At 64.0% G+C, this 57,671-nt stretch carries 46 protein-coding genes, 2 tRNA genes and 1 pseudogene (1 of these 49 running past the window's edge); 22 read left to right on the plus strand and 27 right to left on the minus strand.

Annotation, left to right across the window (positions count from 1 at the left end; genetic code table 11):
- Positions 1 to 112: 112 nt before the first annotated feature.
- Positions 113 to 814, minus strand: a complete 702-nt coding sequence (locus EV674_RS11350) for a pirin family protein (RefSeq protein WP_119013484.1) — start codon at positions 812 to 814, stop codon at positions 113 to 115.
- A gap of 105 nt (positions 815 to 919) precedes the next feature.
- Here EV674_RS11350 and EV674_RS11355 point away from each other — a divergent pair, with 105 nt between their 5' ends.
- From EV674_RS11355 to EV674_RS11375, 5 genes are all read left to right on the plus strand, one after another.
- A complete protein-coding gene (locus tag EV674_RS11355; RefSeq protein ID WP_119013475.1) occupies positions 920 to 1,882 on the plus strand; it encodes a LysR family transcriptional regulator in 963 nt (320 codons plus the stop codon).
- A gap of 51 nt (positions 1,883 to 1,933) precedes the next feature.
- Positions 1,934 to 3,088: an NAD(P)/FAD-dependent oxidoreductase gene (locus tag EV674_RS11360; protein ID WP_119013474.1), complete on the plus strand. Its 1,155-nt coding sequence runs from the start codon at positions 1,934 to 1,936 to the stop codon at positions 3,086 to 3,088.
- Positions 3,085 to 4,098 (plus strand): tRNA glutamyl-Q(34) synthetase GluQRS, encoded by a 1,014-nt coding sequence (gene gluQRS, locus EV674_RS11365; RefSeq protein WP_119013473.1) that lies wholly within the window; start codon positions 3,085 to 3,087, stop codon positions 4,096 to 4,098. Before EV674_RS11360 ends, gluQRS begins: the two co-directional genes overlap by 4 nt.
- Before the next feature lie 61 nt (positions 4,099 to 4,159).
- A complete protein-coding gene (gene trmB, locus EV674_RS11370) occupies positions 4,160 to 4,903 on the plus strand; it encodes a tRNA (guanosine(46)-N7)-methyltransferase TrmB (protein WP_119013483.1) in 744 nt (247 codons plus the stop codon).
- 44 nt (positions 4,904 to 4,947) lie between these two features.
- Positions 4,948 to 5,994 carry a GGDEF domain-containing protein gene (locus EV674_RS11375; RefSeq protein ID WP_119013472.1) on the plus strand — a complete coding sequence of 349 codons (1,047 nt, stop codon included), beginning with the start codon at positions 4,948 to 4,950 and terminating at the stop codon, positions 5,992 to 5,994.
- 12 nt (positions 5,995 to 6,006) lie between these two features.
- Here the strand turns inward: EV674_RS11375 and EV674_RS11380 are convergent, their stop codons facing one another.
- The 3 genes from EV674_RS11380 to EV674_RS11390 form a co-directional block, all read right to left on the minus strand.
- On the minus strand, positions 6,007 to 9,003 hold the full coding sequence (locus tag EV674_RS11380; RefSeq protein WP_119013471.1) for an HD domain-containing phosphohydrolase: 2,997 nt from the start codon (positions 9,001 to 9,003) through the stop codon (positions 6,007 to 6,009).
- 75 nt (positions 9,004 to 9,078) lie between these two features.
- Positions 9,079 to 11,916, minus strand: a complete 2,838-nt coding sequence (alaS, locus tag EV674_RS11385; protein WP_119013470.1) for an alanine--tRNA ligase — start codon at positions 11,914 to 11,916, stop codon at positions 9,079 to 9,081.
- Positions 11,917 to 12,005: 89 nt separating this feature from the next.
- On the minus strand, positions 12,006 to 13,397 hold the full coding sequence (locus EV674_RS11390) for an aminotransferase-like domain-containing protein (protein ID WP_119013469.1): 1,392 nt from the start codon (positions 13,395 to 13,397) through the stop codon (positions 12,006 to 12,008).
- A 167-nt stretch (positions 13,398 to 13,564) separates the two neighbouring features.
- Here EV674_RS11390 and gabT point away from each other — a divergent pair, with 167 nt between their 5' ends.
- From gabT to EV674_RS11435, 9 genes and pseudogenes are all read left to right on the plus strand, one after another.
- Positions 13,565 to 14,863, plus strand: coding sequence for a 4-aminobutyrate--2-oxoglutarate transaminase (gene gabT / locus EV674_RS11395; protein ID WP_119013468.1), 1,299 nt, complete (start codon positions 13,565 to 13,567; stop codon positions 14,861 to 14,863).
- Between the two features lie 260 nt (positions 14,864 to 15,123).
- A complete protein-coding gene (locus EV674_RS11400) occupies positions 15,124 to 16,200 on the plus strand; it encodes an ABC transporter ATP-binding protein (RefSeq protein WP_119013467.1) in 1,077 nt (358 codons plus the stop codon).
- Between the two features lie 40 nt (positions 16,201 to 16,240).
- Entirely contained in the window at positions 16,241 to 17,302 is a 1,062-nt protein-coding gene (locus tag EV674_RS11405; protein ID WP_119013466.1) for an ABC transporter substrate-binding protein, read from the plus strand.
- A gap of 68 nt (positions 17,303 to 17,370) precedes the next feature.
- Positions 17,371 to 18,630 (plus strand): ABC transporter permease, encoded by a 1,260-nt coding sequence (locus tag EV674_RS11410; RefSeq protein WP_119013465.1) that lies wholly within the window; start codon positions 17,371 to 17,373, stop codon positions 18,628 to 18,630.
- A 16-nt stretch (positions 18,631 to 18,646) separates the two neighbouring features.
- The gene (locus EV674_RS11415; protein ID WP_119013464.1) at positions 18,647 to 19,462 is read left to right on the plus strand and encodes an ABC transporter permease; all 816 of its coding nucleotides are present in this window, start codon (positions 18,647 to 18,649) and stop codon (positions 19,460 to 19,462) included.
- A gap of 194 nt (positions 19,463 to 19,656) precedes the next feature.
- A complete protein-coding gene (locus EV674_RS11420; protein ID WP_119013463.1) occupies positions 19,657 to 21,153 on the plus strand; it encodes an NAD-dependent succinate-semialdehyde dehydrogenase in 1,497 nt (498 codons plus the stop codon).
- Between the two features lie 154 nt (positions 21,154 to 21,307).
- A tRNA-Gly gene (locus tag EV674_RS11425) sits at positions 21,308 to 21,381 on the plus strand.
- Between the two features lie 105 nt (positions 21,382 to 21,486).
- Positions 21,487 to 22,673: pseudogene (locus tag EV674_RS11430) on the plus strand (GGDEF domain-containing protein).
- A 151-nt stretch (positions 22,674 to 22,824) separates the two neighbouring features.
- Positions 22,825 to 23,043 (plus strand): hypothetical protein, encoded by a 219-nt coding sequence (locus tag EV674_RS11435; protein ID WP_119013462.1) that lies wholly within the window; start codon positions 22,825 to 22,827, stop codon positions 23,041 to 23,043.
- Positions 23,044 to 23,181: 138 nt separating this feature from the next.
- Here the strand turns inward: EV674_RS11435 and EV674_RS11440 are convergent, their stop codons facing one another.
- The gene (locus EV674_RS11440; protein WP_119013461.1) at positions 23,182 to 24,099 is read right to left on the minus strand and encodes a pseudouridine synthase; all 918 of its coding nucleotides are present in this window, start codon (positions 24,097 to 24,099) and stop codon (positions 23,182 to 23,184) included.
- 119 nt (positions 24,100 to 24,218) lie between these two features.
- Here EV674_RS11440 and EV674_RS11445 point away from each other — a divergent pair, with 119 nt between their 5' ends.
- From EV674_RS11445 to EV674_RS11465, 5 genes are all read left to right on the plus strand, one after another.
- The gene (locus EV674_RS11445) at positions 24,219 to 26,909 is read left to right on the plus strand and encodes a bifunctional acetate--CoA ligase family protein/GNAT family N-acetyltransferase (protein WP_119013460.1); all 2,691 of its coding nucleotides are present in this window, start codon (positions 24,219 to 24,221) and stop codon (positions 26,907 to 26,909) included.
- A 70-nt stretch (positions 26,910 to 26,979) separates the two neighbouring features.
- Positions 26,980 to 28,491, plus strand: coding sequence for an NAD(P)H-hydrate dehydratase (locus EV674_RS11450; RefSeq protein ID WP_119013459.1), 1,512 nt, complete (start codon positions 26,980 to 26,982; stop codon positions 28,489 to 28,491).
- 210 nt (positions 28,492 to 28,701) lie between these two features.
- Complete coding sequence (locus EV674_RS17920; protein WP_277749422.1) at positions 28,702 to 30,510, plus strand: methyl-accepting chemotaxis protein; 1,809 nt, start codon at positions 28,702 to 28,704, stop codon at positions 30,508 to 30,510.
- 2 nt (positions 30,511 to 30,512) lie between these two features.
- Entirely contained in the window at positions 30,513 to 31,517 is a 1,005-nt protein-coding gene (locus EV674_RS11460) for an ABC transporter substrate-binding protein (protein WP_119013457.1), read from the plus strand.
- The gene (locus EV674_RS11465; protein ID WP_119013456.1) at positions 31,514 to 34,048 is read left to right on the plus strand and encodes a putative bifunctional diguanylate cyclase/phosphodiesterase; all 2,535 of its coding nucleotides are present in this window, start codon (positions 31,514 to 31,516) and stop codon (positions 34,046 to 34,048) included. The genes EV674_RS11460 and EV674_RS11465 overlap by 4 nt, the downstream gene beginning before the upstream one ends.
- Positions 34,049 to 34,066: 18 nt before the next feature.
- Here EV674_RS11465 and EV674_RS11470 read toward each other — a convergent pair whose 3' ends face one another.
- From EV674_RS11470 to EV674_RS11550, 17 genes are all read right to left on the minus strand, one after another.
- Entirely contained in the window at positions 34,067 to 34,348 is a 282-nt protein-coding gene (locus EV674_RS11470) for a BrnA antitoxin family protein (RefSeq protein ID WP_119013455.1), read from the minus strand.
- The gene (locus tag EV674_RS17965; protein ID WP_306418973.1) at positions 34,335 to 34,490 is read right to left on the minus strand and encodes a BrnT family toxin; all 156 of its coding nucleotides are present in this window, start codon (positions 34,488 to 34,490) and stop codon (positions 34,335 to 34,337) included. Before EV674_RS17965 ends, EV674_RS11470 begins: the two co-directional genes overlap by 14 nt.
- A gap of 386 nt (positions 34,491 to 34,876) precedes the next feature.
- Positions 34,877 to 35,278 carry an Arm DNA-binding domain-containing protein gene (locus EV674_RS11480; protein WP_119013454.1) on the minus strand — a complete coding sequence of 134 codons (402 nt, stop codon included), beginning with the start codon at positions 35,276 to 35,278 and terminating at the stop codon, positions 34,877 to 34,879.
- 233 nt (positions 35,279 to 35,511) lie between these two features.
- Positions 35,512 to 35,588, minus strand: a tRNA-Pro gene (locus EV674_RS11485).
- Between the two features lie 107 nt (positions 35,589 to 35,695).
- Complete coding sequence (locus EV674_RS11490) at positions 35,696 to 36,022, minus strand: integration host factor subunit alpha (RefSeq protein ID WP_119013453.1); 327 nt, start codon at positions 36,020 to 36,022, stop codon at positions 35,696 to 35,698.
- A gap of 19 nt (positions 36,023 to 36,041) precedes the next feature.
- Positions 36,042 to 38,480, minus strand: coding sequence for a phenylalanine--tRNA ligase subunit beta (pheT, locus tag EV674_RS11495; RefSeq protein WP_119013452.1), 2,439 nt, complete (start codon positions 38,478 to 38,480; stop codon positions 36,042 to 36,044).
- 120 nt (positions 38,481 to 38,600) lie between these two features.
- Positions 38,601 to 39,653, minus strand: coding sequence for a phenylalanine--tRNA ligase subunit alpha (gene pheS, locus EV674_RS11500; protein WP_119013451.1), 1,053 nt, complete (start codon positions 39,651 to 39,653; stop codon positions 38,601 to 38,603).
- A 101-nt stretch (positions 39,654 to 39,754) separates the two neighbouring features.
- The gene (gene rplT, locus EV674_RS11505; protein ID WP_119013450.1) at positions 39,755 to 40,114 is read right to left on the minus strand and encodes a 50S ribosomal protein L20; all 360 of its coding nucleotides are present in this window, start codon (positions 40,112 to 40,114) and stop codon (positions 39,755 to 39,757) included.
- A gap of 26 nt (positions 40,115 to 40,140) precedes the next feature.
- On the minus strand, positions 40,141 to 40,344 hold the full coding sequence (gene rpmI / locus EV674_RS11510; protein WP_119013449.1) for a 50S ribosomal protein L35: 204 nt from the start codon (positions 40,342 to 40,344) through the stop codon (positions 40,141 to 40,143).
- A gap of 185 nt (positions 40,345 to 40,529) precedes the next feature.
- The gene (infC, locus tag EV674_RS11515) at positions 40,530 to 41,126 is read right to left on the minus strand and encodes a translation initiation factor IF-3 (protein WP_119013482.1); all 597 of its coding nucleotides are present in this window, start codon (positions 41,124 to 41,126) and stop codon (positions 40,530 to 40,532) included.
- Between the two features lie 66 nt (positions 41,127 to 41,192).
- Positions 41,193 to 43,112: a threonine--tRNA ligase gene (thrS, locus tag EV674_RS11520; protein ID WP_119013448.1), complete on the minus strand. Its 1,920-nt coding sequence runs from the start codon at positions 43,110 to 43,112 to the stop codon at positions 41,193 to 41,195.
- A 273-nt stretch (positions 43,113 to 43,385) separates the two neighbouring features.
- The gene (locus tag EV674_RS11525) at positions 43,386 to 44,348 is read right to left on the minus strand and encodes a CapA family protein (RefSeq protein ID WP_119013447.1); all 963 of its coding nucleotides are present in this window, start codon (positions 44,346 to 44,348) and stop codon (positions 43,386 to 43,388) included.
- Positions 44,345 to 44,632, minus strand: a complete 288-nt coding sequence (locus EV674_RS11530; RefSeq protein WP_241524946.1) for a hypothetical protein — start codon at positions 44,630 to 44,632, stop codon at positions 44,345 to 44,347. The genes EV674_RS11525 and EV674_RS11530 overlap by 4 nt, the downstream gene beginning before the upstream one ends.
- Positions 44,633 to 44,859: 227 nt before the next feature.
- Positions 44,860 to 46,191, minus strand: a complete 1,332-nt coding sequence (gene aceA, locus EV674_RS11535; RefSeq protein ID WP_119013480.1) for an isocitrate lyase — start codon at positions 46,189 to 46,191, stop codon at positions 44,860 to 44,862.
- A gap of 335 nt (positions 46,192 to 46,526) precedes the next feature.
- On the minus strand, positions 46,527 to 47,717 hold the full coding sequence (locus EV674_RS11540; protein ID WP_165887092.1) for an MFS transporter: 1,191 nt from the start codon (positions 47,715 to 47,717) through the stop codon (positions 46,527 to 46,529).
- A 155-nt stretch (positions 47,718 to 47,872) separates the two neighbouring features.
- Positions 47,873 to 49,441 carry an ABC transporter substrate-binding protein gene (locus tag EV674_RS11545; protein ID WP_119013446.1) on the minus strand — a complete coding sequence of 523 codons (1,569 nt, stop codon included), beginning with the start codon at positions 49,439 to 49,441 and terminating at the stop codon, positions 47,873 to 47,875.
- 31 nt (positions 49,442 to 49,472) lie between these two features.
- The gene (locus EV674_RS11550; RefSeq protein ID WP_119013478.1) at positions 49,473 to 50,270 is read right to left on the minus strand and encodes a MetQ/NlpA family ABC transporter substrate-binding protein; all 798 of its coding nucleotides are present in this window, start codon (positions 50,268 to 50,270) and stop codon (positions 49,473 to 49,475) included.
- A 200-nt stretch (positions 50,271 to 50,470) separates the two neighbouring features.
- Here EV674_RS11550 and EV674_RS11555 point away from each other — a divergent pair, with 200 nt between their 5' ends.
- Positions 50,471 to 51,115 carry a phosphoribosyltransferase gene (locus EV674_RS11555; RefSeq protein ID WP_119013445.1) on the plus strand — a complete coding sequence of 215 codons (645 nt, stop codon included), beginning with the start codon at positions 50,471 to 50,473 and terminating at the stop codon, positions 51,113 to 51,115.
- Positions 51,116 to 51,135: 20 nt separating this feature from the next.
- Here the strand turns inward: EV674_RS11555 and EV674_RS11560 are convergent, their stop codons facing one another.
- From EV674_RS11560 to EV674_RS11580, 5 genes are all read right to left on the minus strand, one after another.
- A complete protein-coding gene (locus EV674_RS11560; RefSeq protein ID WP_119013444.1) occupies positions 51,136 to 51,795 on the minus strand; it encodes a dienelactone hydrolase family protein in 660 nt (219 codons plus the stop codon).
- Entirely contained in the window at positions 51,792 to 52,811 is a 1,020-nt protein-coding gene (locus EV674_RS11565; protein ID WP_119013443.1) for a zinc-dependent alcohol dehydrogenase family protein, read from the minus strand. The genes EV674_RS11560 and EV674_RS11565 overlap by 4 nt, the downstream gene beginning before the upstream one ends.
- A gap of 195 nt (positions 52,812 to 53,006) precedes the next feature.
- Positions 53,007 to 53,672 (minus strand): methionine ABC transporter permease, encoded by a 666-nt coding sequence (locus tag EV674_RS11570; RefSeq protein WP_119013442.1) that lies wholly within the window; start codon positions 53,670 to 53,672, stop codon positions 53,007 to 53,009.
- Positions 53,673 to 53,675: 3 nt separating this feature from the next.
- The gene (locus EV674_RS11575; RefSeq protein ID WP_119013441.1) at positions 53,676 to 54,719 is read right to left on the minus strand and encodes a methionine ABC transporter ATP-binding protein; all 1,044 of its coding nucleotides are present in this window, start codon (positions 54,717 to 54,719) and stop codon (positions 53,676 to 53,678) included.
- A gap of 191 nt (positions 54,720 to 54,910) precedes the next feature.
- On the minus strand, positions 54,911 to 56,113 hold the full coding sequence (locus EV674_RS11580; protein WP_119013477.1) for an MFS transporter: 1,203 nt from the start codon (positions 56,111 to 56,113) through the stop codon (positions 54,911 to 54,913).
- A 429-nt stretch (positions 56,114 to 56,542) separates the two neighbouring features.
- Between EV674_RS11580 and EV674_RS11585 the strand changes: the two genes are divergently transcribed.
- A complete protein-coding gene (locus EV674_RS11585; RefSeq protein ID WP_165887093.1) occupies positions 56,543 to 57,040 on the plus strand; it encodes a hypothetical protein in 498 nt (165 codons plus the stop codon).
- 128 nt (positions 57,041 to 57,168) lie between these two features.
- Positions 57,169 to 57,671 carry the 5' end (the start) of a TolC family protein gene (locus tag EV674_RS11590; RefSeq protein WP_119013439.1) on the plus strand. Its footprint extends 1,024 nt past the window's final position, so the window shows 503 of its 1,527 coding nt (coding positions 1–503); the start codon lies at positions 57,169 to 57,171; the stop codon falls past the right edge of the window.

The raw sequence follows: 57,671 nt of genomic DNA on the forward strand, positions 1-57,671 counted from the left end.
GCGCAAGTTTGGGGCCCAACTACAGCCCCAGACGGGCGCGCTTGTCAGCGAACGACTGTGGAATCAGGCTATTGAGATACCTATTTAGCAATCCCCGTTTTGGCTCAAATTTTCAGGCCGCCAGATCAAACACCAGCACTTCCGCATCCTGGGCGCGGCCCAGTGACAACAGCGACTCGTTTTCCAGCAGCGCCGCATCTCCCGCCGACAGCGGCTGGCCATTGACCTCCAGCGCCCCGCGCACCAAAAACACATAGCACTTGCGCTCCGGGTTGAGCACCCGCGTGGCCGATTGCCCGGCGTCGAACAGCCCCGCGTACAGGCGGGCATCGGCATGGATGCGCACCGAGCCCAGCGCGCGATCGGGCGACGCCACCAGCCGCAGCAGACCGCGTTTGTCAGCCTGCGGAAAATGCGCCTGCTCGTAGCTGGGCACGATGCCATGCAGGTTGGGCTGCAGCCAGATTTGCAAAAAGTGCGTGGTCTGGCCCGGCGCATGGTTGAACTCGCTGTGTACCACGCCGCTGCCTGCGCTCATGCGCTGCACGTCGCCGGGCGCAATGGCGGTGACGTTGCCCAGGTTGTCCTGGTGCGCCAGCTCACCCGAGAGCACGTAGCTGATGATTTCCATGTCGCGGTGGCCGTGGCTGCCAAAGCCGGTGCCGGGGGCGATGTAGTCCTCGTTGATCACGCGCAGGTTGCCAAAGCCCATGTGCAGCGGATCGTGGTAGTGCCCAAAAGAAAAGCTGTGGTGGGAGCGCAGCCAGCCGTGGTCGGCATAGCCCCGGTCTTGTGATTTGCGGATGGTCAGCATCAACATCTCCTGGTAAGTACCCCCACTGTAGGCCGCCTGGGGCGTGGCGCGGTGCAGCACAATTGACGGGGGATTTCAAAAATATTCAATCCACATGGGTAGAGCATGCAAAGTCCGCGCAATGTTTTGACGCCCGAGAGCCTCTCCATGCTGCAAGCCATTGCCCAGACGGGCAGCTTTGCCGCCGCTGCGCGCCACCTGGGGCTGGTGCCCAGTGCCCTCACCTACCGGGTGCGCCAGATCGAGGACGCCCTGGATGTGCTGCTGTTTGACCGCAGCGCGCGCCAGGCGCGGCCCACGCAGGCGGGCGCCGAACTGCTGCGCGAGGCCGCACGCCTGCTGCAAGAGATAGACACCGTGGCGCACCGGGTGCAGCGCGTGGCCACGGGCTGGGAGCCGCAGCTCACCGTGTCGGTGGATGGCGCCATCTCACCCGGCACGGTGCTGGATTTGGCCGAGGCTTTTTACGCCCTGGCCCCGCCCACCCAGCTCAAGCTGCGCGAGGAAATCCTCACCGGCACCCTGGAGGCGCTGACCTCGGGCCGCGCCGATCTGGCCATTGGCGTGGCGGTCAACACCTCCAACGTGGCGGGCGTGCAGCTGGGCTTGCTGGGCGAAGTCGCTTTCATTTTTACCGTGGCCCCGCACCACCCCCTGGCCGCGCTGCCCGAGCCGCTGACCGATGCCACCTTGCTGGGCCACCGGCTGGTGGCCGTGGCCGATTCGGCGCACAGTGGCCGCGTCAGCATGGGACTGCTGGGTGGGCAGGACGTGCTCACGGTGGACTCGATGCAGGCCAAAGTGCAAACCCAATTGCGCGGCCTGGGCTACGGTTTCTTGCCTGAGCCCATGGCCCGGCCCTACATCGCTGCCGGGCACCTGGTCACGCGCCGCGTGGCCCGGCCCGCGCGCAACGTGCGCATGTACTGCGCCTGGAACGGCGCCGCCCAGCCCGTGGGCGGGCGCGCCTTGCAGTGGTGGCTGGGCCAATTGCAAAGCCCCACCACCCAGGCCGCGCTGCTCGAAAACCACCCCATGCAGGCGCACCGCATGGCCGCTGGCGTGTAGAGTGGCCCTCCTCTATTCGATATTCCTCCTCCGCCCTCTGAAAGGCCTTTCATGCCCCCCCGCTCCCCCGCTCCAGCACCCCGCCGCCGTCCCTCTTCTGCCGCCAGCGCTGCCAGCGCCCCCGAGACGGGTACCGCACCACGCCACTTTGCCGTCATCGGCGCCGGGCTGGCTGGCATTGCCTGCGCCCGCACGCTGGTGCAGGCTGGCCACCGCGTCACGGTGTTTGAAAAAACCGACCGGGTGGGCGGGCGCACCGCCACGCACGACTCGCCCTTTGGCAGTTTTGATGCAGGTGCTCAGTATTTCACCGTGCGCGACGAGCGCTTTGGCCAGGCCCTGGACACGGTGCCAGGGGTGTTCCGCCCCTGGAGCGCCAATGCCGTGCGTGTGCTCGACGCCACCGGGCGGGTCAGCGCGGCCAGCCAGCCCACCAACGAGCCGCACTGGGTGGCCAGCCCTGGCATGGATGCCCTGGCACAGGCCTGGGCCCAGCCGCTGCTGCAGGCGGGCAACCTGCACCTGAATGCGCATGTGGTGCGCATCCAGCGCGACCGGCTGGACGCAGGCCAATGGCAGGTACACGCCGAAAGCGCCGATGGCGCCCAACAGGTGGTGGCAGGCTTTGATGGCGTGCTGCTGGCCCAGCCCGCCGACCCGGCGCGTGCGCTGCTCGACGCCTCGGCCCTGAAAACACCGCTGGTGGCCGCCATGGCCAATGTGGTCACGGCCCCGTGCTGGACGCTGATGCTGGCCTTTCCGCAGGCCGTGCGCCCGGGCCTGACCACGCTGGGCCCGCAGTGGAACGCCGCGCGCAGCACCCACCACCGCATTGCCTGGCTGGCCCGCGAATCCTCCAAACCCAAACGCAGCAGCGTAGAGCGCTGGACGGTGCAGGCCAGCCCAGCCTGGTCGCACGAACACCTGGAAGACGACAGCGAGCGCGTGCAGGCCAAGCTGCTCAAAGCGTTTGGCGAAGTCACCGGCATCCGGGCCGAGCCCGGCTATGTTGCGCTGCGCCGCTGGCGCTACGCCCAGACCACACAGCCCCTGGGCGAATCGCACCTGTGGGATGGCAAAACCGGCATCGGTGCCTGCGGCGACTGGTGCCTGGGCCACCGCCTGGAAGACGCCTTTGTTTCGGGTCTGGAGCTGGCCCTGGCCGTGACCGCGCAATTTCCCAGCCCGCAAGCCGCTGTGGCATGAGCCTCAGCGTGCCCACCGCTGCGCCCGCCACCGCCGCTGCGGCACCCACGGCGGGCGGCTACGTGGGCCGGTTTGCGCCCTCGCCCACGGGGCCGCTGCACGCGGGCTCGCTGGTGGCGGCGCTGGCCAGCTGGCTGGACGCGCGCGCCCACGGCGGGCAATGGCTGGTGCGCATCGAAGACGTGGACACGCCGCGCTGCCAGAGCGGCGCTGCCGAACACATCCTGCACCAGCTGGCCACCTGCGGCCTGCACCCCGACGGCCCTGTGCTGTGGCAGTCCAGCCGCGCCAGCGCCTACCAGGCCGCCCTGGACGCTCTGCTGGCGCGCGGCCTGGCCTACCCCTGTGCCTGCTCGCGCAAAGACATCGCCCTGGCCCACGCCGCCCAAGGCCACGCCCGCGAGCGCCACACCGAGCTGCCCTATCCCGGCACCTGCCGCAGCGGCCTGCATGGCCGAAACGCGCGGGCCTGGCGCTTCAACGCACACGATGTATGGTCAAAAGTGGCTCAAACGCCCTACCAGTGCGCGCAAGCAGCTTCGTTTTTAATAGCAAACAATACCCTGCACTGGCAAGACCGCCGCCTGGGCGCACAGCAACAAGACGTGCCCGCCAGCGTGGGCGACTTTGTGCTGCGGCGCGCCGATGGCCTGTGGGCCTACCAGTTGGCCGTGGTGGTGGACGACGCTGCCCAAGGCATCACCCACATCGTGCGCGGCGAGGATTTGGCCGACAACACACCGCGCCAGATGCTGTTGCAGCACGCGCTGGGCGTGCCCACGCCGCACTACCTGCACACCCCGCTGGTGCGCGCCGCCGATGGCGAGAAGCTCTCCAAGCAGCACGGCGCGCCCGCCATCGACCTGCGCCAGCCCTTGCAGGCACTGTCAGCCGCTGCCACCGTGCTGGGCTTGTCATCCTTGTCACATCACGGCGAAATTGCGTTGCCAGAAGCCCTCGCACTGTGGGTCAGGGCCTGGATGCCTCTCTACAATCTGCCCCGTGACTGAACCCCAAAACACCCTCCCCACACCCGACGCTGGCGCAGCCAGCGCCCCCGCTCCCAGCGCCATGCCCCACCCTGCCGCCACGGCCACTGACACCGCCGCTGCCGCCGCCCAGCATGGCGCACCCGCTGGCGTGGCCTACCCCAAAACCATCAAGAGCTTTGTCCGCCGCGCTGGCCGCACCACCACCGGCCAGGCCAAGGCGTTTGAAGACCTGGGGCCGCGCTTTATCCTGCCCTACAGCCCCCAGCCGCTGGACGCCAACGCCGCCTTTGGCCGCAGCGCACCGCTGATTCTGGAAATCGGCTTTGGCATGGGCGAGGCCACCGCCCACATCGCCCGCGTGCGCCCCGACGACAACTTCTTGTGCTGCGAAGTGCACGAGCCCGGCGTGGGCGCACTGCTCAAGCGCCTGGGCGAGCAGGGCCAGACCAACATCCGCATCCTGCAACACGACGCCGTCGAGGTCATCGACCACATGCTGGCGCCGGGCAGCCTCGATGGCGTCCACATCTTTTTTCCCGACCCCTGGCACAAGAAAAAGCACAACAAGCGCCGCCTGATCCAGCCGCCCCTGGTGGCCAAGCTGGCCGCGCGCCTCAAGCCCGGCGGCTACTTGCACTGCGCCACCGACTGGCAGCCCTACGCCGAACAGATGCTGGAGGTGCTCAGCGCCGAGCCGCTCTTGGCCAACAGCGCCAGCGGCTACGCCCCGCAACCCGACTACCGCCCGCTGACCAAGTTCGAAAACCGGGGTCTGCGCCTGGGCCACGGCGTGTGGGATCTGGTGTTCCTGCGCCGCGCCTGACCGCCCCCCTTGGCTTCCCGTTACCAGCCGCCATTGCCATTGCCATGAAACCCATCTTGCAAAACCTTGTGGAAATGACAGGCCAGCGCGACCACCTGCGACTGGAAATCTCCGTCCTGTCCACGCTGCAAAAACTCTCGGGCATCACGCAGGTGCGGGCGCTGGAAATGTTCACCATCAACGATGTGCCCCAGGTGCGCCCACGCACCTGGCAAGGCGCCAGCGACTGGATATCCAACGACGAAGAAGCCGCCAAAGACCCGCACCGCGAGCCACTGGCCCATTACCCGGCGCTGCACGCCTGCGTGAGCGAGCGCACGGCCCACGCACAGGCACGCATCGGCAAGGGCCGCTACACGCTGTGGCTGCCCGTCTGGATGCACGACAAGGCCACCACCTGCCTGGAAATCAGCCAGAGCCGCCCCTTCTCGGCGCACCGGCTGGATGTGATTACCGGCATCTTCAACGTCTACCAAAACTACCAAAGCCTGCTGGACTACAGCGAGCGCGATGCCCTCACGGGCCTGTACAACCGCAAGACGTTTGACGAGCAGTTCTCGCGCCATGCCAGTTACCGTCCACCTGCCACGCAGCTGACCGAACTGCCCCAGGCAGACTGCCACGAAGACGTGGCCGACGGGCCGCGCCAGCAGTGGCTGGCCGTGGTGGACATTGACCATTTCAAACAGGTCAACGACCGCTTTGGCCACCTGTATGGCGATGAAGTGCTGATTTTGCTGGCCAACATCCTGCGCAGCTCATTTCGCACCCACGACCGCATTTTTCGCTTTGGCGGCGAGGAGTTTGTGGTGCTGCTGCGCTCGACCAGCCTGGACGTGGCGCACAAAGTGTTCAACCGCTTTCGCCTGGCGGTACAGGAGTACCCGTTTCCGCAGGTGGGACAGGTCACCGTCAGCATTGGCTTTGTCGGCACCGCCCTGGGCTTGCCCGTGGAAATTCTGGGCCAGGCCGACCAGGCGCTGTACTACGCCAAAGAGCATGGCCGCAACCAGGTCTGCTTCTACGACGACCTGATCGCCAGCGGCGATCTGGTCACCCAGGTGGCCCACGACGACGTCGAATTGTTCTGAGCGCCCCCACCGCTACACCAGCTTCGGCTTGCGGTAGAGCAACTGCTCGATGGCGTCCAAGTCCACGCTATCGCGCTGGCTGTCGGGCAAAAAGCGCTGGGCATAGTCCTGCCAAACGCCGCTGCGCAAAAAGAACCGGAACACCTCCTCGTCGATGTGCTGCTCGCGCACCATGCGCGCCATGATAGACAGCGCCTCGGACAGCGTTTTGGGCGGCTTGTAGGGCCGGTCGGAGGCCGTCAGCGCCTCGAAGATATCGGCCAGCGTCATCACCCGATCGGCCAGCGTGAGCTGATCGCCCTGCAATCGGCGCGGGTAGCCAGTGCCATCGAGCTTTTCGTGGTGCGAGCCGGCAATGGCTGGCACGCGCGCCAGGTGCGGCGGAAACGGCAGGCCACTGAGCAAGATGATGGTCTGCACGATGTGGTCGTTGATCTTGAAGCGGTCTTCGTCGGTCAGCGTGCCCCGGCGCACGGCCAGGTTGTGCAGCTCGCCCAGGTGTACCTCCTGGGGTGGCAGCACCATGTCAAAGCCCCAGCGGTTGGCCGGATTGCCCGCCTCTACCGGCGGGCGGCGCGCGCCCCAGGACACGACGTGCTCGGGCCGGTCGGCCAGCAAAAACTCCTGCGCGGGCAAGGGCGGTATGGGCACGCCCAGCAGCCGCTCGTGCTCGGCCCGCGACAGGCCGATGCGGTCGTCAAAATGGCGCTGCCAGCGCTGCACACCAATGGCGTGCAGGCGCTGCACGTCGGCATCGGCCATGGACTCGCCGCCCACGTTGCTTTGCGCCACAAAGGCAAAGTCGGCCTGCAATTGCTCTTTCTTTTGTAGCAGCTCGCGCTCTATCTGCGCGGGTTCAGCACCAGAAACAACCTGCTTCCAATAATCCAGTTCGGCGTCGCGCCACAGCACCTCAAAACGCATGCGCACCTCGTGGATGCGGTTGTAGAGCGTCTCCAGCTTGGTGGCCTTGTCGATGATGTGCTCGGGGCTGGTCACTTTGCCGCAGTCGTGCAGCCAGGCGCCCAAGCGGAACTCGTACAGCTCGGCCTCGGTCATGGAGACGTCGGCAAAAGGCCCTTCGCGCGCATCGCACATGCGCTGCATCACGGCCTCTGCGAGCTGGGGCACGCGCTCGCAGTGGCCGCCGGTGTAGGGGCTTTTGGCGTCGATGGTGTCGGCCAGCACGCGGATGACGGCATCAAACAGCTTGCGCTGGCCTTCGATGAGGTTGCGCGTTTCGATGGCCACCGACAAGGTGCCCGAGAGTTTTTCGACAAAAGCGCGGAAGTGCCCCTCGCCCTGGCGCCGGTCTTGCACGTAGCGCAGCACCAGCAGGCCCAGGGGCTGGCCGCCGCGCGTGCGCAGCTGCACGCGCAGCACCTGCTGGGCCAGTGCTCCATCTGGCGCGCCTGGTGCGGCCAGCACATCGTCCAGCGGGTGCTCGGTGTAGTTGATGAAGTGCGCCATGCCCAGTTGCTCGGGGTACAGCGGCTGGTCTTGCGGGTCGGCGCAGTAACGGGCAGTGCGCTCCAGGTGGGTGCTGTCGCCATCGACCAGATAGACCGCGCCGCCACTGCAAATGCTGGCCTGCACCAGCTCGTACAGCACGCTGGAGAGCATCACATCCAGGCGCGACTCGGCACTGATATGGCGGCTGATGCGCAAAAAATCTTCGATGGTGGCGGACATGCGGTCCATCACCAGCCCCAGCTCGCGCACCTCGCGCACGGGGGAGGCGCGGCGCTGGGGACGGCGAAAATCAAACAGTGCCAGCGACTGCGCCTGGGCCGCCAGGCCACTGAGGCTGCTGCCCACACGCCGCCCGGCTATCCACCCCAATGGCAGCAGCAGGCCGATCAGGCCCAGTGACAGCCACAGCTGGCGGCGCAGATCGCGGTTCAGGTCAGAGAGCAGTTCAGCGGTGGGCATGGCCATCAACAGGTGCAAATCCCGCCAGCGCATGGACTGCAACGGCTGCACCTGGCCCAGCCACTCTTCGCCCTGGGCCTCAAAGCGGCGCGACTCGCCCGGCTTCATGCCCAGCGTGTGGATGGCAATCAGGCTGGGCACCCCCAGCTCGCTCAAGGGGCGCATGCGGGCCTGATCGCCTTCGCGCTGCAACACGCGGGACATGTCGGGGTAGGCCAGCACCCGACCCTCCTTGTCCAACACCGCGATTTCCGTGCGCGGCACCAGGCGCAAACCACCGATTTCCCGGCCCAGATCGGTCAGTGCCACATCCAGTCCCAGCACCGCGCTGCCCTCTTCGCTGGGCTGGCTCAGAGTGACGCCCATTTCATGGGTGGTAAAAAACACGTAGGGCGCCGTGAGAATTTGCGCCTTGGTCTGCACCGCCTCGGCATACCAGGGCCTGGTGCGCGGGTCAAAGCGGTATTGCGGGCGTATCGACGTGCTCACGAGTTCCAGCTGCGCATCGTAAAAGCTCCAGCGCCCTACCAGCGGCGCGCCGCTGCCCTGCTCCCGGGCCACGGACTGCAGCAAAAACGCGGCATGGGGGGGCGCCCCCTCCTGCGCGCGCAAAGCCGCGTTGCGCAGTGGCCGCACCAGCAGAAACTGCCCATCGGGGTAGCCCACGTACACCGCTGACAGCAGCTGGTTCTGGTGGAGCAAACGCACCAGCACCGGCAGGCGGCGCAGGCGCTGCGCCAGGGTGGGGGCCGTGGTAACGGGGTCAAATGCCAGCAGCCGCAAAGTGGCATCTGCCGGGTTGACGATGCGGTGCATGCGCTCGCTGACCAAGAGGCTCACACGATGCGCACTGTCGCTGGAGGCGGCCATGATGGCCTGGCGGGCACTGGTGCTGATCTGGTAGGTCATCAGCGCCGTCAGCAGCAGCATGGCCAGCACCACGACCGATGCGGTCAGCACCTCAAACCGAACTGTGGCGCGGCGCCACCAGGGCAGTGACAGCGCCAGCCCCGCATCCAGGGCGGGGCGCTGGGGTGGTTGGCGGGGCTCGGGGGTGCTGTCTCGCGGGGAATCCATGTTCCCCATAGTGAGGGGTAAACGCCTTTGCGTCACCCCCTTTTTCTACCAATCAGCGGGCACAGCCGCCCGCCATCACACCTTCTGCGTCACCCAGCCCACCACCGAGGCCAGTGCGGCTGGCAGCTGCGCGGCATCGGTGCCACCGGCCATGGCCATGTCGGGCTTGCCACCGCCCTTGCCGCCCACCTGTTGGGCGACAAAGTTGACCAGCTCACCGGCCTTGATGCGGCCCACGCTGTCGGCTGTGACGCCTGCGGCAATCTGCACCTTGTCGCCATCGACGGCGGCCAGCACGATGGCGGCGGTTTTGAGCTTGTCCTTGAGCTTGTCCATGGTCTCGCGCAGGGTCTTGGCGTCGGCGCCGGGCAGCACCACGGCCAGCACCTTCAGGCCCTTGACGTCCACGGCCTGCGTCAGCAGCTCATCGCCCTGCGCGGAGGCCAGCTTGCCCTTGAGCGCGGCGACTTCTTTTTCCAGGGTGCGGGCATTGTCCAGCGCCTGGGTGATGCGGGCGTTCAGCTCGGCCACGGGCGCTTTGAGGGTGCCAGCGGCCTGCTGCACGGTGTCTTCCAGGTTTTGCAGATAGGCCAGCGCGTTGGTGCCCGTCACGGCCTCGATGCGGCGCACACCAGCGGCCACGCCGCCCTCGCCCACCACCTTGAACAGACCGATGTCGCCCGTGCGCTGCACGTGCGTGCCGCCGCACAGCTCGCGGCTGGTGCCGATGTCGAGCACACGCACGGTTTCGCCGTACTTCTCGCCAAACAGCATCATGGCGCCGGTTTTTTGTGCGCTTTCAATGTCCATCACGCGCGCCTGGGTGGCGGCGTTGGCCAGGATTTCTTCGTTCACGCGGCGCTCGATCTCGCGGATTTCGGCGGCACTCACGGGGGCACCATGGGCAAAGTCAAAGCGCGTGCGTTCGGCGTTGACCAGGCTGCCTTTTTGCTGCACATGCGCGCCCAGCACCTCGCGCAGGGCCTTGTGCATGATGTGCGTGGCCGAGTGGTTGCGCACCGTGGCCGCGCGCACCGCCGTGTTGACGGCAGCCGCCACATGGTCGCCCACGTTCAGCGTGCCTTCATCGAGTTGGCCGTGGTGGCCGAACACGTCGGCCTTGATCTTGAGCGTATCGCCCACGGCAAAGCGGGCCGAGCCGCTGGTGATCACGCCCTCGTCGCCCACCTGGCCGCCGCTTTCGGCGTAGAACGGCGTGCTGTCGAGCACCACCACCCCGGTTTGACCCTGCTTCAGGGCTGCAACGCTCACCCCGTCTGCGTAAAGCGCTACGATTTTTGCAGTCGCTTGCAGCTGCTCGTAGCCCACAAACTGGTTGCCCGCGCCGGTGTATTCCAGCGCCTTGTCCATCTTGAACTTGCCGGCGGCGCGCGCCTGGGCCTTTTGTTTTTCCATGGCGGCAGCAAAGCCGGCAGCATCCACTTCCACGCCATGCTCTCGGCACACGTCGTTGGTCAGGTCCAGCGGGAAGCCATAGGTATCGTGCAGCTTGAAGGCCACATCACCGGGCAGAACCAATCCAGACCAATCGCGAACCACAGCGTGGACGCATGGGCACTCAGATAAGCCCGGAACATCGCTCTTAAGTTCTTGCACCTCGGCATCACTCAAAGACCGGTTAGCCAGGATGACCGTTTCCGCAACGGCCGCATCACTCTTAAATGAAAGCAGCTTGATAGCTCTGCCTTCAGATGCAAACCAATTCAGGCCGGGAGTTTTCAAGACACGTTTTGCTTGAGCAATGTCAAGCACTGAGTCGAGCATATCCATGCCGTAGGCCAGCGTTTCAAAGAAGCGCTCTTCCTCGGTCTTGAGGATGTCGGTGATGCGTTGCTCTTGCGCGCGCAGTTGCGGGTAGGCATCGCCCATCAGCCGCGCTAGGTCGGCCACCAGCTTGTGGAAGAACGGGGTCTTCTGGCCCAGCTTGTAGCCATGGCGGATGGCCCGGCGCACGATGCGGCGCTGCACGTAGCCCCGGCCTTCGTTGCTGGGGATGACGCCATCGCTCACCAAAAACGCCGTGGCGCGGATGTGGTCGGCAATCACGCGCAGGCTCTTGTTGTTCAGGTCGGTCACGCCGGTTTCGCGGGCGGCGGCCTGGATGAGCTGGTCGAAGATGTCGATTTCGTAGTTGCTGTGTACGTGTTGCAGGATGGCGGCCAGGCGCTCCAGGCCCATGCCGGTGTCCACACAAGGCGCGGGCAGCGGCGTGACGGCGCCGGTTTCGTCCATGTTGAACTGCATGAACACGTTGTTCCAGATTTCGATGAAGCGGTCGCCGTCTTCATCGGGGCTGCCGGGGGGGCCACCGGGGATGTGGTCGCCGTGGTCGTAAAAAATCTCGGAGCACGGGCCGCAGGGGCCGGTGTCGGCCATCATCCAGAAGTTGTCGGATTTGTAGCGCCCGCCCTTGTTGTCGCCAATGCGGATCACGCGCTCGGGCGGCAGGCCGATTTCTTTCGTCCAGATGTCGTAGGCCTCGTCGTCTTCCTGGTACACGGTGGCCAGCAGGCGGTCGGCGGGCAGCTTGTACACCTCGGTCAGCAGCTCCCAGGCCCATTTCAGCGACTCGCGCTTGAAGTAGTCGCCAAAGCTCCAGTTGCCCAGCATTTCAAAGAAGGTGTGGTGGCGCGCGGTGTAGCCCACGTTTTCCAGGTCGTTGTGCTTGCCCCCTGCGCGCAGGCAGGCCTGCACCGACACGGCGCGCTGGTAGGGGCGCTTGTCGGTGCCCAGGAACACGTCCTTGAACTGCACCATGCCCGAGTTGGTGAACATCAGCGTGGGGTCGTTGCCCGGCACCAGCGGGCTGGACGCCACCACGGTGTGGCCCTTGGCGGCAAAAAAGTCCAGAAAGGTCTTGCGGATGTCGGCAACGGTAAAGCTGGGGGTCATGGTTTTTTCTTCACAAGGGGGGTGTGCAATGGCGTGCCCGTGCGGCAAAAACGGCGCGATGCGGGCGAATCGGCAATTTTAGGGGGCTTTCACGCACTGGTTTGCTGCTGCAAAAAAGTGAAAACGCTGTCGTCCTGGCAATGCGCCACGTTGAAGCGCAGCCACGGACTGGGCTCCAGATTGACGGCAAACAGGTGCCCGGGGCCCAGCAAAATATCCTGCTCTGCGGCCTTGTAGGCCAGCTCGCTGGCGTTCTGGATGGCCGGGTGGCGCGCCCACAGAAACATGCCCGCCTTGGGCTCGCAAAACAGCACAAACCCCAGGCCCAGCAGGCGTGCGGCCACCTGCTGCTGTGCCAGGGCCAGGCGCTCGCGCAGGTTTTTGGTGTGCTTGCGCCAGCGCCCATCGAGCAAGGCGCCATAGGCCAGGCGCTCGGTGAACTCGGACGAGGTCAGGCCCGCAATCATCTTCAGGCGGGCCACGTCTTCGACCAGATCAGCGCTGGCGGCCAGGTAGCCCACCCGGATGTTGGGCGAGATGGTTTTGGAAAAGCTGCTGATATAGACCACGCGGCGCAACTGGTCGAGGCTGGCCAGCGAGGCGCGCGGCTCGGGGTCAATGTCGGCGTAGATGTCGTTTTCCACCACCGTGAAGTCGTACTTCTCGGCCAGTTGCAGCACCCGGTGCAGGTGGCTGGCCTGCGCCGTAGAGGCCGTGGGGCTTTGCAGGCGCGGCTGGGTGAAAAACACCTTGGGCCGGTGCTGCGCAATGCGCTCTTCCAGCACCTCCAGGTCGTAGCCCGTGGGCGTGCGCGGCGCGCCAATCAGGCGAGCGCCCAGAAACCGCAGCGACGAGAGCAAATTGGCATAGCCGGGTTCGTCCACCAGCACGGCGTCACCGGCGCGCACCAGGCGGCGCGCCACCAAGTCCATGGCCTGGGTGGAGCCGTGCGTGAGCAGCACCTGCTCTGCCGTCACCACCACTTCGTGTTCGGCCAGCAGATCGCGCACCAGCTGGCGCAGGGGCAGGTAGCCTTTGGGCTCGCCGTAGCCGCTCAGGTCAGCGTCTTCGGCGGCCAGCGCACGCAGGGCGCGGCGCACGCCGTCGGCAAACAGCCAGTCGCCGGGCAGCCAGCCGCAGCCGGGCTTGAGGCGCAGCGCGCGGTTCTCAAAGATGCGGCGCATGTACCACATCGAGTCAAAGCTGTACTGCCCCGATGCCTCGGCGGGCGCCAGTGCCTCATCAGCGCGGCGGCGCACAAAAAAGCCCGAGTGCGGGCGCGACACAAAATAGCCCTGCGCCACCAGCCGGTCGTAGGCGTCCACCACGGTGTACACGCTGACCCCGTGGGCATGGGCAAACTGCCGGATGGAAGGCACCTTGGCGCCTGCGCGCAAAGAGCCGTCTTCCACCATCAGGCGAAAGCCGTCCACCACCTGCAATACCAGGGGCGTCGTTGATTGGGGATTGAGTGAAAACATAGGATGCAGACATGGCGCCCCGCGCGGCCCAAGGGTTTGTATGTACAGGGCGCCTGCACAACACAGTGCTTAGCTGACCGGGGGGTATCTGTATATGTTAGCCCGCCCGTATGCCTTCTAGAGTCAGGGCCAGTCTCACCCACTTGCCCATGCCCTGAAGGAGCCCCATGCAACGCGAACCCCACCTGAACAACGCCGCCCTGTTTGCCCGCCGCGAAGCCGCCATTCCGCGCGGCGTGGGCCACAGCCACCAAATCTTCATCGACCGGGGCGAGAACGCCGAAATCTGGGATGTGGAAGGTCAGCGCTACATCGACTTTGCTGGCGGCATTGCCGTGCTCAACACCGGCCACCGCCACCCCGCCGTGGTCGAGGCCGTGAAGGCACAGCTCGACCGCTTCACGCACACCTGCTTTCAGGTGCTGGCCTACGAGTCGTATGTGGAACTGGCCGAGCGCCTCAACGCCATGGCGCCCGGCGACTTTGCCAAGAAAACGCTGTTCCTGACCACCGGCGCCGAGGCCGTGGAAAACGCGGTGAAGATTGCCCGCAGCGCCACGGGCCGCTCGGGCGTGATCGCCTTTGGCGGCGGCTACCATGGCCGCACGCTGCTGACCATGGGCCTGACGGGCAAGGTCGTGCCCTACAAGGCCGGGTTTGGCCCCTTCCCCAGCGAAGTGTTCCACGCCCTGTTCCCCAACGCCCTGCGCGGCGTGAGTGTGGATGACGCCATGGACTCCATCGAGGCCATCTTCAAGAACGAGATCGAGCCCAGCCGCGTGGCCGCCATCATCATCGAGCCGGTGCAGGGCGAAGGCGGCTTCAACATCGCCCCGCCTGAGCTGCTGCAACGCCTGCGCGCCCTGTGCGACCAGCACGGCATTTTGCTGATTGCCGACGAAGTGCAAACCGGCGCGGGCCGCACCGGCACCTGGTTTGCCGTGGAGCAAAGCGGTGTGGCGCCCGACCTGATCACCATGGCCAAATCGCTGGCCGGGGGCTTTCCGCTGGCCGCCGTGACGGGCCGCGCCGACGTGATGGACGCCCCCACCGCAGGCGGCCTGGGCGGCACCTACGCGGGCAGCCCGCTGGCCTGCGCCGCCGCGCTGGCCGTGATCGACGTGTTTGAAAAAGAAAACCTGCTCCAGCGCAGCCGCGACGTGGGCCAGCGCCTGACCAACGGCCTGCGGGCCATCGCCGCCAAGCACCACAGCATTGGCGACGTGCGCGGCATGGGCGCCATGGTGGCGTGCGAGCTGTTCAAGAACGGCAACCCGCAAGAGCCCGACGCCGCCCTGACCAAGCGCATCGCCACCGAAGCGGCCGCGCGCAAGCTCATCTTGCTGACCTGCGGCACCTACGGCAACGTGATCCGCATCCTGGTGCCGCTGACGGCCAGCGACGCGCTGCTGGACGAGGGCCTGGCCATCATCGCCGAGTGCTTCGACGCCGCCTTGGCCAGCTGAGCGCACGCAGTGGTCGGAGGAATGGGCGCACTCAAAAATAGAGTCAAAAGTGGTTCTAACGCCCGTTGGATATGCGCCAGCAGCTATCATAAAAATAGCAAAAATCCACTTCCCCCCGGCGCTGCGCACCACCAAGGGTTTCTGTGTAGAGGCCCGGCGTGCGGCACAGTGCGCGCCGCACAGCCCCCTTGTGTACCTGTTTGCCACCCCCTGAAGCCCCTACAGTTGATCGCATGGCTTCGATTACCGGACACCCTGTCATGACCGCAAACGACGCCCTCGTCACGTTCCGAGGGGTACAAAAAACCTATGACGGCACCAGCCTGGTGGTGCGCGACCTGAACCTGGACATCCAGCGCGGCGAGTTTTTGTCGCTGCTGGGGCCATCGGGCTCGGGCAAGACCACCACGCTGATGATGCTGGCGGGGTTTGAGTCGCCCACCGCGGGCGAGATCAGCCTCGGCGGCGTGCCCATCACCCGCACACCGCCGCACAAGCGCAACTTTGGCATGGTGTTCCAGAACTACGCGCTGTTTCCGCACATGACGGTGGCCGACAACATCGCCTACCCCCTCACGGTGCGCAAACTGGGCCAGAGCGAGCGCGAGGCCAAGGTCAAGCGCGCGCTGGACATGGTGCAAATGGGCGCCATGGGTGCGCGCTTTCCGGCGCAGCTCTCGGGCGGGCAGCAGCAGCGCGTGGCGCTGGCACGCGCCCTGGTGTTCGACCCGCAGCTGGTGCTGATGGACGAGCCCCTGGGCGCCCTGGACAAGCAACTGCGCGAGCACATGCAGATCGAACTCAAGGCCCTGCACCGGCGCCTGGGCGTGACTTTTGTGTACGTCACCCACGACCAGGCCGAGGCGCTGACCATGAGTGACCGCGTGGCCGTGTTCAGCGACGGGCGCATCCAGCAGATCGACCGCGTGGACTGCCTCTACGAAACTCCCGTCAACCGCTTTGTGGCCAGCTTTGTCGGCGACAACGCCGTGCTGGACGCCACCGTCCACACCACCACAGGCGAGCACTGCGAGGTGCGCATGCCCAACGGTGCCCTGCTGCGGGGCGTGAACGTCAACCGCGCCAACGTGGGCGACCGCGTGCAGTGCAGCGTGCGCCCCGAGCGCATCGAGCTGGCCGAAGCAGGCAGCGCCAACACCCTGCCCGGCCAGGTGATGGACGTGATTTATTTTGGCGACCACCTGCGCCTGCGCTGCCAGATGGGCGCCGAGGCCGAGGTCATGGTCAAACTGGCACTGAACCACCCCGCCGTGCCCACGCCCGGGCACACCGTCCACCTGCATGCGCCGCCCCAGCACATGCGCGTGTACCTCTGAATCTTCCCCCCCCAAAAAAACCATGAAGGAGACAAGCACCATGCAAAAGAACACCAAGCCCCCCATCCGCCACCTGCTCCAGCCCCTGCTGCTGGCCGCCGCCAGCGCACTGGCCTTGCCCGCACTGGCCCAGCACAACCTCACCGTGGTGAACTTTGGCGGCGCCAACGGCGCTGCGCAAAAGAAAGCCTATTTCGAGGCCTACGAAAAGGCCACCGGCGGCAAGATCACCCAGGTGGAATACAACGGCGAGCAGGCCCGCATCAAGGCCATGGTGGAAGCCAAGAAAGTGACCTGGGACGTGATCGAAGTCGAAGGCCCGGACATCAGCCGGGGCTGCGACGAGGGCCTGTTCGAGCGCATGGACTGGGCCAAGCTGGGCAACAAAGCCGACTTCGTTCCCGCCGCTGTGCATGAATGCGGCGTGGGCACCTTCGTGTGGTCCACCGTGCTGGCCTACAACGGCGACAAGCTCAAAAATGCGCCCACCGGCTGGGCCGACTTCTGGGACGTGAAGAAATACCCCGGCAAGCGCGGCCTGCGCAAAGGCGCGCGCTACAACCTTGAATTTGCGCTGATCGCCGATGGCGTCAAAACCGCCGACGTGTACAAGGTGCTGGCCACCAAAGACGGCGCCGACCGCGCCTTCAAGAAACTGACCGAACTCAAGCCCCACATCCAGTGGTGGGAAGCGGGCGCCCTGCCACCGCAGTTCCTGGTGGCGGGCGATGTGGCCATGACCAGCGCCTTCAGCGGCCGCATCGACGCCGCCCAGCGCGAGGGCCAAAACCTGCAAATCGCCTGGGCAGGCGGCATCTATGACCTGGACTACTGGGTCATGCCCAAGGGCGTGGTCAACAAAGAGGCAGCCATGAAGTTCATCGCCCTGGCCAGCAGCCCCGACGCCCAGGCCGAGTACGCACGCACCATCTCCTACGGCCCCACCAACACCAAGGCCATGGCCAAGATCGATGCCAAGACGCAGGCCCTGCTGCCCACGTCGCCCGCCAACAGCAAGGATGCACTGCGCTTTGACGTGGCCTTCTGGGCCGACCAGGGCGAAGCGCTGGAGAAACGCTTCACCGCCTGGGCCGCGCAATAAGCGCTGGCGCCGCTGCACTGGCACCGTTTTCGGGATATTTCCGCGCACCCTCTGATGAAAGCACCCGCATGAGCACAGCCGCAATGGCCGCCGCGCCCAGCGCGCACGCAGGCCCTGAACTGGCGCAGCAACTGCGCCGTGCCGAGCGACGCAAGCGCCTGCGCGCCCTGGCACTGACCCTTCCCCTGCTGGCATTTTTGCTGGTGGTGTTTTTGCTGCCCCTGGGCAGCCTGCTGGTGCGCGCGGTAGAAAACCCCGAAGTCGCTGACACCCTGGCGCACACCGGCCAGGCCCTGTCGGGCTGGGACCGCCAGGGCGCCCCGCCCGATACCGCCTACCAGGGCCTGGTGCAAGACCTCTCGGCCCTGCAAGAGACGGCCCAGGTGGGCGCGCTGGCACGGCGCCTGAACAGCGAAATCAGCGGCGCGCGCTCCCTGGTCATGGGCACCTACCGGGCCTTGCCCGTGCCCGCGGGCCTGGACGCCGCCCAGACGCGCGACTGGCTGCTGGCGCACGACGCGCGCTGGGGAGAGCTGCCCTACTGGCAGGCCATTGCCAAAAACGCCTCGCGCTGGACGCCCGACTACCTGCTGGCCGCCGTGGACTTGCAACGCACCCCGCAAGGCGCCATCGAGCAGGTGGGCGCCGAGGCCGCCGCCTTCCGCGACATCCTGGGGCGCACCTTCCAGATGAGCGCCACCGTCACGCTGCTGGCCATTCTGATCGGCTACCCGCTGGCCTACTGGCTCAGCACGCTCTCTGAGCGGCGCGCCAACCTGATGATGATTCTGGTGCTGGTGCCGTTCTGGACATCGGTGCTGGTGCGCATCGCTGCGTGGATCGTGCTGTTGCAAAACAACGGTCTGGTCAACCGGCTGCTGATGTTCCTGAACCTCACCGATGCGCCCGTGCCGCTGCTGTTCAACCGGCTGGGCGTGGTCATTGCCATGGTGCACATCCTGCTGCCGTTTCTCATCCTGCCGCTGTACAGCGTGATGAAGTCGATTCCGCCCAACTACCTGCGCGCGGCTGTCTCGCTGGGCAGCCCACCGCTGGCCGCGTTCTTTCGCGTCTATGTGCCGCAAACCTACCCTGGCGTGGCCGCAGGCGGCCTGCTGGTGTTCATCACCGCCATTGGCTACTACGTCACGCCCGCACTGCTGGGCGGCCCCAGCGACCAGATGCTGAGCTACTACGTGGCGCAGTACACCAACGTCGAGGTCAACTGGGGCATGGCCGCCGCACTGGGCTCGGTGCTGCTGGTGACCACGCTGGCGCTGTATGGCGTGTACCGCAAGTTCGGCAAGGCCGAGCTGAGCCTGGGCTAACCGGAGAACCCCCGCCATGAAAACCCCCTACTTCCCCGCGCACTACCGCCTGGGCGACAAACTGGGCTGGCTGCTGCTGCGCGCCTTCAGCATCGGTGTGCTGCTGTTCTTGCTGCTGCCCATCTTTGTCATCGTGCCGCTGTCGTTCTCCAGCGGCTCGTTTCTGGCCTACCCGCTGCCGGGCTGGTCATTGCAGTGGTACCGCGAGCTGCTGGCTTCGCCCGAATGGGCCCGCGCCGCGCGCAACAGCTTCATCGTCGCGCCCCTGGCCACCGTGCTGGCCACCACGCTGGGCACGCTGGCGGCCATGGGGCTGGCGCGCACCCGCTTCATGGGCCGGGGCCTGGTCAGCGCCTTGCTGATTGCGCCCATGGTGGTGCCCATCGTGGTCGTGGCCGTCAGCACCTACCTGTTTTTTGCGCGCATCGGCCTGTCGGAAACCTACTTGGGTCTGGTGCTGGTACACGCTGCGCTGGGTGCGCCGTTTGTGGTGACCACCGTGCTGGCCACGCTGCAAGGCTTCAACCACAACCTGGTCAAGGCCAGCCTGAGCCTGGGCGCCAGCCCGCTGCACACCTTCTTCAAGGTGACGCTGCCGGTGATTGCGCCGGGCGTGATTTCCGGGGCGCTGTTTGCGTTTGCCGCCTCGTTCGACGAGGTGGTGGTCACGCTGTTCCTGGCCGGGCCCGACCAGGTCACGCTGCCGCGCCAGATGTTCACCGGCATCCGCGAGAACATCTCGCCCGTCATCGCCGCCGTGGCCACGCTGCTGACGCTGTTCACCACGGCGCTGATGATGACGCTGGAATGGCTGCGCGGGCGGCGCAAGTGAGCGCCTGCGCTGTTTTTCACACCAAATCAGCCTCCAGCCCTTTCACAGCAAGCGCTACCAGCTACGCTTTCAATAGCAAAAATTACCCTGAACCACCCTGCGCGCCTGTCACCAGAGCGAGCGCACCCGGGGCGGGTTTGGGGTAAGTTCCTGTTTTCTTCCACTGTGTTTTCTTCACACCCGTCGGAGCCTTCATGCCTACCAGCCACACCGCCAGCCCCCTCGCCCAGCTTGCCGACCCCAGCCTGCTCAAAACCGATGCCCTCATCAACGGCCAGTGGGTGCCGGGCAGCAGCCGCTTTGCTGTCCACGACCCGGCCACGGGCGCGCACCTGGCCGACGTGGCCAACCTGGGCCCGCAAGAAGCCGAGCAAGCCATTGCCGCCGCCAACGCCGCCTGGCCCGCCTGGCGCGCCAAAACCGCCAAAGAGCGCAGCACCCTCCTGCGCAAGTGGTACGACCTGCTCATGCAGCACCAGGACGACCTGGCCCGCATCATGACCGCCGAGCAGGGCAAGCCCCTGGCCGAGGCCAAAGGCGAAGTGGCCTACGGCGCCAGCTTTGTCGAGTGGTTTGCCGAAGAGGCCAAGCGCGTCAACGGCGAGACACTGCCCCAGTTCGACAACAACCGGCGCCTGCTGGTGCTCAAACAGCCCATTGGCGTGTGCGCAGCCATCACGCCCTGGAACTTCCCGCTGGCCATGATCACGCGCAAAGTGGCACCCGCGCTGGCCGCAGGCTGCCCGGTGGTCATCAAACCGGCGGAACTCACACCGCTCACCGCCCTGGCCGCCATGGAGCTGGCCCAGCGCGCGGGCATTCCGGCGGGCGTGCTGAACATGCTCTGCGCCGATGCCACCAACTCCATTGCCATCGGCAAGGTGCTGTGCGAAAGCAGCGTGGTGCGCCACATCAGCTTCACCGGCAGCACCGAGGTGGGCCGCATTCTGATGGCGCAGTCCGCCCCCACCGTGAAGAAAATGTCGCTGGAGCTGGGCGGCAACGCGCCCTTCATCGTGTTTGACGATGCCGACATCGACAGCGCCGTCGAAGGCGCCTTTGCCAGCAAGTACCGCAACGCTGGCCAGACCTGCGTGTGTACCAACCGCTTTTACGTGCAGGAAGGCGTGTACGACGAATTCGTGGCCAAGTTTGCCGCCCGGGTAGCAACCGCCAAGGTCGGCAACGGCTTTGAGGACGGCGTGAACCAAGGCCCGCTGATCGAAGAAGCCGCGCTGCAAAAGGTGCAGCGCCACGTTGATGACGCCATCGCCAAAGGCGGCCAGGTGCTGGTGGGCGGCAAACGCCTGAACGATCTGGGCAGCGGCCAGTTCTTTGAGCCCACCGTGATCGCCCACGCCAGCGCCGACATGCTCTGCGCCCGCGAAGAAACCTTCGGCCCGTTCGCGCCGGTGTTCAAGTTCGCCACCGAAAAAGAGGCGGTGGACGCGGCCAACGCCACCGAGTTCGGTCTGGCCAGCTACTTCTACAGCCGCGACGTGGGCCGCATCTTCCGCGTGGGCGAGGCGCTGGAGTACGGCATGGTGGGCATCAACGTGGGCATTCTGGCCACCGAGCATGTGCCCTTTGGCGGCGTCAAGCAATCGGGCCTGGGCCGCGAGGGCTCGCACCACGGCATGGACGACTACGTGGAGATCAAATACCTCTGTCTGGGCGACATCCAGAAGTGATGCCGTGCAACAGGCCCGCTGCAATTGCTCTTTTTTTGATAGCTGCAAGCGCTTATTGCACGGGCGTTTGAGGCATAAAACACCTGTATTTTGATGGCCTGAGCGGGCTGGCGTAGCCAATGGCCTGCGGCAGCTGCCTATAATCAGCGCCTTCGCGGGTGTCGTTCAATGGTAGGACTCTTGCTTCCCAAGCAAATAACGTGGGTTCGATTCCCATCACCCGCTCCAGTCCAGTATTCCAGGCCGTACCAGGCCACCGCAAGCCCCCTCCTTCATCGGTAGCGGGGCTTTTTTCTTTGGCTTTGTTGTGTGTCATCCCCTGTGAGCGTCAACATGGTTGCATCCCTTCTTGTCGGCATGCTGTGCGCACACCTGCTGTGCTTTGCAGTGATGTTTTTGCTCATCAGCAAGCGTTTGCACGGCAACACCATGGGCATGGATTTTTTCGCCCTGGGCAACCTGCTGCTGGGCTTGGCCTATGTGCTGCAACTGCTGGAAGGCGGCCCCGCCTGGAGTGTGATGAGCGTGGTCAACCACACCCTCACACTGGCAGCACCCATCGCCTATGGGCTCGGTGCCATGCGTTTTTTTGGGTACCAGGCGCCCTTGTGGCGTCCGTTGGTCGCTTTTGCCATCGCCTACGCCGCTGCGCAGTGCCTGGTGCAGTGGGGTTGGGGGCCGGTGGCCCGCTACGCCATGCTCGCAGGAATGTCGGCACTGCTGTTTTTTGGCATGGTGATCGCTGTGGTCTATGGCGTGCGCACATTTGCCAAAGATTTGTACGGAGAGATGGTTTTTTTGCGCTGCTGATCGGCGGCATTGGCGTGCTCAACGCGATCAAGTTCGTGAAGATTGTGGATGGTGGCCTGCCAGCGCTGCACATGGACAGCCAGTTTCAGATGGTGTTCTACATCTACATGTCATCCCTGGCCACCGTGCTGCCGCCCGCCATCGTCTGGCTGGTGCTGCGCCGCCTGACCGATGACCTGCGCAGCATGGCAGCGCGCGATCCGCTGACGCAGTTGCTCAATCGCCGGGGGCTGTCAGAGGCGCTGCAGCAGCATTTCCACTCCCGCCATGCCACACCGGCGTACTTGCTGCTGGTGGACATCGATCATTTCAAGCGCATCAACGATACCTATGGCCACCACGCTGGAGATGCCGTGCTGTGCCAGGTCGCAAAGGTGTTGCGCGCTACGGTGCGCCGGGGCGACTTGGCAGGCCGCATTGGCGGAGAAGAGTTTGTCGCCATCTGCCTGGACACCGACGGTGTGGGCGCCGCGCACCTGGCGGAGCGCTTGCGATCGGTCATCGAAAGTCAAGCCATCCACGTTGCTGGTAGCGACCATCTGCTGCACTGCACGGCCACGATCGGGGTGTCACACCACTTCGCCAGCCCGCATGCCTGGGAGGGCGCCATGCGCGAAGCCGACGCGGCCCTGTACCGTGGCAAAGCCGCTGGACGCAACCGGGTCGAGTGGGCAGAGGGCTTTCACGGCCACGCTGGCGCCCCCGGATGACACGGTGCGCCGTGGCACGTTCTCGAATGCAACCGCGCTACCGCAAAAAAGATTCGCAAATTGTCTTTATTGTCAGCACGTGTTTCACCCGCTTGCGGCGAAGTGCAAGGCACCTCCACAATGAATCCGTTGTCTTTTAACGGAGGCTTTCATGACGCTGCAGTTGCTTCGGGATCTTTCTCGCTCCACCCTGCCCCTGACCGTGAATGACAGGGACGCCATCGACCAATTACGGCTGCTGCGCGCTGCCGGGTTGGTGGCTGTGTTTCTCTCTTCACCCCACTCGCCCACGCCCTTTGCCCGGGTGCTGGTGGTCACGCCAGAGGGTCGGCGGGCACTGTCTTCGTCAGACCAGATGGCTATTGTGTAGCTGGAAAAAAGCAGTTTGGGTGCGTGGTTGCCCCCCTGTGCAGGGGCTTCATTTTTCAGGTCAAATCAGGCTCCAGCGCTTTTGCTACAAGCGCCAGCAGCTCTCTTTTCAATAGCACAAAAACTGCCAATCACACCCTCAAGGCAGCGCCAGCAGGCTGCGCTGGCTTTGCCATTGCAGCGCCTTGCCGCTCAGGGGGTCGGTAAAGGCCAGTGTTTGGGCCAGCAGTTGCAGTGGCCTTGAGAAGTCGCCTTCCGGCGCATCGTTGACCTCGGGGTAGAGCGCATCGTGGCGCAGCGGCAGGCCCAGCGCCGCCATATGCACACGCAGTTGGTGGCGCTTGCCGGTGACGGGACTGAGACGGTAGCGCGCCCAGCCACCGGCCACCTCCAGCACCTCCATGCGGGTGCAGGTGTTGGGCTCGCCGGGCACCTCGTGCATGCGGAAAAACTGCGGGCTCTCGTCCAGGCGGCTGCAGTGCTCGCGCGGGAAGGCCAGTTCCTGGCGCCAGGGCGCCACAGCCTCGTAGTGCTTGGTGATGGTGCGGTCACGGAACAGCGCCTGGTAGCGCCCGCGCGTAGCGCGCTGCACTGAAAAAAGCACCAGCCCGGCGGTATCGCGGTCAATGCGGTGCAGGGGCGATAGCTCTGGCAGCCCCAGGCGTTTTTTGAGGCGCACCAGCAGCGTCTGCTGTAAATACCGCCCCGAGGGGGTGACGGGCAAAAAATGCGGCTTGTCGGCCACCAGCAGGTGCTCGTCCTGGTAGAGCACCACTTCATCGAACGGAATCACCGGCTCGGCGGGCAGGTGGCGGTAGTAATACAGGCGCAGGCCGCGCTCAAAAGGCCGCTGGGCAGTGACGCGCACGCCATGCTCATCGACCACATCGCCCGCCTCGATGCGGCGCAGCCATTCGGCACGGTCCACGGCAGGCAAATGCTGCGCCAAAAAATCCAGCATGCTGCCCTGCCCCGCAACGGGCAGCGCCACGCAGCTGGGGCCTACGCCATCGCGCAGGGGCAGGGGCAGAACGTGGGGGTCTCGGGGGTGGTGCATGGCGGTGGCGCGCCACTATACATTCGGCAATGCTGGTACAAAATGCACTGGCACCCCAACCCCCACAGGCTTACGCTGGCCCAACGCCGGTTTCTTTGATGGCAACGCTGTAAAAAACCATGGACATTCATTACCTCACCCCCCTTTTTTCGCCCGAATCCATTGTTGTCTTCGCAGGCCAGGCGGATGAGCCGTCCACACAAACCTTGCTGGGCGGCGTATTGCACGAGTTTTTGCGCGCCCAGACTTACAGCGGCACATTGCAGTTTTTGGACACACAGGCCAGCGGCACGCTGGCAGACCTGGCGCAGGTCAAGGCCGATCTGGCCATCATTGCCCTGCCGCCCAAAGAAGTGGCCGCCACACTGGAGCTGGCAGCCCGCATGCACTGCCGCGCCGCCCTGGTGCTGTCCAGCGGCACCAGTGCCGACGATGCCGCCGAGCTGAAAAAAATCGCCCAGCGCGAGGGCATCCACCTGCTGGGCCCCAACTGCCTGGGCCTGCAACGCCCGCAACTGCAACTCAACGCCAGTGCGGCGGGCCCGCTGGCGCAGTCGGGGCCGCTGGCGCTGGTGTCGCAGTCGGGCGCGCTGACCTCGTCGATTCTGGATTGGGCCCGGGGCAATGGCGTGGGCTTTTCTTCGGTGGTGTCGCTGGGGCCCAATACGGCGGTGGACATTGCCCAGGTGCTGGATTTTCTGGCCCACGACCGGCACACCCAGAGCATCGTGGTGTACCTGGAGGGCATCAGCAACGCGCGCAGCTTCATGAGCGCGCTGCGCTCGGCGGCCAACACCAAGCCGGTGGTGGTGCTCAAGGCCGGGCGCAAGCCAGCGGGCAACGAAGCGGCGCAAACCCACAGCGGCACCATCGTCGGCAGCGACGATGTGTTTGACGCAGCCCTGCGCCGGGCGGGCGCGGTGCGGGTGCGCTCGTTTGTGGAGCTGTTCTCGGCGGTCAAATGCCTGGCATCGCGCTACCGGCCCGTGGGGCGGCGCCTGGCCATCATTGCCAATGGCGGTGGCCCCGGCGTGCTGGCGGCCGACTGGGTCAATGAAATTGCACTGGAACTGGGCAAGCTCTCAGCGGCCTCCGTCAGCGCGCTGCAACCGCTGTTGCCACCGCACGCCTCGCTGACCGACCTGATCGACCTGTCCGAATCCGCAGGCCCCGAGCACTACAAAGCCGCCATTGAGGCCGCCGACAAAGACCGCCAGATCGACGGTGTGCTGGCCATTTTCTCGCCGCGCCCCGGCACCGATGCCCAGGGCATTGCGCAGGCGCTGGCCGATGCCAAGCCGCGCATGGGCAAGCCGCTGCTGACCTGCTGGATGGGCGATGCCTCGGTCATGGCGGCGCGGGGGGTGCTCAAAATGGCAACGATTCCCAGCTTTCGCACACCCGAGGCCGCGGTGGGCGCTTTTGGCAACATCGCCTCGTTCTACCAAAACCAGCAACTGCTGCAACAAACGCCGCCACCGTTGTCCACGCTGGCCAAGCCCGATATCGAAGGCGCACGCCTGGTCATTGAAAGCGCACTGGCCGAACGGCGCAAAGTGCTGACCGAGATGGAGTCCAAAACGCTGCTGGCAGCGTTTCACATCCCTGTGACCAAGACCATCCTGGCGCGCAGTGCCCACGAGGCCATGATGATCGCCACCCAGTTGGGCTTTCCGGTAGCGCTCAAGATCGACTCGCCCGACATCTCGCACAAGTCCGACGTGGGCGGCGTGGCCCTGAACGTGATGAGCGGTGCAGCCGCGCGCGACACCTACACCGACATGGTGCAGCGCGTGACCCGGCTGCAGCCCAACGCCCGCATCAACGGGGTGACGGTGCAAATCATGGCCCCGGCGCGGCGCGGGCGCGAAATCTGCATCGGCCTGGTGGCCGACGACCCGTTCGGCCCGGTCATCTCTTTTGGCGCGGGCGGCACCATGATCGAGCTGATCGACGACAAGGCCATGGAGCTGCCACCGCTGAACCAGTTTCTGGCCCGCCGCCTGATCGAGCGCTCGCGCGTGTCCGAAACGCTGGGCGCCTGGCGCGGCGCCAGTGCAGCCAATATCGAAGCCCTGGAGCAGGTACTGCTGCGAGTTTCGGAAATGGCCTGCGAGCTGCCCCAACTGCGCGAAATGGACATCAACCCCATCATCGTGGACGAACACGGTGCCGTGGCCGTGGATGCACGCATCGCCATCGACCAGGCCCCGCAAACCACCATCGGCAGCGCCAACCATTACGGGCATTTGTCCATCCTGCCCTACCCCGCACGCCATGAGCAGGTGTGGCCGCTGCGCGGGGGCGGTGAATACACGGTGCGCCCCATCCATCCGGGCGATGCGCAGATGCTGCAAACGCTGGTGCAGCAGCTGTCGCCGCAAAGCCGCTACTACCGCTTTGTTTCTTCCATGGCAGAGCTGCCGCCCAGCATGCTGGCGCGCTTCACGCTGATCGACTACGACCGTGAAATGGCACTGGTGGCCATCCACAAGCAACGCACGGCAGGCGCCGACGGCCATATCGTGGAGACCGAGCGCATGGTGGGCGTCTCGCGCTACGTGACCAACCCCGACCGCTCCAGCTGTGAATTTGCCCTTGTCGTGGCCGACGATTTCAATGGCAAGGGCCTGGGATCGCGGCTGATGCTCAGCATCATGGACGTGGCCCGCGAGAAAGGCTTGAGCGAAATCGACGGCCTGGTGCTGGCCAACAACCCGGGCATGCTCAAACTCATGCGCAGCCTGGGCTTTTCCATCAAAGCCTACGCGGAAGACCCGGACTTCAAGTTCGTGACGCACAAGCTCTGACGCTGCACGCCCCCAGGCACAACGGGCCACCGCACGGCCTGGGGCACGCCCCAACCACCACTGGTACGCCATGCAATGCATCACCCCACATCGGCCTTACCCGCTGTTTGATACGGCGACCACCCAGCGCATCGAGCGCCACGCTGCTGCCGCGCTGCCCGCGCACACCTTGATGCAGCGCGCGGGCCTGGCTGTGGCGCAGTTGGCCCGGGCGCTGGCACCGCACGCGCGCACCATCTGGATTGCCTGTGGCCCCGGCAACAACGGCGGCGATGGCCTGGAGGCCGCCATGCACCTGCACCGCCAGGGCCTGGACGTGGCCGTGACCTGGCTGGGTGATCCGGAACACTGCCCTGCCGATGCACGCCAATCGTGGCAGCGCGCGCAGCAAGCCGGCGTTGCGCTGGTCAAACACCCCCCCGCACTGGGCCCACAAGACCTGTGCATTGACGCCTTGCTGGGTATAGGTCTGCGCCCCGGCCCGGTGCCAGAGCCATTGCTGGCACTGCTGCAGCAGCTGTACGCCAGCCCCGCCACGCTGCTGGCCGTGGACGTACCCACCGGACTGCAAGCCGATACAGGGCAATACGCGGCTGGTTTTTTTCCCAGCGCAGCCACCGTCCCCCAGCACGCACCTTCTGCTGCGCGCCACACCCTGAGTCTGCTGACGCTCAAACCTGGCCTGTTCACGGCTGCGGGACGGGATGCTGCAGGCACCGTCTGGCTGGACGACCTGCTCACTACCCCCCCCGCACACGAGGCACCTTGTGCCTGGCTGACAGGCCCACCCCATCCGCTGCCACGCCCCCATGCCAGCCACAAAGGCAGCTATGGCGACGTGGCGGTGGTGGGTGGAGAAGGGCTGCATGCACGCGGCATGGGCATGGTCGGCGCGGCGATTTTGGCGGCACGCGCTGCGTTGCACAGCGGTGCAGGCCGCGTGCTGGTGAGCCTGCTCGGCAACACCCAACTGCAATTGGACATACAGCAACCCGAGCTGATGCTGCGCGAGTTTGCTGCCCTGCCACTGGAGCAATTGACCGTGGTGTGCGGCTGCGGTGGCGGCGAGACTGTGCGCACCGTGCTGGCGCAGGTGCTGGAGCGCAGCGCACGGCTGGTGCTCGATGCCGATGGGCTCAACGCCGTGGCCTCGTCTGAGTCCTTCCAGCAATCCCTGCAAATGCGGGCGCAGCGCGGTCAGACCACCATCCTCACGCCCCATCCCCTGGAAGCTGCGCGCCTGCTGGGCACCAGTGCCGCCCAGGTGCAAGCCCACAGGCTGATGGCAGCACAGCAACTGGCCCAGCGCTTTGCTTGCGTGGCGGTACTCAAGGGCTCCGGCACGGTCGTGGCAGCACCTGGCACCACGCCCTGGCTCAACCCGACAGGCAACGCCCGTTTGGCTGCTGCGGGCACTGGCGATGTACTGGCAGGCATGGTGGCAGCACGCTGGGCCAGCGGCATCCACGCGCCGCAGGCGGCCACTGAGGCCGTATTTGCACACGGCCTGGCCACCGACCAGTGGCCTGCCAAGGAAGCACTGACTGCTGGGGTGTTGGCCCAAGGTCGGCATTTTTTCTGATACCACCCCACTCACAGGGCAGCGATTCGGTATAGACACATCGACTTTTTCACGCCTTCGTGGCTGCGCACTCCAAAGAGTGCGACCTGTTTTTTTCCTGCGGTAGGATGTTGTGGTGAATTGTCACAAAGTGCATGGGGTTAATGCCTGCACTGTCGGTGCGGTGTAGGTTTCGCGGCGCACTCCTCCCACGGCCAACCACATCTTTCTATGACTGCTTCTACATTTTCTGTTTCGCCTGCTCTTGTGCGCTCGCGCATGAAGGTGGGCACAGCCATGGGGCTGGGTTTTGCCCTGGTCATTGTGTTGGGTGTTGTCATGGCCCTGGTGGCCTGGGTGCAGTTCACCCGCGCCAGCGCAGAGGCCACCGTATTGGTGGAAGACCGCATGGTCAAGGTCACGCGCGCCAACGAGATCATTGACAACCTCAACAGCCAGGCCAATGCCGTGCGCAACATTGTGCTGGCGGGAGACCCTGCAACCATGCAAGCAGAAAAGCAACGCATCGACAGACTGCGCACGCAAGGCGTCGAGTTGCTCAAGTTGCTGGACCAGTCGCTCAACTCGCCCGAAGGAAAAGCCAATTTCCAGCGGGCCAAGGACGCCGGTTGGACGTATGTGGGACAGCTTGACAAGGCCATCGCCCTGGGCATGGCCAACGACACTGCACAGGCCCGGGACATTTTGATCGGCCCGGCACGCCAGGGCCATGAGCAGGCGATTGACGCACTCAAAGACACCGTGGCCTTCCAGCAAAAGCAGATGGAAGTGGCTGCACACCGCATTGAAGACATTGCCAGCAACACCAGCCGACTGATGCTGGTGATTGCCTTGCTCTCGGCCTTGATCGGTGCAGGGGTGGCGTTTTTTCTCACCCGCTCCATCACCCGCCAGCTGGGGGGCGAGCCCTATTACGCTGCGGCGATTGCGCATGAAATTGCCGATGGCAACCTGGCTGTGCAGGTGCAACTGCGTCCGGGCGATACCACCAGCTTGCTGGCCACCATGCAGATGATGCGTGACAGCCTGGCCCAGGTGGTGGCACGCGTGCGCCAGGGCAGCGAGGCCGTCGCTACCGCCAGCGCGCAGATTGCCCAAGGCAACCAAGACTTGTCTGGGCGCACTGAAAGCCAGGCCAGCGCGCTGGAAGAAACCGCCGCCTCGATGGAGGAGCTGGGTTCCACCGTGCGGCAAAACGCCGACAACGCGCGTGCGGCCAACCAGCTGGCGCAAAGCGCCTCCGGCGTGGCGGTGCAAGGCGGCGAAGTGGTGGCCCAGGTAGTGCAGACCATGGACGGCATCAGCACATCGAGCAAGAAAATTGCCGACATCATCAGCGTCATCGACGGCATTGCCTTCCAAACCAACATCCTGGCACTGAATGCCGCCGTCGAAGCGGCGCGGGCTGGCGAACAAGGCCGGGGCTTTGCCGTGGTGGCCAGTGAGGTGCGCAGCCTGGCCGGGCGCAGTGCCGAGGCATCCAAAGAGATCAAGCGCCTGATCACCGACAGCGTCGATCGTGTCGAACAAGGCAGCACCTTGGTCAACCAGGCCGGACAGACCATGGAAGAAGTGGTGCACAGCGTGCGCCGCGTGACCGACATCATGGGCGAGATCAGCGCGGCCAGCAGCGAACAAAGCGCTGGAGTCACCCAGGTCAGCGAGGCCGTGACGCACATGGACCAGGCTACGCAGCAAAACGCTGCGCTGGTGGAGGAAATGTCTGCGGCGGCCACCAGCCTGAACCAGCAAGCGCAAGACCTGGTGCAGGCAGTGTCTGTGTTCCGTCTGGAGGCGGGATCAGCCTACCGCCCTGTTGCACGCAGTGCAACAGCACCAGCACCACGCCCGGCTCCACCAGCGCCCAAGGTGCCAGCCACAGCGCCAGCAGCAGCCAGACTGACCGCTCGCGCCCCGGCACCGGCCAAAGCCCCTGCGGCCCATGCGCCTGCGAGCACTCCCGCAATGCCCCCCCCACCACCGGCCAAGCACAACGACGACGATTGGGAAGCTTTTTGACCATGCTGGTGCTGCCCCGTCACTTTGGCCACCGCTGTGCGGCCTGGCTGGCATCGGTCTGCATGGTCTGGCTGCTGGCTGGTTGCGGCCCACGCTATGAGCCGCCACTGATGGTGGGAACCAACATCTGGGCCGGTTATGAGCCTTTGTATCTGGCACGCGACCTGGGCTATTACAAGGGCCAACCCGTGCGCCTGGTGGAACTGGGCTCCACCACCCAGGTGATGGACGCACTGCGTACCGGACGTCTGGATGTGGCTGGCGTCACCTTGGACGAGGCACTGACGCTGGCCCACGAAGGGGTACCCATTGCAGTCATCTGGGTGATGGACATCTCGGCTGGGGCCGATGCCATCGTGGCCCGCCCTCCCATCACCCAAGTGACGCAACTGCGCGGGCGCCGTGTGGGGGTAGAGCAAACTGCCGTGGGCGCCTACATGCTGCAAGGTGCGCTACAGCAAGCGGGGCTGAAGGTAGGAGACGTGACAGTGGTGCCGCTGCCGATTGATGAACATGTGGCCGCCTGGCGCAGTGGCAACGTCGATGCTGTAGTGACCTTTGACCCGGCCCGCCAGACCCTGCTGAAAGAAGGGGGGAAAGAGATTTTCGACAGCCGCGCACTCCCCGGCGAAATCGTTGATGTGTTGGTGGCCCGCCACAACGCCTTGCAGTGCTGCGAACAGCGCATTGCTGCATTGCTCAAAGGCCAGCGCCAGGCTCTGGACTATTTGGCACAGCACCGCGACGATGCCTTGCTGCGCATGTCGCGCCGCCCAGGCAGCCCGCCTGAAGACGTGGGTGTAGCCTTGGCTGGAATGGAACTGCCTGACGCCGCACGCAACCGCAGCCTGCTGCAAAGCCCTGCTGCCGGGGCAGCCCCCAGCCCCACGCTGCACGATACGGCACAGCGCCTGGCGCAGATCATGCGTGCCAAAGACATCTTGGGCCACGATGTGTCGGTGCAAAATTTGATTGATGCGCGCTTTGTACGGGAGCCATCGCCATGACACACCAGCCCTTGCCACCGACGAGCGCACCCCTTCCCACGGTGCGGGTGCTACCGCTGCGCTGGTGGCTGCCGCTGACGCTGGTGATCACCTGCGGGCTGGCTTTTACGCTGTTGGTGCTACAACAACAGCGCCACTACGCCCTCGATTTACAGCATTTCAGCGACCGCACCGCCCATGCCGAACTGCTGGGCACGCAGCGCAACCTGGAAACCGTGCTGCGCCGCAAAGACGGCAGTGGCCTCGACGGCGTGGTGGCCGAGCTGGGTCTGAACCCGGCGGTGGCCCACGCGCTCTTGCTCGACGCAAGCGACGGCGTGCTAGCGGCCACCCGGTTTGCCTGGCGTGGCAGTCCTGGCGTGGAAGTGCTGCCGCATTACCCACAAGACCTGGTGAACAAGGCACGCCAGCAACAACGTGAGCAACTGCACTTGGACGTGGAGCAGCGCCACCTGTGGGCCGTAACCCCAGTCATGCTGGCGCTGGAAGCCGGGGCCATCCGTTCCAGCCGCCAAGGCGTGCTCTTGGTGGAATACGACCTGACGCCGATTGCTGCGCAATCGAGCGCCCACATCCGCCAGCAAGCCCAGGTTTTTGCCGCCGTAGTGCTGCTGGCGGCGATGTGTTTGCTGGTGCTGGCGCGCTGGGGCGTGATGCGCCCCGTCAACGCACTGCGCGCCAGCATGGCCCGCATTGGCGCAGGTGATTTTCAGGCGGTACCAGCGCTGCGCGGCGAGGGCGAATTCCAAGAACTGGGCCAAGCCCTGGGGCAGATGGCACAAGCGCTACAGCACAGCAGCCAAGCACTGCGCGAGAGCGAAGCACGGTTTCGCCAGCTCTCCGATGTGTCCTTTGAGGCCATTTTCTTGCACGCGGGGGGACGCATTGTGGACGCCAACGCTGCCGCCGAGCGCCTAGTGGGCGTAGCCCCCGGTAGTTTGCGTGGCACCGATATGCTGTCCTGGGTGGCACCGGGTAGCCGCGATGCCATCCGCCAACGCATTTCACTGCGCATTGAGGGCACATGGCAAGTAGACATGGTGGACACCCAGGGCCAATTGATTGCTGCCGAAGCCAGCGTGCGCCAGCGTGAGATTGATGGCAGCTCGCTGCGGGTGGTGGCCGTGCGCGACATCCGTGAACGCTTGGCCGCTGAGGCACAAATCCGCCAACTGGCCCATTTCGATGCCCTCACGGGTTTGCACAACCGGCGCTTTTTGCTCGAGCAAGTGGCGGCGGAGCTGGCCCGTCCGTCCGTGGATGGCCAGCCTCAGCGCGCTGCGCTGGCCACGCTCAACCTCAACGCCTTCCAGTCAGTGAACGACTCCTTGGGCATGGCAGCTGGGGATGCGGCACTGCGCATCGTGGCACAGCGCTTGAGCAGCTTGTTGACTGCCGGTCAGAGCCTGGCGCGTGTGGACGGCGACACGTTCGCCATCTTGGTAACCGACTTACAAGGCAATCTGCAAACTGCCAGCGCCCAGGCAGCACGTGCCATTGAGCAACTGTTGACAGCCGTGGCTGAACCGTTGGAAGTACAAGGCCAGACCTTGCACCTCTCCGCAGGTGCCGGGGTAGTGATGATCCCCAACGACAGCCGCGACCCACCCGAGCTGTTGCGCGAAGCCGAAACCGCGATGCACCGCGCCAAGGAAGCGAACGATACCCAAGTACAGTTTTTCGCCCACGCCCTGCAAGAAGCGGCAAGCGAGCGCCTGGCCCTGCGCAACGACCTGCGCCAAACCTTGCGCTTGCCGCCGTCAGCGCAGCAATTGCTACTGCATTACCAGCCCCAAGTGAACGCAGCGGGCAACCTGCTGGGGGTAGAGGCACTGGTACGCTGGCAACATCCCAGCCGGGGTCTGATACCGCCAGGTGCTTTCATTGCCGAGGCTGAATCCTGCGGCCTGATCGTTCCCTTGGGCCACTGGGTACTGCAAGAGGCGGTAGCGTGCCTGCGCCGCTGGCAGCAGCAGACCGACTGCGCCCCGTGGGCCAAGCAGTTGACCATGGCTGTCAACGTCAGTCCACGCCAGTTCCGCGAGCCCGACTTCATCTCCCGCATCGAAGACGTGCTGGCGCAGGTGGGGGTCAGCGCCTTGTCACTGGAGCTGGAACTGACCGAAAGCGTGGTGGCCGACGACCTGGAAACCACCCTGGAAAAAATGGCTTTGCTGCGTGACCGGGGCGTGCGCTTTGCCTTGGATGACTTTGGCACTGGCTACTCCAGCCTGGCCTACCTCAAGCGTTTGCCCATCGACACGCTGAAGATCGACCGTTCCTTCGTCATGGATATTGATGCCACCACACAAAGTGGCCCGGGCAAACGTCCGGCTGTATTGATTGACGCCATCATCGCCATGGCGCACCAACTGGAAATGCGCGTGCTGGCCGAAGGCGTGGAAACCGGCACCCAGCGCGAGCGTTTGGTGCGCGCGGGCTGTGATATTTTTCAGGGCTACCACTTCAGCCGCCCTCTGCCCGAGGCCGGTTTGCAAGCCTGGGCCAACCAGCTGCACACCAGCGAATAATCTTGGGGCGTAAACGGTTCAGGCGTGGGTGCGAACCCAGCTTTTGAGCACGTCATTGATGCGGGTTTGCCAGCCGTCGCCCGATGCCTTGAATCTCTCCAGCACTTCCACATCCAGGCGCAGCGTTACCTGGGCCTTGGTGCCGCTGCCCAGTGGGCGACCACGGCGCACCAGGGGTTTGGCCTGCGCCCATTCGGCATCCGTGAACGGCACCGCGTCAGGGTCTGCCAGCGCAGCAGCAGCAATGGCTGCATCCTCGGCAGGTGTCGGCAGAATGGTTCCGGCTTTAAGTTTCGGCATAGCGTTTCACCTCTCGGCTGTTGGCTTTTCTCAAACTGATAACGCGGCGCTCTGTCGGCTGCTCAGGCGGGCGGTCAACAAACACCAGGGCCATGGTGCGCAAGCCGATGTAGCCCAGCGCCACCATGCGGTGGCTCGCCATAGTCCCGGCGCTTGTCCGGCCACACCACGGCGGTGTCCCATTCAAAGCCCACTGCATCCGATAGTGACAGCCCATGCTTTGCCAGATTGGCGCTGTCTTTGGCCGGGTCGAATGCGACTTTCATCGCTTAATTGTAGTTACGTTTTTTCAGAAGCGCACGACCCTGTTTACTGGCGCTGCCCCACGGCGTGTCACCTCGCTCATGCCGTGGGCCTTGGCCACCTGGCGCAGCGCCAGCAGCAGTACCAGCACCGCCCCCTTGTCGCCGCTGTCGCCAGGGGTGGCTACGCGCCCACGGGTCTGGCCTTGTTGTCCGGCTCAGACTTCAAAAACGATAGCTGCTTGCGCGCACTGTATAAGGGCTGGTGCTGGTTTTGACTGGTAAATCAGGCTGTAGCCATGTAGCTAGGGGTGGCTACGCCGCTTTCACGGATTTGGTGGTAGCTGCTCCAGCCCGGCGACCGTTTTGCGTACCCCTCGCGCGCCACCAGCTCGAGCCCCTCGCCCAAATTGGCAGCGGCCTTGCGCTGACCCACCCTGCTCTCCTGCACGGGGTCAAAGCCGCCAGCCTTGACGGTGTTGGCGGCATCGCGGGCAGCGGCCAAGCCCACCTCTGGGTAACTGCCAAGCGCCATGCGCCCTTCTTTGCCGTCCTTGCGGTACTTCCAGAACCACCGCTTGAAGCCGCTCGGGCTGATTTCCAGATACAGGCCACCAGAGTCGGCCAGTCGCTCGCGCTTTTTTTCTGGTGGGCAGGTGGTTTTCTTGCAGGCGGTATCGGTCAGCATGGTGCAGCTCCTCCAAGCGGTGGGGGAACAGCAGGAAATGGGCTTCTACAGAGGAGGATGGGGGAACAAAACCCCCGTTTCCCTACGTCTGCGCCAGTTGTTCCCCCGTTTGTTCCCTCGTTTTAAGGGGGCTTGCAATGTGCCTTGTTGGCCTATCTTGCCCAGTTGCTCACCCGTTCGCCCAATGAAAAACCCGCCAACTGTTTCCGGTTGGCGGGTTCTGTACTGTCAAATGGTCGGTGTGAAAGGATTCGAACCTTCGACCCCTTGCACCCCATGCAAGTGCGCTACCAGGCTGCGCCACACACCGACAAGAATTGAATTATATACTGAAAATTTACCCTATCCAAGAATCAGTCAATTTTTGTGAAAAAAACCGCAACAACGCTGTAGATCCACCGGAACAGCCACACCCGCTCAGGCAGCAGAGGCCGCCTGAATCTGCTCTTTCAGCTTGCTGCTGGCGTGAAAAGTCACCACCCGGCGCTCGCCAATCGGAATGATCTCTCCGGTGCGCGGGTTGCGCCCGGGCCGGGGCGCCTTGGTGCGTATCTGAAAATTGCCAAAACCAGACAACTTCACATCCGCACCGTCGATCAGCCGCTGCGCAATCAGCTCAAAAAACGCATCCACCATGTCTTTGGATTCGCGTTTGTTCAAGCCCACATGGTCAAACAGCAAATCGACCAACTGCGCCTTGGTCAATGCAGGTGTGTCGGGGCTTTCTGTGCCGGATTGCGTCATGCTGTGCTCCCGTTGCGCATTACACACGCAATCTGGCGCCGGTCTGGGCGGCCAGTTGCGCTACCACTGCCTGCACGGCGGCGTCGATGTCCGCCTCGGTGAGCGTGACCTCGCCGCTGCCCAGCGTCAGGCGCACAGCCAGGCTCTTCTCACCGGGCGCCAGACCGGTGGTCGGGGCCGCGTCAGCACCCTTGACTGGCTTGGGACGGTACACATCGAACAGCACCGCATCGCGCAGCAGCGCTTCGGGCACGGCAGAGTGGATCGCCGCCATCAGCTGGGCATGGGTCACACTCTCGGCCACCACCACGGCCAGATCGCGCTCCACGCTCTGGTGCTTGGGCACGGCCTTGAACTGGGGCACCACGCGCTGCAACACGGCATCGAGTTCCAGCTCAAACAGCACCGGCGCCTGGGGCAGCTCCCACGACTGGCGCCACTGCGGGTGCAACTCGCCGACAAAACCGATGGCGCGGCCCGCCAGCAGCACCTGCGCGCAGCGGCCCGGGTGCATGGTCGGGTGGGTGGCGGGCACAAACTCGGCCTTCAGGGGGTACAGCAGCGCTTCCACATCGCCTTTGACATCAAAGAAGTCGATGGCCTGCTCCTTGCGTCCCCACTGCAGCACGTCGGCTGGGCCGCAGGCCAGACCGGCGATGCGCATGGGCTGGTCAAAGCCTTCCACGGTGGAGTCGGTGTTGGCCACCGAGGCATCGCGCAAAAACACCCGGCCCAGCTCAAAGACGCGCACGCGCTGCGCACGGCGGTCCAGGTTGAACTTCAAAACCTGTAGCAGTGAACCCAGCAAGGACGAGCGCATCACGCCCATTTGGCTGGCAATCGGGTTGAGCAGCTTGATCGGCTGGGCATTGCCCGCCAGTTCGCGCTCCCAGCGCTCATCGACGAAGCTGAAGTTGATGGTTTCCTGGTAGCCCAGCGCGGCCATCTGGCGGCGCGCAGCAAAAGCACTGCGCTGGTTTTCAGCACGCAGCTTGGGCGTGATGGGCGCCAGCGGCGGCGTGGTGGGCAGCTGGTTGTAGCCCACCATGCGCGCCACTTCTTCGATCAGGTCTTCTTCAATGGTCAGATCAAAGCGGTAGGACGGCGGCGTGACGGTGATGGTGCCCTCGCCCTGCGCCAGCGGCAGGCCCAAGCGGGCCAGCGCGTCGGCGCACTGCGCTTGCGTCAAAGGCATGCCAATCACACGGGCAGCGCGGGCCACGCGCAAGGTGACGGGTTGGGCCTGCGGCACATTCACCTGCACATCATCGACCGGGCCAGCGCTGCCGCCACAAATGGCCTGCACCAGTGCGGTGATGCGCTCGATGTGCTCCACCGTCTGGCCGGGATCGACACCGCGCTCAAAGCGGTGCCCGGCGTCGGTAGAAAAGTTATAGCGGCGCGAGCGCCCGGCAATCGCCTTGGGCCACCAAAAAGCCGCTTCGATATAGACGTTTTGCGTGTCGTCCGACACCGCTGTGGCATCGCCGCCCATGATGCCAGCCAGCGATTCCACCTGCTGGTCGTCGGCGATCACGCCCACCTGGCCATCGACCTCCACGGTGTTGCCATTGAGCAGCTTGAGCTGTTCGCCCGGCTGGCCCCAGCGCACATCCAGGCCGCCGTGGATTTTGTCGAGGTCAAAAATGTGCGAGGGTCGGCCCAGCTCGAACATGACGTAGTTAGAAATGTCCACCAGCGGCGCCACGCTGCGCTGGCCACAGCGCGCCAGGCGATCGACCATCCACTGCGGCGTGGCGGCGCGCGGATTCACGCCGCGCACAATGCGCCCGGAAAAACGGCCGCACAAATCGGGGGCGCTGATTTTGACGGGCAGGCGGTTGGTGTGCGCCTGCGCCACGGCCGGAAACTCCGGCTGCTTGAGCGGCGCGCCGGTCAGGGCGGACAGCTCACGGGCAATGCCGTACACGCTCAGGGCATGGGCCAGATTGGGCGTGAGCTTGAGCGTGAACAGCGTGTCGTCCAGGTTCAGGTGCGCGCGGATATCCTGGCCCAGCGGGGCGTCGGGTGCCAGCTCCAGCAACCCGCCATGCTCCTCAGACAGCTTGAGCTCGCGCGCCGAGCACAACATGCCCTGGCTTTCTACGCCGCGCAGCTTGCCCACCTTGATGAGAAAAGGCTTGCCGTCTTCACCGGGCGGCAGTTCAGCGCCCACCAGCGCGCACGGCACGCGGATGCCCACGCGCGCATTGGGCGCGCCGCAGACGATATTGAGCAGCTCAGGCTGGCCCACGTCCACCTGGCACACGCGCAGGCGGTCGGCGTTGGGGTGCTGCTGCGCGTCCTTGATCTCACCGACGACGATTTTGGTGAACGGCGGCGCAACCGGTTGTAATTCTTCGACCTCCAGCCCCGCCATGGTCAGGGTGTCGGCCAGTTCTTGGGTGGAAAGCGGCGGGTTGCAGAATTCGCGCAACCAGGATTCAGGAAATTGCATAGTCAGACTTTGTTGGCGTGCTCTGAAAAAGAGAGCTGGTAGCGCTTACTGGCAGGTCGTTTCAGCATAAAAACACGATGAAACCCAGTGCAGCCGTGCGCTAGCAGCTCACTTTTTTGATTATTGGAACTGCGACAGGAAGCGGATATCACCGTCAAAGAACAGTCGCAGGTCGTTCACGCCATAACGCAGCATGGTCAGGCGATCCGGGCCCATGCCAAAGGCAAACCCGATGTATTTCTCTGGGTCCAGGCCCATGTTGCGCACCACGTTGGGGTGAACCTGGCCCGAGCCAGCCACCTCCAGCCAGCGCCCGGCCAGCGGGCCGGTCTGGAACTGGATGTCGATTTCTGCACTGGGCTCGGTGAACGGGAAAAAACTGGGACGAAAGCGCAACACCAAATCATCGCTTTCAAAGAACGTGCGGCAAAAGTCGGTAAACACGACCTTCAGGTCTTTGAAGCTGACATTTTCGCCAATCCACAGCCCTTCGCACTGGTGGAACATGGGCGAATGCGTGGCGTCGCTATCGACGCGGTAGGTACGGCCGGGCACGATGACGCGGATTTCGGGCATGGCCTGGCCCGCATCCAGCAACGCGCGGTGCTTTTTCACATGCTGCACGGCGTAACGCACCTGCACCGGGCTGGTGTGCGTGCGCAGCAAATTGGGCGCGTGCGCAGGGCCACCTTCGACATAAAACGTGTCGTGCATGGAGCGTGCGGGGTGGTCTTCGGGCGTGTTCAGCGCCGTGAAGTTGAACCAGTCGGTCTCAATTTCCGGGCCTTCGGCCACGTCGAACCCCATGGAGCCAAAAATGCCTTCGATGCGTTCCAGCGTCAGCGATACCGGATGCAATCCGCCCGCACCGCGCTGGCGGCCCGGCAAACTCACGTCCAGTGCTTCGGCCTGCAATTGCAACTGCAGTTCAGCGTCGGCCAGCGCCTGGCGGCGGGCAGTGAGGGCTGCTTCAATCGCTTGCTTGGCCACGTTGATGGCAGCACCGCGCGATTTCTTTTCCTCTACGGAAAGCTGTGCCATGCCTTTCATGAGTTCGGTCATGCGACCGGACTTGCCCAAAAACTGGGCCTTGGCATTTTCCAGATCGGCCGGTGTTGCACTCTGTGCAAACAGCTGCCGCGCACTTTCGACCAGGGAGTCCAACTCGTTCATATTCGCTCTTGAAAAAGAAACAAGGGCTAGCGCCTTTTCAAGCTCTAGCCCTTGCTGTTTGTGCGCTGAACGCTATCGAATCAATAGCGTTCGCCGTGAACTCAGGCAGCCAGCTTGGCCTTGACCTGCTCCACGATGCTACCGAATGCAGCCTTGTCATGCACGGCCAGATCGGCCAGCATCTTGCGGTCGATTTCGATGCAGGCTTTCTTCAGGCCGTTAGCGAACTGGCTGTACGTCAGGCCCAGTTCACGGGCACCGGCGTTGATACGGGCAATCCACAGCTGGCGGAAGACGCGCTTGCGGTTACGACGGTCACGGTAGGCGTATTGCCCAGCCTTCATCACCGCCTGTTTGGCGATGCGATAGACGTTACCGCGGCGACCACGGAAACCCTTGGCGAGTTTCAGAACTTTTTTGTGACGGGCATGGGCCGTTACACCACGTTTGACGCGAGGCATGTATTTACTCCTTGTTCGTCAGTGAATTACAGGCCCGACTTGGGCAGCATCTGCGCCATGTGACCCATATTGGTCTCATGAACGGCGGCGATACCACGCAACTGGCGCTTGTTCTTGGTGGTCTTCTTGGTCAAGATGTGACGCTTGAAGGCATGACCGCGCTTGACGGTACCACCCGGACGAACGCGGAAGCGCTTTTTAGCGCTGCTCTTGGTCTTCATTTTGGGCATGTGAATGCTCCTTTAGTTGTGCTCGTGAGGCGTCTGCAAACCGATTTGCAAACTTGTTGGCCCCGAGCCACTTTTATCGACAGGCATAACGCCCATCACGGAAAAACGCTTGCGCTGTTTTTCCTGCAAGCAGAACCACCTTTTCAGGCAGCCCTGGCTTATTTCAATGGCACTAGGCCAATAGATTATTCAGCAGGCGCTTCAGTGACCGTTTTGGCCGCAGAAGCTTTTTTGCGAGCAGGCGCAATCATCATGATCATCTGCCGACCTTCCAGCCGAGGGAATTGCTCGACCAGAATGGTGTCGGCCAGATCGTCGCGAATGCGATTGAGCAATGCCAAACCCAGCTCTTGGTGCGTGATTTCACGGCCACGAAACCGCAGCGTGATCTTGCACTTGTCGCCATCCGCCAAAAAACGGCGGATGTTGCGCATTTTGATGTTGTAGTCGCCATCGTCCGTACCAGGACGAAACTTGACTTCCTTGATCTCAATGACCGTTTGCTTGGCTTTGGCTTCTGCAGCACGCTTTTGCTCAAGGTACTTGAACTTGCCATAGTCCATGAGACGGCACACTGGAGGGTTGGCTGTGGCGGCAATTTCAACCAGATCCACATCCAACTCGCCTGCCATACGCAAGGCTTCCATCAAGCTGACCACGCCGAGCGGCTCGTTCTCAGGGCCGGAAAGACGCACTTCAGGCGCCATGATTTCACGGTTCAGACGGTGTTTGCGCTCTTCGCGGTGGCGACGATCACGAAATTCAGTAGCTATGGCTATCACCTTCAATCAAAATGCTACAAAAAGCGTAGCTGCTTTGGCACACTGCGCAAGCGCAAAAGCCTTTCATCAGGCTTTTTCAGCGACAGTCTTACTGATGAGTTCAATAAACGCATCAATAGACATCACACCAAGGTCTTTATTGCCCCGAGCTCGCACTGCGACTGCACCGGCTGCACGCTCCTTGTCGCCAGCGACGAGGATGAAAGGCAGCTTCTGCATGGAATGCTCACGTATTTTATACGTAATCTTTTCGTTTCGCAGGTCCAGCGCTACGCGCAAAGGGTGCTGCGGCAGTGCTTTTTCGAGTTTTTCGGCAATTTCACGACAGTAATCGGCCTGGTTGTCGGTGATATTGAGCACCGCCACCTGCACCGGTGCCAGCCAGGTGGGCAGTGCACCAGCGTGTTCTTCGATCAAGATCCCGATAAAACGCTCCAGGCTACCGACAATGGCGCGGTGCAAAATTACCGGGCGCTTGCGCGATCCATCTTCGGCCACATATTCGGCATCCAGGCGCTCGCTCAGGTTGAAATCCACCTGTATGGTGCCGCACTGCCATTCGCGGCCAATCGCATCTTTGAGCGTGTATTCGATCTTCGGGCCGTAAAAGGCACCATCCCCCTCGGAAATCACAAACTCGCAGCCCGAATGGCGCAGGCTGTCCATCAGCGCCTGTTCGGCCTTGTCCCAGAGTTCGTCCGAACCGATGCGCGCAGCCGGACGGGTCGAGACTTTGTACAGGATGTTGGTAAAGCCAAAATCTGCATACACCTGCTTAAGCACCTTGGTGAAGGTGTCGCATTCAGCCAGAATTTGGTTTTCGGTGCAAAAAATGTGCCCATCATCCTGCGTAAAGCCGCGCACACGCATGATGCCGTGTAAGCCACCCGAAGGCTCATTGCGGTGGCACTGGCCAAACTCACCGTAGCGCAGCGGCAGATCACGGTAGCTTTTGATGCCTTGCTTGAAGATCAGAATGTGACCAGGGCAGTTCATCGGTTTGAGCGCGTAATCGCGCTTTTCCGACTCGGTGATGAACATGTTGTCACGGTACTTGTCCCAGTGGCCGGTTTTTTCCCACAGGGTCTTTTCCAAAATCTGCGGGCCCTTGACCTCTTGGTAATGGTTGTCGCGGTACACACGGCGCATGTACTGCTCCACCTCCTGCCACAGCGTCCAACCTTTGGGGTGCCAGAACACCAGGCCGGGGGCATGTTCGTCCATGTGGAACAAATCCAGTTCGCGGCCCAGCTTGCGGTGGTCACGCTTTTCGGCTTCTTCCAGACGGGTCAGGTACTGCTGCAGCTCATCCTTACTGGCCCAGGCCGTGCCGTAAATGCGTTGCAGCATCTCATTGTGGTGGTCACCGCGCCAGTAGGCTCCTGCCACTTTCATCAGCTTGAAGTGCTTGAGCTTGCCGGTGCTGGGCACGTGGGGACCACGGCACAGGTCTTCAAACGCTCCTTCACGGTACAAACTCACATCTTCATTGCTGGGGATGCTGGCAATCAGCTCGGCTTTGTAATGCTCGCCCAAGCCTTTGAAGTAGGCCACTGCTTCGTCACGCGGCAGTACGCGACGCACCACAGGCTCGTCTTTGTTGGCCAGTTCGGCCATTTTCTTTTCGATAGCAGCCAAGTCTTCAGGGGTGAACGGGCGCTTATACGAAAAGTCGTAATAAAAACCGTTGTCGATCACCGGGCCGATGGTGACTTGCGCATCCGGGAACAACGCCTTCACCGCATACGCCAGCAAGTGGGCGGTGGAGTGGCGAATCACGTCCAGGCCGTCAGCGTCCTTGGCAGTGACGATGGACAACGGGCTGTCCTGCGTGATTTGGTAGCTGGTATCGACCACTTTGTCGCCAATCTTGCCTGCCAGCGCCGCTTTGGCCAAACCGGCACCAATCGAGGCGGCCACCTCGGCCACTGTGACAGGGCCGGGGTATTCGCGCTGAGAGCCGTCGGGGAGCGTGATGTGAATCATGAAAATCCTTGTCAAATCCAAAAAATGAATGCGCGCTGTTCGAAAAAAAAGCGCGGAACAAGTCCGCGCTTTGGAGGGATAGGCAAATCTCGTGCAGGCGCGAACCACCGGCCTCAAAGGCCGGAAAAAGTCTCCGATGTAGTTCGCGGTGTCATAACCAGATTGCCTTTCTCGCTCTTATGCAAATGAAAATTTGCTTGGATTTTACCCGAATACGCCAAAAGTCCGGTACAGACTGCACCGCGCTTTTGGCACTTCAGCGCACCACGCTACTCAGTGGGTACACAAGTCCGGCTCGCCCTGCCCCCGTTGCCAGCAAGGACTTTGCCGATGGGGATCGGGGTACGGAATACCGTCGTCGTCAAGGCGCACTGGGTAGGTACTGAATCCGCTGGCCCCGGCACGGTCGAAGGTCATGCGCAGCACCCAGGCTTGGCGCTGGCGGTCGTTGTCGGTTTCTTTCATGACGAAGTTGCCCACGCTGTAGATGATGGGTTTGTCCTGGTACAACTCCACGTCTTGCGTGACATGGGGGTGCCCGCCAATGATGGCATCTGCTCCGGCATTGATCAGCAAGCGCGCCAGCTGCCGCTGCCTGCCGTTGGCTGTCGACTCGTTTTCCCAACCCCAGTGCATGAATACCACCACCAGATCGGCACGGTGCTGCTGGCGTGCGCGCTGGATATCGGCCACCACTTGCTCATCTTCGCTCCAGGCAATGCCGGGCGCATCGTGGTCGGCCTCAAAACTGCGCGGCATGAACTCGTTGTAACTCAGCAAAGCCACGCGCAAACCAGCCAGCTCCACCAGCCACGGGGCATGGGCTTCACTGAGATTGCGCCCACCTCCTGCCTGGGCCAGATTCGCGGCCTGCAACCACCCCAGCATTTCGGCAAATGCCGCCCGGCCATAGTCGCCCGAGTGGTTGTTGGCCAACGTGACGCCATCGAGATGGCGGCGCAATACCGGCAACACTTGAGGGTGAGCGCGAAAGGTGTAGTTTTTGTCCACTGGCTCACCGGTGGTGGCAACCACACACTCCAGGTTGGCCACGCGCACATCGGCACTGGCAAAGAGCGGCGCCACGGCGGCCAGTGGATCACCGCCGCGGGCAATCAGGGCGCCTGCGGCATCGTCCAAGGTGGTGTCCCCCGCGAACACCAAAGAAAACGAGGGTGTATCCGCACTCCCCCAGCTGCACGCCAGGCCAAGCAGCAAAGCCAGCGCCCATTTCATGGTGCGACCTCCATCAAAGCACATTGGTATACCAGTTCACGCTCCATAGGCCCTGCATATAGGCGCTGCTCACCCGTGAGTGCAACGCGTCCATCCGGCCCTGGGGATGGATAAGGAGGCCAGTATTTGGCTTGCTGTATCAGCACCGGTTGGCGCTGCGTCTGCCAATAAACATAAATGCTCAGGTGCCCCAGTTGCGCCCCCTGCCCCACCAGCACCGGCTTGAAGCGAAAACGCCCGGCAATGTCCACCCCGGCGACACGATAAGGATCTTCAGTGGGCATGGCGACGACTGTCTCCGTTGTGCCAGCGTAAGTCACCTGACATTGCAAAACGGTCACAGCCCACACCGGCGACCACCCCATGCAGCCCACCAACCCGGCCAGCAGCCCTGCACACACCCTTGTTGGCAAGCAATTCATCGACCTACTCCATGCAAAAAAGCCACCCCGCAGGGTGGCTGGCTACGGGCAGAAACCCGGCGCTCTGGCAAGCGCCTGGGCCTGCTATATCAGTGGAACTGCTCTTCTTCGGTAGAGCCTGTCAGTGCCTTGACGGAGGAAGAACCGCCCTGGATCACGGTGGTCACGTCATCGAAGTAACCTGCGCCCACTTCTTGCTGGTGCGATACGAAGGTGTAACCCTTGTCGCGGGCAGCAAATTCTGGCTCTTGCACCATGTTGACATAGTGCTTCATGCCTTCGCCACGGGCGTAAGCGTGGGCAAACTGGAAGGTGTTGAACCAGTTGATGTGGATACCGGCCAGCGTGATGAACTGGTACTTGTAGCCCAGTGCCGACAGCTCTTCCTGGAACGAAGCGATCTGCGAGTCGTTGAGGTTTTTCTTCCAGTTGAAGGAAGGCGAGCAGTTGTACGACAGCAGCTTGCCGGGGTTGGCGGCCAGCACGGCCTGGGCAAATTCACGGGCGAAGCCAATGTCGGGCACGCCGGTTTCGCACCACACCAGGTCGGCGTAAGGAGCGTAGGCCACGCCACGGCTGATGGCTTGTTCCAGACCGTTTTTGACGCGGTAGAAGCCTTCTTGCGTGCGCTCGCCGGTCAGGAAGGGCTGGTCGTTGGCGTCGTGGTTGCTGGTGATCAGGTTGGCGGCTTCTGCGTCAGTACGGGCCAAGATGATGGTGGGCACGCCCATCACGTCAGCAGCAAAACGGGCCGAGATCAGCTTTTCGCAGGCTTCTTGCGTAGGAACCAGCACCTTGCCGCCCATGTGACCGCACTTCTTCACGGCAGCCAGTTGGTCTTCAAAGTGAACGCCCGCAGCACCGGCGGCGATCATGTTCTTCATCAGTTCGAAAGCGTTGAGCACGCCGCCGAAACCGGCTTCGGCATCGGCCACGATGGGCAGGAAGTAGTCGATGAAGCCTTCATCGCCAGGGTTGATGCCACGGCCCCACTGGATTTCGTCAGCGCGCTTGAAGGTGTTGTTGATGCGGCGCACCATGGTGGGCACCGAGTCGTAGGCGTACAGCGACTGGTCGGGGTACATGGTTTCCGACGTGTTGCCGTCAGCAGCCACTTGCCAGCCCGACAGGTACACGGCTTCCAGACCTGCTTTGGCTTGCTGCATGGCTTGACCGGCGGAGATAGCGCCGAAGGCATTCACGTAGCCCTTCTTGGCACCGCCGTTGACCTTTTCCCACAACTTTTCAGCGCCGCGACGGGCCAGCGTGTGCTCGATAGGCAGCGAACCGCGCAGACGCACCACGTCAGCAGCGCTATAGCCGCGCTTGACACCCTTCCAGCGGGGGTTTTGTGCCCAGTCTTTTTCCAAGGCGGCAATTTGCTGTTCGCGGCTGAGTTGTTGGGTCAGGGATTGGGGCATGTGGTCACTCCAGAGGTTGTTGAATTTACAGGGCGGCAGTGCGTCGCTCACAGAGCAACTTTAAGTCTTATACAAGACTAAAGCAACCTCTTATGTCTTATATAAGACAAAAGAATTTTTCTTTTTAAATCAATTACTTAATATCTTATTTTCACAATATGAATTTTTTATTTCTGTTGTGAAAAATAAAAGCACATGGTGAGCGTCCTTTTTTTCACTATGTAGAAAATTTATTTCATTTAACGAAAAATGATGCCCCTCCCACCTTGTGCGCAACGCAAGGCCGCGCCGCCCTCCTCCCCCTGCGGCACCCAGGCCTGGTGGTCCAGCCGCACTCAAGCCGTCTCGATGACCGGGGTGTTGCGCGCCAGCACAGCCAGCCCGGTAGTCAGGGCGGCCATGGCGATGCAAAAAATCATGATCGCCACCGGCAAACCCAGGTGGTCGGACAGCCAGCCCACACCCAGAATAGGCACGATGGTGCCCAGGTACCCCACCACCAGGTACGTGGAGAGCAAGCCCGAGCGCGTCTGCGGTTGCGCCACCTTGTTGACGATGGCAATCCCGGCCAGGTTGACCAGGCCATGGCCGCTGGCGGTGGTGAGCACGCTGAGTACAAACAGCGCAGGCCAGCCCGTCCAGGTGGTGGCCATCAGCAGCAGGTTGCACACGGCCAGCAAACCCAGCCCCCAGATGGCACAGGTTTTGGTGTGTACCGGGCGGGCCAGCCACTGAAAACCGGCCGACAAAAACAAAATCATGGCGATGGACAAGCCGCTCACGGCAGGCCCGTGCCAGGGCACCATTTGCACCATGAAGCTCGGTGCCAGCGAGGCATACAGGCCAAAAATCCCGAAAGTGCTGAAAGCCCCCAGGCAAGCGATCAGAAAAGGCCGGCGCACGGCAGGCAGCGGCAAGGTGATGCGCGGCAGCCAGTCGCGGGCGGTCAGGGCGGGGGCGTTGGCAGGCAGCGCCACGCGCACCTGAAACAGCGCGTACAACGCCAGCCCGCCCAGCACCAGACTGGGGATATAGGCGCTGACCAAGGGCTGCGGCAGCCACTGCGCGATCAGCCCGCCCACCAGCGGCCCCAGACCAAAACCCAGCGCCATGGCAAAACTGGTCATGGCAGAGGCACGCATGACGTTGCCGCTGCGGCTGAGCTGGGTCAGGCCGATGGAGGCCGAGGTGGTGATCATTCCCGAAGCAATGCCGATGAGCACACGGCTAACGACAAACGACACCACGCTCCAGGCCGCCGCCGACAGCAGCACCCCCGCCGTCACCAGCGCCAAACCGCTGCGCAGCACCGGCAAAAAGCCAAACCGGTCACTCAACCGCCCCAGAAACAGCAAACTGGCCAACGCCCCGCCCATATAAGCCACATAGATGCCGGTGATGTGGCTGGGCTGTAGTTGCCACTGCGCCTGGTACAGCGGGTACAGCGGACTGGCCAGGGCCGTGCCCATGACCCCCACGCACATCGCAAAACAAACCCAGGCAAACGGGGGCCAATGGCGTTGCATAAAAAATGGGGGCCTGCCAAGGCCCCAGTCAAATGTGAAGCGGCTCTTTTAACATGAAAATAGCCTCAAACGCACGCCCAATGGGCGCAAGCAGCTCTTCTTTTAGGAGCAAAATAGGCTGTGGCGCTGCGCCATGCGCCCACAGCCCGGCGCCATCAGGGCGCCACGCGCACCCAGCGCAGCTCCAGCCAGTTGTCGGCGCGGTGGACCACGCTCACGTTGGTGCGGGTGGCCCAGGCGCTGTACTGGCGGTGCAGCGGAATATGGTGAACCTGGTCGTTGTGGCGCTTGAACACCTGTTTGATCAGCGCCTTGCGCTTGTCCGGGTCGGCCTCTTTGCTGGAGGCTGCGGCCAGCGCGTCCAGCTCATCGTCCTTGAAGTTGCCCCGGTTGTATTCGCCCACGCCTTTCTCACCCCGGTTGCGGTAGATGGGCGTGAAGGTGGTTTCGGGGTCGGTGATGGAGCCGCCCCAACCAAACAGGTAGGCCGAAGTGTCGAGCTTGTCCAGCTTGGCAAAGAACAGCGCCTTGGGCTGGGCATTGACGCGCACCTTCACGTTGGCCTTGGCCCACTGCGCCGCCAGCGCCTGGCAGATGCGCTCGTCGTTAACGTAGCGGTTGTTGGGGCAATCCAGGGTGAACTCAAAGCCCTGCGGGTAGCCCGCTTCGGCCAGCAGCTTTTTGGCAGCGGCCAGGTCAAACGGCAGGCGCGCCTCAATCTCGGGGTCGTTGAAGCTGCCCAGCGGCGATGGCATGAGCGCCCCGGTCGGGCTGGACTGGCCGTTCATCAGCCGGGTTTTGATGGTCTCGATGTCGGTGGCGTAGTACAGCGCCTTGCGCACGCGCACGTCCTTGAACGGGTTTTTGCCCTTGCTGCCGTACAGCAGTTCATCACGGCCCTGGTCCATGCCGATGTAGAGGACGCGGTTTTCCGGCCCCTCCACCACCTTGATCTGCGCGGTGCTGCGCAGGCGATCGAGGTCGCGCGGGGGCGGGTCGAGCACCAAATCCACCTCACCCGAGAGCAGCGCCGCCGTGCGCGTGGCATCGCTCTTGATGGGCGTATAGACCACCTGCTGCACGTTGCCCTCTATCTGGCCCCAGTAGTTAGGGTTGCGCTTGAGCACGGTTTTCACATCGGGCTCGCGTTTTTCCACGATCCAGGGGCCGGTGCCGTTGGCGTTGAAAGCCGCGTAAGACTCTTCCTTGCTGGCAAAGTTTTGCGTTTGCGTGGCCTTGTGCTCCTCGGCCCAACCCTTGCTCAGGATGTAGAGCGCGTTGAGGTGCTGCAAAAACACCGGGTTGAACTGCGGCAGGTTGAACTCCACCGTCAGGTCATCGATCTTGCGCGCCTCGCCCAGGGCGCTGGCGTAGGCGGCGATTTGCGACGTGGGCTGCTTGGCGCGTTGCAGCGAGAACACCACATCGTCTGCCGTGAACGCGCGGCCATCGTGGAACTTGACGCCCGGGCGCAGCTTGAACGTCCATTGCAGTGGGCCGTTCTGCTTCCACTCGGTGGCCAGCTGCGGGACGATGTTGAGCTGCTTGTCGCGCGCCACCAGAAACTCATAAATCTGGCCGTTGACCACGTTGGTCAGCGACTCGTTCTGGGCATACGGATCGAGGGTGAGCGGGTCGCCCGCTGCGGCCCAGCGCAAAGTTTGGGCCTGGGCCGCCCCCAACAGCGAAGCGGACAACAGGCCAAGGCAAAGAAGGTGTCGCATAGGTGGTGCTTTCTGAAGTGCAGTGGCGGGCTCAGAACCCGGGCAGCACCGAACCCTTGAACTCGGTCTGGATGAACTGGCGAATTTCTTCGGTATGGTAGGCCTTGAGCAGCTTGACCACCCAGGGCTTGTCTTTGTCGGCCTCGCGCACGGCAATCAGGTTGACGTAGGGGCCTTTGGCATCTTCCAGCACGATGGCATCCTTGGTCGGGTTCAGGCCCGCCGGGATGGCAAAGTTGGTGTTGACCGCCGAAGCGTCCAGATCGTCCAGCGAGCGTGGCAACTGGGCCGCATCCAGCTCCACAAACTTGAGCTTTTTCGGGTTGGACACCACATCCAGCGGTGTGGCCTTGAGGCCAGCGCCTTCCTTGAGCTTGATCAGGCCACTGCTTTGCAGCAGCAACAGCGCGCGGCCCCCATTGGTGGGGTCGTTGGGCAGGCCAAAGCGGGCGCCGTCTTTCAGCTCGGCCAGGCTCTTGACCTTTTTCGAGTACAGGCCCATGGGGAAGTTGACCGTGTAGCCCACCGACACGATCTTGTAGCCCCGGTCTTTGACCTGCGCGTCCAGATAGGGCTTGTGCTGGTAGGCGTTGGCGTCGAGGTCGCCCGAGGCCAGGGCCGCGTTGGGCTGCACGTAGTCGCTGAACTCGATCACCTGAATCTGCAAACCCTGCTTGGCCGCGACTTTTTTCACTTGCTCAAAAATCTGCGCGTGCGGGCCTGCGGTGACGCCGATTTTCAGGGGCTTGTCCTGGGCCAGCGCGCTGGAACCGAAGCTGGCGACCAAGGCCAGGGCGAAGGTGGATTGCAACAGAGAGCGCTTGTTCACAGGAAAACCTTTCAAATAGGAATGGGTTGTATCTTAAAAATAACTCTATAAAACCCAAACGACTATTTTTTCATTTTTTCAATCTTTTAAGGCATAACAAATACCCGCCGCAGCCGGGTCAGGGTAGCGCCGGTAGTCGCTCCAGCAGTCGCGCCGTATGCTGGGAATTTCCACCTCCAACGGCAACCAGGGCAGGCACCATGAACCCATCGAACCGCGCCACCGTGTTCCGCGACCGTACCGACGCTGCCCACCAACTGGCAGCGCAGTTACAGCCCTACCGTGGCAAAAAGCCGCTGGTATTGGCCATACCGCGCGGTGCGGTGCCCATGGCCAAATCCCTCGCGGCGGCGCTGGAGGGTGACTTCGACGTGGTGCTGGTGCGCAAGCTGCGCGCACCCTTCGCGCCCGAAGTCGCCATTGGCTCCGTCGATGAGAGCGGCTGGACTTATCTGTCGCCCTACGCCGCTACGGCAGGTGCCGATCAGGACTACATCGCCGCCGAGAAGCAGCGGCAACTGGAAGTCATCCGCCAGCGGCGGGTGCAGTACACGCCGATACGGCCACCCCTGAACCCTGCGGGGCGCATCGTCATCGTGGTGGACGACGGCCTGGCGACCGGCGCCACCATGGTGGCCGCCTTGCACGGCCTGCGCCAGCGCCATCCCGCCAAGCTGATCTGCGCCGTGCCGGTGTCGTCACCAGAGGCGCTGGCCATGGTTCGCCCCTTGGCCGACGAGGTGCTGTGCCTGCAAGCGCCCGCAGAGTTCCATGCCGTGGGCCAGTTCTACCGGGACTTTTCCCAGGTCGAGGACGATGAAGTCATCGCCCTGCTCCAGCCATAGGGAGACATGGGCGAACCGGGTCAGGCGGGCGTATCAGGCGGCAGGCAGGTTTCAAACCAGTCAGCCGCTTGCCGGGCCACAGCCTCCAGGGTGCCTGGTTCCTCGAACAAATGGGTGGCGCCCGGAACCACGCTCAAGCGGTGCGGGCAGTGCATCAGCGCAGCCGCCTGCCGATTGAGTTCGAGCACCTCTTCATCACGGCTGCCCACCAGCAACAGGGTGGGGCAATCCACACGCGCCAAGTCCTCGGGCCCTGCCAGGTCGGGCCGTCCGCCACGCGACACCACGGCACGGATGGCAAAGCCCGGTGCAGTGGCCGCCCTCAGGGCCGCTGCGGCCCCGGTGCTGGCACCAAAGTAGCCCACGGGCAGAGACTGGGTGAGCGGATGCCGGGCCAGCCAGCGTGTTGCCACGCACAGCCGCTGCGTCAGCAGGGAAATATCGAAGCGGCTGCGGTAGTCCTGGTCTTCCTCGGGCGTGAGCAAATCCAGCAGCAAAGTGCCCACGCCACGCGTGTGCAGCACCCCGGCCACATAGTTGTTGCGCAGGCTGTGTCGGCTGCTGCCACTGCCATGGGCGAACAGCACCACCCCGACAGGTGCCGTGGGCAGCGCCAGCAGGCCCTCGATATGCACCTGGCCCACGGGAATATGAACCAGCTGTTCCAGTGGCAAGCTCATGGGCGCCTCCCGTCAGAGGTCGACGCCCCGCAGGCCACGCGCAGTACTGCAGCCCCCTGGAATGCGCCCTGGCGCAACTGCGCCAGCGCTTCATTGGCCTGCTCCAGTGCAAACACCCGCACCTCGGTGCGCAGCGGGGCCTGCCCGATGGCCTCAAAAAACGCCAGCCCGTCGCTGCGCGTCAGGTTGGCCACGGAGCGGATGCTGCGCTCGCCCCACAACCAGGCATAGGGAAAGCCGGGAATGTCGCTCATGTGGATGCCCGCGCAGACCACGCAACCGCCCTTGTCGAGCTGCCGCAGGGCAATGGGAACCAGAGAACCTGCGGGCGCAAAGACCAGGGCCGCGTCCAGCGGCTGCGGCGGCGCCTCGTCGGTGCCCCCGGCCCAATCCGCGCCCAGGCTGCGGGCGAATTCCTGGCTGGCCCCATCGCCAGGACGGGTGAAAGCAAAGACATCGCGGCCTTGGGCACGCGCCAGCTGGGTGATGAGGTGCGCAGCCGCGCCAAAGCCATAAACGCCAAGCCGGTGCGGATCACCCGCCAAACGCAGCGCCCGGTAGCCGATAAGACCGGCGCACAGCAACGGTGCCAAATGCACGGCATCGGGCGCTTCGGGCAAGGGCAGGCAATAGCGCGCATCGGCCAGTGTGTAGTCGGCATAACCGCCGTGGATTTGGTAGCCCGTGAAGCGGGCCTGCCCACACAGGTTCTCGCGGCCACTGGTGCAAAAGCGGCATTGCCCGCAAGTCCAGCCCAGCCAAGGCACCCCCACCCGCTGGCCCAGCCGCCAGCCCTGCACACCGGCCCCCAGGCCCGCAACCCGGGCCACGATCTCATGGCCGGGCACCACGGGCAGCACCGGCTCGGGCAACTCGCCATCGAGCAAATGCAGATCGGTGCGGCACACCCCGCAAGCCTCGACGGCCAGCAACAACTGACCCGCCCCGGGAACGGGCTGCACCAGCTCGGTCAGCCGCAGAGGGCGGCCAGGCTGCTCCAGAACCATGGCGCGCATGAACACCCCCGGTTGTCAGGATTGAACAGAGCACCATCTTCCGCCCCGCAGCCATGCGGGTCAAGCCGCTGGAATCGGCAAGCGCGCGCACCATCAAGCCAAGTTACTTTTGGCCCGGCCTATGTCGAAAGTTTCAGTAAAAAACGCCTCAAACCTTTTCCAGGAGAGCGCTAGCAGCTATATTTTTAATAGCAATCAACGGTGGCTCAGGCGGCGCACAACCCAGTCGCCCAGGCTCTGGATGGCCTGCACGAAGAAGATCAGCACCACCACCACGGCCAGCATGATGTCGGGCAGAAAGCGCTGGTAGCCGTAGCGGATGCCCAGGTCGCCCAGACCACCGCCGCCAATGGCGCCCGCCATGGCAGAGTAGCCCGTCAGGCTGACAAAGCTGATGGTCAGGCCCGCGACGATGCCGGGCAGCGCCTCGGGCAACAGAATCTTCCAGACGATCTGGCCGGTGGTGGCGCCCATGGATTGCGCCGCCTCGACCAGGCCGTTGTCCACCTCGCGCAGCGCGGTCTCGACCAGGCGCGCAATGAAGGGCGCGGCCGCCAGCGTCAGCGGCACCACGGCGGCGCCCGTGCCGATGGACGAGCCCGTAATCAGCCGCGTGAACGGGATGATGGCCACCAGCAAGATGATGAACGGCGTAGAGCGCACGGCGTTCACGATCCAGCCCACGGTTTTGTTCAGCGGACCGTTCTCCAGCACGCCGCCCTGGTCGGTCAGGCGCAAAAACACGCCCAGCGGAATGCCAATCAGCGCCCCCACCACGCCCGAGATGCCGACCATGACGATGGTTTCCCACAGCGAGGTGGCAAACAGCTCCAGCATCATTTCCGAGAAATTTTCAAACATCGCTCAATCCTTGCTCACCACTTCTTCCACCTGCACGCCCGCAGCGCGCAAATGGGCAATCGCGGCGCGCAGCCGCTCGGCCTCGCCGCTGGCAAACACGGCCAGCGAGCCAAAGGTCTGGTTCTGTATCTCATCGACCTGGCCGTGCAGGATGCTCATGTCCACGCCAAACTCGCGCACCATGTGGGAGAGGATGGGCTGGTAAGCGCTCTCGCCCGCATATGACAGGCGCAGCAACTGGCCCGCGCCGCCCTGCAACTGGGCCGAGAGTTTGCGCACATGGGCCAGCACGCTGGCGGGCAGCTCTTGCGGCACGATCTCGTCGATCAGGCTCTTGGTGATGGCCTGCTGCGGGCGGGTGAACACCTCCAGCACGCGGCCTTGCTCGGCAATGCGGCCAGCGTCGATCACGGCCACGCGGTCGGCAATTTGCTTGATGACCTGCATCTGGTGGGTGATGAGCACCACCGTCAGGCCCATTTCCTGGTTCACCTGGCGCAGCAGGTCGAGGATGGAGCGCGTGGTTTCGGGGTCAAGCGCCGAGGTGGCCTCGTCGCTCAGCAGCACCTTGGGGTGGCTGGCCAGCGCGCGCGCAATGCCCACGCGCTGCTTTTGCCCGCCGCTGATCTGCGCCGGGTAACGGTCGGCCAGGGCGCTCAACCCCACCAGCTCCAGCAGTGGGCCTACGCGCTGGCGGATGGCGGCCTTGTCCATGCCGGCCAGCTCCAGCGGCAGCGCGGCGTTGTCAAACACCGTGCGCGAAGACAGCAGGTTGAAGTGCTGGAACACCATGCCGATGTCGCGGCGCGCGGCGCGCAGGTCGGCATCTGACAGCAGGGTCAGGTCGCGCCCGGCCACGATCACTTCGCCGCGCGTGGGCCGGTTGAGCAGGTTGATCACGCGCACCAGCGAGCTTTTGCCCGCGCCGCTGCGCCCGATGATGCCGAACACTTCGCCCGGCGTGATGTGCAGGTCGATGCCGCGCAGGGCCTCGACCGGGCCTTGTGGGCCCTGGTAAATCTGGGTGATACCCCGTAAGTCGATCATGGAAGCAAAGCGCCGCGCCCGTGCCGGTGTTGCGGGGCACCAGGCAGGCGGCGGCGCGTGAAGTTGGGCAGGGCAGTAATGTAATGCTTTGGCATAAGAGGCCAAAGCATTTCGTTATTCAGTAATAACAAACCCTGGCAAACCGCGAATTCCAAGGGTAAACCCGCAAAACCACCCCAGGGCCGTTGCCATCATGACCAAGCGTGCAGTTTGCGCGACACCAGTACGCCCAGCACCCCGACCCCCAGCGCCGCCAGGGTGAACATGGGCGCCAGCAGGCCCCGGTCCACGCTGGCGGCCATGACCAGCACGCCGCAGGACTGCCCCAGAAACAACAGGCAGGCAAACAGCGTAACCGCCGTGCCCCGGGCCTCGGGCGTCATCTGCGTGGCCTGGGTTTGCAAGGTGTTGTGCAGCATGTAAAAGCCCAGGCCCGAGGCAAAGCACCCAGCCACCGCGCCCGCTATCCAGGGCGACCAGGCCAGCGCCAGCAGACCCGCCGCCAGCAGCGTGCCGCCGGTCAGGGCCAGGCCGCGTTCGCCCAAAGCAGCCAGCCAGCGCCGCGCGAACAGGCTGTAGCACAGCCCGCCCACGCCATACAGCACCATCACCGCGCCCGCTGCCGAGGCGCTCAGGCCAAAGCCGTCGATGAGGCGGCTGGGCACAAAGGCCAGCGTGCCAAACGCGCAGGCGCCCTCAATGGCCGTGACCGTGAGCACCCAGCGCACCCGGGGCACGCGCAGCAAGGCCAGCGTTTTTTGGACATAGGAGAGCGCCGATGCCGGTGGTGCCGCAGCCTCTGTAGCTGTGGCCGCTCCAGTACCCGCAGCCGAACCGGGCGCAGGCACCGCAGCGCCCTGCCCACCGCGCAACTGGCGCAACAAACCTGCCGCTGCCAGTGCAAACAACAGCGCCAGCGCAGCAAACGCACTGCGCCAGCCCCAGTTTTGTGCCGCAAAGCCGCCAAACCACTGGCCAAACATCATCCCCGAGACGGTGGCGCCCATCAGCCGGGCCAGGGCCTCTTGGCGCTGGGCGTAGGGCACCTGGTCGCCAATCCAGGCCATGGACAGCGGGATGATGCCCGCCGCCGCCGCACCCATGGCCGCGCGCGCCAGCACCAGCAGCGTCAGGCTGGGCGCCAGCGCGGTGATGGCGCTGAACACCGCACAGCCCGAAGCCGCCGCCGCAATCACCCGCAGCTTGCCGATGCGGTCGCCCAGCGGGCCGTAGAACAGCTGCAACACGCCGTAGGCCACGGCAAACGCGGCCACCACGGCAGAGGCATCGCCCGTAGTCACCGCAAACTCCTGCGACAGCGTCACCAGCATGGGGTCGCACACACGCATGGCGGCCATGCTGGCAAAGGCCGCCAGGCCGATAGTGCGCAGCATCACGGTGTCCTGGGTCACGGCGCTGGGCATGGCGCCCCCTGCGGTGGCTGAGCCGCGCAGCGCGGCGCCCGGCAAAGGGCCTGGGGGCAGGCAGAAGGGATCGGGCACTCGGGCCGAGAGGCAAAAGAAAAGGAAAAATCCAGCACGACAGCACACAAGGCCCACCGGCAGCGGGCCGCTCCAAACAACACGGGCCGCCATGGTACGCGCGCTGCGCAGGCATTGCAGCGCCCCGGTTTTTATCAAAAAGGTGAGCTGCTAGCGCAAGCCCCGCAAGGGCTGGAAGCCGATTTGGCTCCAAATGGGCATTGCTTTGTCTGCGCAGCCCCCAACGACTGTGGCCTGCACCGCGCACCCGGCGGGGCGGGAACCATTGCCAGCGCGCCCTATCATTAGCGGATGCGCCGTGCTTTTTATCTGTGGATGGTTGTGCTGCTGGTTCTGCGTGGACTGGTGGGCAACGCCATGGCCTACGAGGCGTGGCCCGGATCGGCCCCACAGCCTATGACCAGCGCACAGCAGCAGCACCACGCCAGCGCTGGCGATCTGGCGCAGCACGGGCACCTGGCAGACGCCGGTGCCACCACCCCAGCCCACAGCGCGGGCAGCGGCGGCGAGCGGCACTCCGGCACCGCCACAGCACCAGCTGACGCCGCCCAGAACGCGGCCATCCCTGCCCACTGCACCACGCTGCCAGCCGCAGCCCACGCCACACCCGACGCCAACGCCCACGGCGATGCCGACGCCAGTTGCGACGCGGGCCACGGCCCCGCCTGCACGGCCTGCGATATTTGCTACTCGTCGGTGCTGGCCGCCGCCCTGCCTGCCAGCGCCATCGTCCCCCCGGTGGCCACAGCGCCGCCACAGCGCGACGCCTGCTTCTCCAGCGCCTGCGCGGCGCAGGACATCAAACCCCCCATCTCCTGAGCCTGCCAACGGGTGCGTGCACTGGCGTGCCGCCCCAGCGCGTGCCCCGGCACGCGCCGCCCTTGGTGTACCCGGCACCCGCCCATGCGGGCTGGGTACACGCTGCGCAGCGTTTTCAGGAGCTTTCGATGTCGTTCTTCTCCATTTTTTACCCCCGTACCGGTGCCCGGCGCGGCGCCCCCCTCGCGGCTGCGCTGGCGCTGCGGGCACCGGCCCCGTCGCCGCGCCGACCACCGCCCTGGCGGCGCCTGTCCCTGCTGGGCGCAGCCGCCGTGCTGGCGGGCTGCGCCAGTGTCTCGCCGGACGGCCTGCGCAGTGACGTGGCCGCACTCACCGCAGGCCGCACCGGGGGTGTGGACGCCGCCCTGCCAGGCACCAACCCCGCCGCCCGCGCCCAGGCGCAGCAGGCCATCGCAGGTTGGCTGGCACAGCCCCTGACGCAAGACACCGCCGTGCGCATCGCCCTGCTCAACAACCCCGGCCTGCAAGAGCGGCTGGCCGCGCTGGGCGTGGCCGATGCCGAGCGCGTGCAGGCCCTCACGCTGCCCAACCCACACCTGACCCTGGGGCGCTTTGCCAACGGCCACGAGCGCGAAATCGAACGCAGCCTGTCCTTTGGCCTGCTCGATCT

The sequence above is a fragment of the Simplicispira metamorpha genome (assembly GCF_004341365.1).
GTDB classification, from domain to species: Bacteria; Pseudomonadota; Gammaproteobacteria; order Burkholderiales; family Burkholderiaceae_C; genus Simplicispira; species Simplicispira metamorpha.

Coding starts and splice junctions, on each gene's coding strand:
- EV674_RS11530 (WP_241524946.1), bottom strand. CDS start 44,632: ATGCCCACTGAAGATCCTTATCGTGTCGCCGGGGTGGACATTGCCGGG.
- EV674_RS11540 (WP_165887092.1), bottom strand. CDS start 47,717: ATGCAACGCCATTGGCCCCCGTTTGCCTGGGTTTGTTTTGCGATGTGC.
- EV674_RS11525 (WP_119013447.1), bottom strand. CDS start 44,348: ATGAAATGGGCGCTGGCTTTGCTGCTTGGCCTGGCGTGCAGCTGGGGG.
- EV674_RS11480 (WP_119013454.1), bottom strand. CDS start 35,278: ATGCTGACCGATACCGCCTGCAAGAAAACCACCTGCCCACCAGAAAAA.
- EV674_RS11440 (WP_119013461.1), bottom strand. CDS start 24,099: ATGCACCACCCCCGAGACCCCCACGTTCTGCCCCTGCCCCTGCGCGAT.
- EV674_RS11555 (WP_119013445.1), top strand. CDS start 50,471: ATGAACCCATCGAACCGCGCCACCGTGTTCCGCGACCGTACCGACGCT.
- EV674_RS11415 (WP_119013464.1), top strand. CDS start 18,647: ATGAAAACCCCCTACTTCCCCGCGCACTACCGCCTGGGCGACAAACTG.
- EV674_RS11400 (WP_119013467.1), top strand. CDS start 15,124: ATGACCGCAAACGACGCCCTCGTCACGTTCCGAGGGGTACAAAAAACC.
- EV674_RS17920 (WP_277749422.1), top strand. CDS start 28,702: ATGACTGCTTCTACATTTTCTGTTTCGCCTGCTCTTGTGCGCTCGCGC.
- gabT (WP_119013468.1), top strand. CDS start 13,565: ATGCAACGCGAACCCCACCTGAACAACGCCGCCCTGTTTGCCCGCCGC.
- EV674_RS11580 (WP_119013477.1), bottom strand. CDS start 56,113: ATGCTGCGCACTATCGGCCTGGCGGCCTTTGCCAGCATGGCCGCCATG.
- EV674_RS11445 (WP_119013460.1), top strand. CDS start 24,219: ATGGACATTCATTACCTCACCCCCCTTTTTTCGCCCGAATCCATTGTT.
- EV674_RS11350 (WP_119013484.1), bottom strand. CDS start 814: ATGCTGACCATCCGCAAATCACAAGACCGGGGCTATGCCGACCACGGC.
- rplT (WP_119013450.1), bottom strand. CDS start 40,114: ATGCCTCGCGTCAAACGTGGTGTAACGGCCCATGCCCGTCACAAAAAA.
- EV674_RS11450 (WP_119013459.1), top strand. CDS start 26,980: ATGCAATGCATCACCCCACATCGGCCTTACCCGCTGTTTGATACGGCG.
- EV674_RS11570 (WP_119013442.1), bottom strand. CDS start 53,672: ATGTTTGAAAATTTCTCGGAAATGATGCTGGAGCTGTTTGCCACCTCG.
- EV674_RS11355 (WP_119013475.1), top strand. CDS start 920: ATGCAAAGTCCGCGCAATGTTTTGACGCCCGAGAGCCTCTCCATGCTG.
- EV674_RS11375 (WP_119013472.1), top strand. CDS start 4,948: ATGAAACCCATCTTGCAAAACCTTGTGGAAATGACAGGCCAGCGCGAC.
- trmB (WP_119013483.1), top strand. CDS start 4,160: ATGCCCCACCCTGCCGCCACGGCCACTGACACCGCCGCTGCCGCCGCC.
- pheS (WP_119013451.1), bottom strand. CDS start 39,653: ATGAACGAGTTGGACTCCCTGGTCGAAAGTGCGCGGCAGCTGTTTGCA.
- EV674_RS11490 (WP_119013453.1), bottom strand. CDS start 36,022: ATGACGCAATCCGGCACAGAAAGCCCCGACACACCTGCATTGACCAAG.
- EV674_RS11380 (WP_119013471.1), bottom strand. CDS start 9,003: ATGGATTCCCCGCGAGACAGCACCCCCGAGCCCCGCCAACCACCCCAG.
- EV674_RS11420 (WP_119013463.1), top strand. CDS start 19,657: ATGCCTACCAGCCACACCGCCAGCCCCCTCGCCCAGCTTGCCGACCCC.
- pheT (WP_119013452.1), bottom strand. CDS start 38,480: ATGCAATTTCCTGAATCCTGGTTGCGCGAATTCTGCAACCCGCCGCTT.
- EV674_RS11545 (WP_119013446.1), bottom strand. CDS start 49,441: ATGCGACACCTTCTTTGCCTTGGCCTGTTGTCCGCTTCGCTGTTGGGG.
- EV674_RS11465 (WP_119013456.1), top strand. CDS start 31,514: ATGACACACCAGCCCTTGCCACCGACGAGCGCACCCCTTCCCACGGTG.
- aceA (WP_119013480.1), bottom strand. CDS start 46,191: ATGCCCCAATCCCTGACCCAACAACTCAGCCGCGAACAGCAAATTGCC.
- EV674_RS11560 (WP_119013444.1), bottom strand. CDS start 51,795: ATGAGCTTGCCACTGGAACAGCTGGTTCATATTCCCGTGGGCCAGGTG.
- EV674_RS11410 (WP_119013465.1), top strand. CDS start 17,371: ATGAGCACAGCCGCAATGGCCGCCGCGCCCAGCGCGCACGCAGGCCCT.
- alaS (WP_119013470.1), bottom strand. CDS start 11,916: ATGACCCCCAGCTTTACCGTTGCCGACATCCGCAAGACCTTTCTGGAC.
- thrS (WP_119013448.1), bottom strand. CDS start 43,112: ATGATTCACATCACGCTCCCCGACGGCTCTCAGCGCGAATACCCCGGC.
- EV674_RS11565 (WP_119013443.1), bottom strand. CDS start 52,811: ATGCGCGCCATGGTTCTGGAGCAGCCTGGCCGCCCTCTGCGGCTGACC.
- EV674_RS11390 (WP_119013469.1), bottom strand. CDS start 13,397: ATGTTTTCACTCAATCCCCAATCAACGACGCCCCTGGTATTGCAGGTG.
- EV674_RS11470 (WP_119013455.1), bottom strand. CDS start 34,348: ATGCCGAAACTTAAAGCCGGAACCATTCTGCCGACACCTGCCGAGGAT.
- EV674_RS11460 (WP_119013457.1), top strand. CDS start 30,513: ATGCTGGTGCTGCCCCGTCACTTTGGCCACCGCTGTGCGGCCTGGCTG.
- rpmI (WP_119013449.1), bottom strand. CDS start 40,344: ATGCCCAAAATGAAGACCAAGAGCAGCGCTAAAAAGCGCTTCCGCGTT.
- EV674_RS11575 (WP_119013441.1), bottom strand. CDS start 54,719: ATGATCGACTTACGGGGTATCACCCAGATTTACCAGGGCCCACAAGGC.
- EV674_RS11435 (WP_119013462.1), top strand. CDS start 22,825: ATGACGCTGCAGTTGCTTCGGGATCTTTCTCGCTCCACCCTGCCCCTG.
- EV674_RS17965 (WP_306418973.1), bottom strand. CDS start 34,490: ATGGCGAGCCACCGCATGGTGGCGCTGGGCTACATCGGCTTGCGCACC.
- gluQRS (WP_119013473.1), top strand. CDS start 3,085: ATGAGCCTCAGCGTGCCCACCGCTGCGCCCGCCACCGCCGCTGCGGCA.
- EV674_RS11360 (WP_119013474.1), top strand. CDS start 1,934: ATGCCCCCCCGCTCCCCCGCTCCAGCACCCCGCCGCCGTCCCTCTTCT.
- EV674_RS11405 (WP_119013466.1), top strand. CDS start 16,241: ATGCAAAAGAACACCAAGCCCCCCATCCGCCACCTGCTCCAGCCCCTG.